We start from the raw sequence: 57671 nt of genomic DNA, 5'->3' as shown, positions 1-57671 counted from the left end.
CCGGCCTCCTCGGCAACGGCGAACACCATCGCGAAGTGCTGCCGCTGCGGTAGGCCCACGACGTACAGCAGCCGGGTCGCACCCCACTCACCGACGCGCTGCCGCAGCGCGGCGAGGTCGGTGGCCGGGTAGCCGTACCCACCGTCGCTCTTGCGCACGATCAGCGGCAACGGCTCGCCGTCCCGGCCGCTGAACCCGGGCGGAAAGACACAGTCGGCCCCACCACTGGGCACCAGCAGCCCCAGCCGGTCCAGGTCGTCGACGACCCCCGCGAGCAGGTCGTTGTAGGCGCTCTCGCCCTGGAAGTCGCCCTCGGACAAGGTCACGTCGAGCAGGTCGTACACGGTCAGGAAGTACCGCTCCGACTGCGTCACCAGCAGCCGCCACAACCGCCGGGTCCGCTCGTCGCCGCCCTGCAACGCGACCACCCGCAGCCGGGACCGTTCCCGGAACGCCTCGTCGGCGTCGAACTTGATCCGGGCCGCCCGGTAGAAGGTGTCCAGGTCCCCCATCGACAGGTTCTGCGCGGCCTCGGCCTCACCGAGGTCGATCAGGTGCTCGATCAGCATGCCGAACGGTGTCCCCCAGTCACCCAGGTGGTTGGCCCGCACCACCCGGTGCCCGAGCCAGTCCAACAGCCGCACCGCCGCATCGCCGATGACTGTGGAACGGAGATGCCCGACGTGCATCTCCTTCGCCACGTTGGGCGCCGAGTAGTCGACCACCACGGTCTGCGGCGTCGCCGTCGGCGGCACGCCGAGCCGGGCGTCCCCCGCCAGCCCGGCGACCAGGTCGGCTAGGGCCCCGTCGGCAACCGTCAGGTTGAGGAAACCCGGCCCGGAGACCTCCGCCGACACGCCGACGTCGTCGAGCACCGCGTGCGCCAGCACCGCCGCGGCGATGTCCCGCGGCGGGCGGCCGAGCCGCCGGGCCAGGGCCAGCGCCGCGTCGGACTGGAAGTCCGCACGCGGAGACCGCCGCACGAGCGGGTCGACCGGGCCGCCGGCCACCGCCGCGAACGCCGGTGCCAGCCGGTCGGACAACATCTTTTCAAGATCCATGAGTACGCCGATCTCGCTCGGACCCGCGCTGTCACGCGAGCCGTTGACGGGGAGATGGCGGACCGAGGACGACCAGCGAACAAATGGCGGCTCGATCCGCCGGTCGCAGGAAACAGGTCAGCGCGGGCGGGCGACGGATCGCCGGCGTCGCCCCGCACCGACCTGGACGTCACACGACAGTCCGGTGCACTGAGCGATCACGCTGGTCATGCGGGGCAGCCTAGCGGCACGGCGACGCGACGACACAGAAATTCTCGTGGTCCGGCCGATGCCCGAGGCGTCGCGTGGTCGTTTCGGTCGACACCGGGCAGGGAACTGCCTCGGGACAGACGAGGGGTGATGATGAGCCGATACACACCACTGCCGATGGCCCGTACGCGACGCGCGCTCGCGCTGCTCGGCACCGTCGCACTGGCCGCCGCCTGCACCGCCACCGAGGATCCGCCCGGCTCGGCCCCGGCGACCACCGCACCGGCCACCGCGTCGGCGTCAGCGCTTCCGACAGACCCACCATCGCCGAGCACGAGCACCCCGGTGACCATCCCGACCTCCGCCTTCGTCGAGTTGCCCGCCGAGCTGCGGAAGTCTCCTCGACGGACGACTCCCGTCGAGGAGGCCCTGCCGAAGCTGTGCGGCAATGAGTTCGGCACCGGCGGCAGGCAGGTAACCGCGAGCGCCGCGATGACCGTCACCTACCAGAAGGCCGGCGAGCCCTCCAGCAACGTGCCGCAGGGGATGATCCACCAGACCATCTTCACCTTCGACGGCGACGGCGCATCGGGTTACCTGGGCCGGCTCCGCACTGCCGTGCAGGCGTGCCCCTCGTACGACCAGTCCGGAAACCGCGTCACCGTCAAGAGTCAGGCACTGCCCGGGGTCGGCGACGAGGCGCTGCTGCTGACCCGGACCTGGCCCGAGACGAACCTGAACGGCGAACGCACCGGCGACACCGCGTCCAGCCAGATCGCGGTGACCCGTGTCGACAGCGCGGTGACGGTCTTCGACGACCAGGGGTGGGAGGGCACCAGCGGCAACCCCGCCATCCTGGACCGGGTCGTCCGCGACGGCGTACGCGTCATCGACGCCTGGCAGCGGTAACCCGCACGTCCGCCCACCACCGGCGCGGGGCTTCCACCGATCGGTTCGATCCTCGGTCGAATCATGGACACCCGGACGCGAGTCGCGCTCGCGCCGGAAGACTTGAGGCTCTCGGTCCACAGTGGTGGTCGCGACCGCGTGAAGCAGCCACCCGGCCCATCAACGTTGTTCGGTGAAGGAGGTCGTCATGTCGGATGGTCAGGGAACGAAGGCGCCGTGGCTTCCGCCGCGGTGGTTCATCCGGCTGGCCTGGTCGGTGCACCGGGGCCTGTACCGGGTCACCGGCAGCCGGGTCGGGCTGTGGCGACCGCGCGAGCACCGGTGGGGCACGCTGCGGCTGACCACGACCGGACGCCGTACCGGTCAGCAGCGCAACGTCATCATCGCCTACTTTGAGGATGGCCCGAACCTGGTCGGGGTGGCGATGAACGGGTGGGGCGAGGGCGCCCCCGCCTGGTGGCTCAACCTCCAGGCCCGCCCGGACGCGTCAGTCGAACTCGCCGACGGGCGGCGACTGGTCCGCGGCCGTGCCGCCACCGAAGACGAGCGGTCCCGACTGTGGCCACGCTGGCGCGAGGCCGACAGGAACTTCGACGCCCACGCGGCGCGGCGATCGTCGGAAACCACAGTGGTGATGCTGGAGCCCAGATCGGAGAGCGACTCCTTGACATCGTGATGCGCTGCCGGGCCGGAAGACAACTGCTGCGGTACGACGCCCCGAACGCGTACATCCCGGGTGGTAGGCCCATCGGCAACTCCGGCATGACGACTCACCAGCGGTTCGCTTCCTAGGCTGCCACCTGTACCCGTCACGCGACCGAGGGGATCCACGATGTCCGTCCGCCACCTGCTCGCCGCCGCCGTAGCCGCCCCGCTCGCAGGGTTCGAGCTGGCCGCACCGGCAGCCGCGCACGTCTCGGCCCAGCCGACCGCTGCCGATGCTCTGTCCATGAGTTCCGGGCGTCTCGGCGCCAGCGTGGCCGTCCTGCTGGGGCTGGTCGGCACCGTCATCGGAGGACTGGCTCTTGCCCGCCCCGCCAGTCGGCTCGGTACCGGCTCGGGAAGCCTCGGAGCCGTCCTGGCCCTGGCGACAGGGCTGGTCGGCATGGCGCTGGGTGGGCTGGTGGTGGCCACCTCCGACAGTGGCATCGGCACGGGCAACGGGCGAGGCGGGGCCTATGTGGCGCTGGCGGTCGGACTGGCCGGCGTGGTGCTCGGCGGGTTGGCCCTGCTTCGCGCGCGCCGCACCGGCCGCCTGGCGGGCTGACCCTGACCGGTTTCGGCGTGGGATCGGCCTGGCTGATCTCGTTCCATCCGGAGGCTGGCCCGCCGGTGGTCGTTTCGGCCGACGAGCCGATGGTGGTGCTCAGGAGCGAGCGAGCCAACCAGGCACGGTCAGACCGGACTCGTAGGCGAGGATCACCAACTGTGCTCGGTCCCGGGCATGGGCCTTGGTCATGATCCGGCTGACATGTGTCTTGGCGGTCGCCGGGCTCAGCACCAACCGCGCCGCGATCTCGTCGTTGGAGAGGCCGGCGGCGACCAGCGTCAGCACCTCACGCTCCCGCTCGGTGAGCACGCTCAGTCGCGGCCCAGGGTCGGGATGCTTGGCCCGGGCCGCGAACTCGGCGATCAACCGTCGGGTGATCGACGGCGCGATCAGCGCGTCACCCCGGGCCACCACCCGCACTCCGTGGATCAGCTCCGCTGGCTCGGTGTCCTTGACCAGGAAGCCGCTGGCACCGGCACGCAGCGCGGCGTAGACGTAATCGTCCAGGTCGAACGTGGTCAGAATGATGACGCGAGCATCGGAGTTCGCGACGATCTCACCAGTGGCGGCCAGGCCGTCGAGCCCGGGCATCCGGATGTCCATGAGGACGACATCGGGTCGCAGTTGCCGGGCCAGCCGCACCGCCTCGAATCCATCGGCAGCCTCGCCGACCACCTCGAGACCGTCCTCGCCGTCGAGAATGGACCGGAAGCCGGCGCGTACCAGGGTCTGGTCGTCGACGAGAAGCAGCCGGATCACAGCTGCTCCCCCACCGGCGCCGGGTCGGGTCGCATCGGCAGACGGGCACGGACCCGGAAGCCCCCGTCCGGCTGCGCGCCAGTGGTCAACGAACCGCCGAGTGCCCGCGCCCGCTCGCGCATCCCGAGGATCCCGCTGCCCGGTGAACCCGGCTGGCCGGTGCCGTCGTCCTCGACCTCCACGAGCACGTCGTCGTGATCGGGCCGGACCCGGACCACCGCGGTGGTGGCACGCGCGTGACGCGCCACGTTGGTGAGCGCCTCCTGGACGATCCGATACACCGCCAGATCGACCTCCGGCGGTAGCGACCGCGTCTCGGCCAGCTCGGTACGGATCTCCAACTCCGGCCGGGTGGCCGCCCTGATCAGATGGCCGAGGCGGTCCAGACCGGGTGCGGGCACGACCGCCGGAGCCTGCCGCAGTGCACCCAGGGTCGCACGCAACTCACTCAACGTCTCCTTGCTGGTCTGTTTGATCGCGGTGAGGGCCTGCTCGGACCGAACCGGGTCGGGTCGGTGCAACGCGGCGCTGGCCTGCACGTTTATCAACGACAGGTGGTGGCCGAGCACGTCGTGCAGCTCCCGGGCAATGCGCAGCCGCTCCTCGGTGGCCCGTCGCCGGGCCTCCTCCTCCATCCGCTGCTCGGCGACGACCGCTCGGGCCTGTGCCTCGGCGAGGTAGGCACGGCGGTTGCGGGTCACGCCGACGATGACCGCGACGAGCCAACCGGCGTGCAGCAGCGTCGCCCCGTTCATGGTGTTCGGGGACCGGTTGTAGCTGTCCGCTACCGCGAAGGCGATCACCGAGGCGAGACCGAGCCCGATGGCGACCGCGAGATATCCCTCGTCGACGACGGTGTAGAGCGCCACGACGAACACCAACATGATCGGGCCGGGCCGGTGCAGCAACGCACCGTACGCGCCGATGGCAGCCAGCGCCACGACGCCCACCGGCACCGGGTGGCGGCGGCGGACGTACAGCGCGCCGGCGGAGAGCAGCACCACCAGCAGCGCCGCCCATTCGGCGACGGTGTCGATGCCGCGCGACTGGACCACCAGGCCCGTGACGGCGACCAGACCCACGGCGGGCACCAGGGCCACGTCCGCCGTCCGGCCCCGCCACCCTGACATGGGCCGAAGCCTAGCCTCCCGCGATCCAGCGGGAGAAGGTCCGACCGGACGGTTCAGGTGTGCCGGTGGCCCTCGGCCAGGTTCGCGTCGTAGCCGGCGGCCTGGAGGGCGAACAGTTCGGCGTACCGGCCGCCGGTGGCGACGAGGTCGGCGTGTGTGCCGGCCTCGACGAGCCGACCGTGGTGCAGGACGAAGATCCGGTCGGCGTGCCGGACGTTGGCGAGCCGGTGCGTGATGAGGATCGTGGTGGCACGACCTCTCCGGTCCCGGATGGTCTGGAACAGGGCGTCCTCGGCGCGGGGGTCGAGCGCGGAGGACGGCTCATCCATGATCAGCAGTTCGGCGTCGCGCAGGAACCCGCGAGCCGCGGTGATGCGCTGCCACTGCCCACCGGAGAGGTCCTGGCCTCGCGCGAAGGTCCGGTCGAGCAGCGTCTCGTACCCGTGCGGAAGTTCATTGATCATGTCGTGGGCGACGGCGCGGCCGGCGGCGGCCTCGATGCGATCCTGCCGGGCCTCGCTGTCGACGTCGCCGATGGCGATGTTCGTGGCCGCGGTGAACGGCCACTTGTGGTATTCCTGCGTCACCACCGCGATCCGGGCGCGCAGCCTCTCGACGTTCCACTCCGACAACGGGCGCCCGTTCCACTCGATACTGCCCTCGCTGGGGGCGCGAAGACCGGCGATCATCGCGGCGAGGGTCGTCTTGCCCGAGCCGTTCTCCCCGACGAACGCGACAGTCTGCCCGGCGGTGATCGTCAACGTGACGCCGTCGACGGCGGGGTCGTCCCGATCGGGGTAGCGCAGACTCACCTCGTTGACTGTCAACTCCCGCAGCCGATCAGGATCGGCCGCGGCAACGGGTCCGGTGCTGGTCGGCAGGTAGGCGTCGGCGCGAGTCATGAACCCGGTGTAGTCGCCGAAGTGCTGCCCCTCGGTGTAGACGTGGTCGACCTGAAAGGTGGCGATGGCCAGGGACCGCTGCGCGGACTGCACCGCGATGACACAGGTCGCCGCGGCGGCGAGCGGGATCTGCCCGTCGAGGAGCAGCAAGCCGAGCAGGGCGTAGACGGTGCCGGTCGCGAGACCGCCGACGATGGCTCCGACAGTGGTGGTCGTGGTGACCCGCCGGGCGAGGGCGAGCTGGATGTCGGTCTCCACCTGCATCACCCGGTCGTACTGGTCGAGCAGGAACCGGCGCAGCCCGTAGGAGCGCAACTCCGGGGCCGAGGCACGTTCGGCCATCAACTTGTGCAGCAGCCACAGTCGACGTCGACGCACCGATCCGGCGGTGTACGTCTGGTAGCGCAGATGCCCGGCCCGCAGCGACGCCCACGCGGTGGGCACCGTGGCGACCAGCAGCGCCAGCAGGAGCAGCGGATGGATGACGATGACGGCGGCCGCCACGGCGAGCAGCCCGGCCAGCCCGGCGAGCAGGTTCATCGACGCCTGCACCAGCCCGATCGTCGACTCGGTGCCTCGCGAGGCGCGTTCCATGTCATCGGCGAACGCGTCGGCGTCGAACGCCTCCAACCGGACCGCTGTGGACACCTCGAACAGACCCCGCTCCACCTCACGGCTCACCCGAGGCGTCAACCCGTTCTGCGCGTACCCGGTGGCGATGCCCATCCCGGCGCGGAGCGCGACCGTCGCCGCCAGCACGGCCAACGCGGGCAGCGCCGCCCGCACCTTGTCCGCGGTCGGTCCGCCGGCGAACAGTTCCACCAACACCCGCTGCGTGGCCAACAGGCCGAAGGCGGCCATCACCCCCGCGCCGACCGTGGCCGCGGCCACCACACCGGTACGGAGCCGGTCCGCGCGCCAACTGATACCGATGGCTGTCCAGACGAGCCTGGGCAACTCCGCGAAGACGGCGAAGACGCCGGCCTCCGCGCGCGCCCGGACTCCCGTCTCCCACCACATCTCCCGCAGCTCCGGCAGCACCGACTCCGTACGCCCAGGGTGAGGCTTGCCGGGATTGAAGCGGTGGGCCTCTGCGGTGGCGGTCTCGCTCATGGACGTACCTCCGGGCGGCGCAGCCGTCGCCATTCCCTGCCGGGCTGGCGGGGTGGCGGCTTTCTGGAGGATTGGACCACCCGAACATAGCTCTCGGCAATCGCCCAAACACTCCCCGTCATGGACGCGATGTTGCCGGGAAGGCGTCCCAGTGCGTCACTGCGTACGCAGAGCGTCGAGGCGCGCTTTCAGCGCCGTGGCGATCTCGCCCGCCGCGACGATCTGCTCCGGCGTGAGGGCGTCGACGAAGAGCTCCCGGATGGCGCGCAGGTGGGGAAAGGTGGCTCCCCTGAACGCCTCGGCGCCGGCCGTCGTGAGCAGCACCTCCGCCCCGCGGGGAACCGTGGCGCACTCCTGGCGGCGGATCAGGCCGCGCCGCTCCATCCGCCCGAGGTGGTGGGAGAGCCGGCTCCGCTCCCACCCGATGTGGGAGGCGAGTGCGGACGAGCGCATCGCCTGGCCCTCCGCCTCGCTGAGGGCGAGGAGCACGGCGTAGTCCCCGGTCGAGAGCGAGGAGTCGCCCTGTAGTCGGGACTCGAGTCGGGAGCCGAGCGCTGCCGTCGTCTCGATGAAGTCCCGCCAGATTCGCAGCTCCTCGACGGTCGGGAGCTGGCGTCCGCCCCGCCGGCCGGGTGTGGCCTCCGTCATCTCACTCTCCCGGGAATTGACGTGTCAATCGCCAAGTTAGCATCATTGACACGTCAACCGGTAGGTCCTCGTCCGTGGGCCGCCGGCGGATTGCACCGAGGAGGAGACGATGGCAGCTGCAGACTTCGAGCTGGGGCTCAACTCGTTCGGGGAGGTGGCCACCGACGGCGATCGGGTGTTGAGCGACGCCGAGACCGTACGGCTGCTCGTGGACGAGGCACGGCTCGCCGAGTCGGCCGGACTCGACGTGTTCAGCGTCGGTGAGCACTACCGCGAGGGCCACAACGACTCGGCGACCCCCGTGCTGCTGGCGGCGGTCGCTACGGCGACCGAGCGAATTCGCCTCGGCACCTCGGTCACAGTGCTCAGCACCAACGACCCGGTACGGCTCTACCACGAGTTCTCCACCCTCGACGCCGTCTCCGACGGCCGCGCCCAGATCGTCCTCGGCCGCGCGTCGGCGACCGAGTCGTTTCCGCTGTTCGGCTACGACCTGGCCGACTACGAGCGGTTGTTCGAGGAGAAGCTGGACCTCTTCCTGCGGCTTCAGCAGGACGAACCGGTCACCTGGTCCGGCACGGTGCGAACCCCACTGACCGCTCAGCGGCTGCACCCACGCATGCAGCCGGGCGGCATCCCGACCTGGATCGGTGTCGGGGGAAGCCCGAACTCGGTGATCCGCGCCGCCCGGCACGGACGTCCGCTCATGCTCGCGATCATCGGCGGGCGTCCCCAGCGCTTCGCCGGCCACGTCGACCTCTACACCAGGGCGCTCGAACAATTCGGGCATACCCTCCAGCCAATCGGGCAGCACTCACTCGGCCTTGTCGCAGACACCGACGAGGAGGCGGTGGAGACGTGGTGGCGATACTGGCAGCCGGTCGTGGCGGCCCTGGCCGCCGAACGCGGCTTCTACAAACCGGACCGCGCGCGCTACGAGGCCGAAATCGACCAGGGGGCGCTCTTCGTCGGTTCACCGGAGACGGTGGCGCAGAAGATTGCCACTGTCGCTCGCGACCTGCGACTGAGCCGCTTCGACCTGAAGTACGACATCATGCACCTGCCCCGCGAGGCACGCGCGCGCACCATCCAACTGCTGGGCAGTGAGGTCGCGCCGCGGGTCCGGGAGCTGCTGGCTAAGGAGCCCAACAATGTCTGATCTGCTGTTCGGCCTGGACACCTTCGGCGACGTGCCGCAGGACGACGCCGGCAAGCTCGTCACCCACGCGGCGGCGATCCGACAGGTCGTCGACGAGGCCGTGCTCGCCGACCAACTCGGGGTCGACGTCATCGCCCTGGGCGAGCACCACCGGCCGGAGTACTCGGTCTCCACACCGGAGACGGTGCTGGCCGGAATCGCCACCCGCACCTCGCGGATCCGGTTGGCCTCCGGCGTGACAGTGCTGAGCTCGGACGACCCGGTGCGGGTGTTCCAACGCTTTGCCACAGTGGACGCGCTGTCGAACGGCCGAGCCGAGGTCATCCTCGGTCGCGGCTCGTTCACCGAGTCGTTTCCGCTCTTCGGCTACGACCTGCGCGACTACGACACGCTGTTCGAGGAGAAGATCGAACTGTTCGTCAAGTTGCTGGACGAGAAGCCAGTCACCTGGAGCGGCACCCTGCGCGCTCCGCTGGAGAACGCCGACGTGTTCCCGAAGACCGAATCGGGTCACCTGGACACCTGGGTCGGTGTGGGTGGCTCGCCGCAGTCGGTCGTCCGCACCGCCCAGTACGGGCTGCCACTGATGCTCGCCATCATCGGCGGCGCCCCCGAGCGCTTCGCGCCCTACATCGACCTGTACCGCCGGGCGGCCGATCAGCTCGGTACGACCGCGCACCCGGTCGGCATGCACTCGCCGGGCTTCATCGCCGACACCGACGAGCAGGCCAAGGAGATCTACTGGCCGCACTACCGGATCATGCGAGACCGGATCGGCAAACTGCGGGGTTGGCCCCCGATCCGCCGTCAGGAGTTCGACTCCGAGGTGGAGAACGGCTCCCTCTACATCGGTTCACCGGAGACGGTGGCCCGCCGGATGGCCCGTGCGATCCACAGCCTCGGCGTCGGCCGGTTCGACCTCATCTACTCGGCCGGAGCGCAACCGGCCAGCGCCCGGATGCGCGCCGTGGAACTCTACGGCTCGAAGGTGATCCCCATGGTCCGCGAACTGCTGGCCTGATCAGCACTCCCCAAGCGAGAGGACGACCATGTTCGACAACGACCGGAGCCGGCCGGCGACACTCGGCATCCTCGGGGCCGGCAAGGTGGGCACGGTGCTCGCCCGTCTCGCCGTCGCCGCCGGCTACCGGGTACGGGTGGCCGGCTCCGGCGACCCGGCGAAGATCGCCCTCACCGTCGAGGTCCTCGCGCCGGGGGCCGAGGCCACCACGGCTGTCGACGCGGCGGCCGACGCCGACGTCGTCATCCTCGCCCTGCCCCTGGGCAAGTACCGCAGCGTTCCCGCGGAGGCGTTGCGCGGCAAGCTCGTCGTCGATGCGATGAACTACTGGTGGGAGATCGACGGCATCCGCGACGACCTCACCAACCCGCGTACCTCGTCGAGCGAGACCGTCCAGGCGTTCCTGTCCGGCGCACGCGTCGTGAAGGCGTTCAACCACATGGGCTATCACGACCTGGAGGACGAGGCCCGGCCGGCGGGGGCGACCGGCCGTAAGGCCATCGCGATCGCCGGCGACGACCGCGGCGACCTCACCGAGGTCGCAGCCCTGGTGGACGCGCTCGGCTTCGACCCGGTCGTCGCCGGGCCGTTGGCCGAGGGGGTACGACTCGAACCGGGCAGCGAGTTGTTCGGCGCCAACGTGAGCGCCGACGAGGTACGCGCCATGCTCGACCGCTTCGGAGAGTCGGAGCGGGGACGGATCATCACCGCTGCCCGAGCCTCGGCCTCCCCCGAGGCGGCCTAGGCGCCGAACGCCGCCCGCGGTTCGAGGAGTTGGCCCACGGCGTACTGCTCGTCGAAGTCGGTCGTGCCCAGCGCCTCGGTCGCGGCGGCGCGCATCCTGGCGAGGTCCACGGCGTCGTCCGGGTCCGGCACCTGGCCGAGTGCCGCGAACGCAGCATCGGCGACACCGATCATCCTGGCCGCGCGGGAGTGGTCCCCCTCGGCGGTCGCGAGCGCGGCACCGGCGACGCAGACGTACGGCACGAAGTCGGCCCAACAGTTGTGGAACACCCGCTCGCGGTTCTCGGCGAACAGCGTTCGGGCCACGTCCAGGTTGCCCAGCCCCAACTCGCAGAACGCGAGGTTGTGGAATTCGGAGTTGACCGTCTTGGGTTGGCCGAGCGCCTCGTTGAGCGCGATGCTCTCCCGGTACAGGTCCCGAGCGCGGAGCAGGTCACCGGACATCCTCGCCACGCCGGCCAGCACGTGCCTCGGTCGTTCCTCCAGGGCCCGGTCGCCGGAGCGCAACGCCACCGCGAGAGCCTCCCGGGCCCGTGCCTCTCCCCCCGCCAGGTCACCGCCGCGAATGGCGACCCGGGCGAGGCTGTACCGGGCCTCCACCTCGCCCGCCAGATCACCGGCCGCCTGGGCCCGCTCGATTTCGGCCTCGCTCATCCGCACCACGGCGTCGGTCTCGCCACGCCGGAAGGCTGAGCGGACGTTCTCGCTGAAGGTCACAGGTCTTCCTCTTCCTTCTGGCCGGTCTCGCCCGTCAGGCCGCCTGGAACACGGTCCAGGTCTCCACGAGCGCGAAGCCCATCGCCTCGTAGAGCGGTCGACCCATCGGGCTGGCGTGCAGGTACGCGGCGTCCGCGCCGGCGGCGACGCCGTCGCGCAGCGCCGCCTCGGTGAGCGCCCGGCCCAGGCCCCGACCCCGGGCGGACGGTACGACGGCGATGTTGAACACCCCGATCACACCGGATGTGTGCATTCCGAGCCCGGTGCCGACAGGGCTGCCGGACTCCTCAGCCAGATACCCGATGATGGCGTCGCTATCGAGCACCGCGCCGCCCATCAGCGGGCCGAAGGCGCCGTCGGGCGCCTCGAAGCTCCGGGTGAGGGCATCGGTGTACCTGTCGCTCTCGGCGGCTCCGACCCGGCGGACCAGCGCCTGCTGGGTCGAGCCGGCCCGGAACACGATCTCGTCGGTGGCGCAGGCCATCAGGGGGAGGTCGCTGCGTCCGCGCAGTCCGTGCCGGGCCGCTAGTTCGGCGACCTCGTCGCTCGCCGCACCGCGAATGATGATCGACCAGTGCGGTGTCTGCCGGCTGACCTCGGTCGCCAACTCGTCGATGGCCGCGAGATCCGGCTCGGTGGTCGTCTCGAGGACCCCGTTGAGCGTCGGAACGCTGGCGTGGGTAAGCCCCGCGCGAGCGGTGCCCCGCTCGGCGTACCAGCCCTTTGGCGTCACCTGGCAGAGGAGTTGGATCGCGTCGAAGTACGCCGTCGCCATCTGGTCGGCGGTGGTGCTCATGTCTGGTTCCCCCCGGAACGCTCGCTCGCCCTCGCCCAGCAACTTAGCCACCGGGCGGGTTGGTGAGCACCTTCGAGAGGCCGAGGTCACCCCGCAGCGCCACTTCACCGGCAGGAGGGCGCTCGTCGAACGATCAGGAATCGAGAAGCTCGCGAGCGCCGCCCGGCCTAGCCTTTCCCCAGGCAGTCGGCAGCGCGCCGGGCCTGACGACGAGAGGGAGCCCGACAATGACCGCGAAGACCACCACGACCGGTTCCGACGGCTTCAGCGCGGAGGAGCGGGCCGCGATGAAGGAGCGCGCCGACGAGCTGCGCGCCGAGGGCAAGAAGGGCGCCAAGAAGGCGGACGGGCTGCAAGCGGTCCTCGACCGGATCGCGCAGATGGAGCCGGAGGACCGCGCGCTCGCCGAGCGGGTGCACGTGACGGTGACCGCCGCCGCCCCGGGCCTGACGCCGAAGACCTGGTACGGGATGCCCGCCTACGCGAACGAAGACGGCAAGATCATCGTCTTCTTCCAGGACTCTGGCAAGTTCAACTACCGGTACTCGACAGTGGGCTTCCAGGACCCGGCCAACCTCGACGACGGGGACCTCTGGCCGGTGGCGTACGCGTTGCAGCAGTGGAGCCCGGCCGTGGAGAAGAAGATCACCGAACTGGTGCAGACGGCGGTCTCCTGACTGACGCCCGCCCCCTCGTCGGCTCGCTCACGGTGCGATGATCGAGAACCGGAGCCGACGGAGACAGGTGGTGCGGACGATGCGGTACGGGCCGCCGGTGGTACGACGAGTCCCCCGATGACCGGCCGGGCCGGTGAGGTGTTCGACACCGGTCGGACGGTGTCCGACATCGAGTCGTTGCTCGCCGCGGACCTGCCCATGGCCGGCGTGGCGGTCAGCGAGGGGGACCCGGTCACCGGTGAGTGGACGGGCACCCACGGCGAGGGCTTTCGGATCGTTCCGCTCTGGGAGAGCGAAGCCCTGACGGGTGTGTACGGTCCCGAATGGAACGAGGCCGAGGATGCCGCCGAGGCGAACCTTGCCCTGGTCGTAGCGGAGTTGGACCGGAGGTGGGGCGCGCACCGCAAGGTCTCCATGCGGGTGCCGCTGTTTCGGGATCAGGCCGGTGAACCCATGCCGGCGCTGTTCCAGTCGCTCTGCGACCTGGACTGTTACGGCGACCTGGCGGTCTGGGGGCCGACGGTGACCGAGGGTCGGTGGATCGCGGTCTCGGTCAACCAGTGTGACGGCGACGCTCCGATGATCATGACAGCGGTTGTCAGTCAACCACCGATCATCGAACTGTCGGACTGACCCGCTCGGCGCCCACGCCCCGGTACGGGCCGTCATCGACGTCGCACACAGCTCCTATGGTTCGTGCATGTCGATCACAGACCATGCGCTGGTTGTCGAGGCGGCGGAAGCTGGAGGCGCAGTTGTCCGCTCCCGGTACGGCTCAGCACTGACGCGCGTCATGAAGACCGGCGGTGACTTCGCCACCGCCGCCGACGTCGAGGCCGAGCAGGCCATCCTCGACATCCTGCGCGCGGCGCGTCCGGACGACGCCGTGGTGGCCGAGGAGAGCGGACGCACGGGCACGGGCGACAACGGACGCACCTGGCTGGTCGACCCGCTGTGCGGCACGTTGAACTTTGCCGCGCGGACGATGCTGGTCTCGGTCAACGTCGCCCTGCGCACCGGGCCGGACGTCACCGTGGCGGCCTCGGCGGACCCGTTCGCCGATGAGGTGTTCTGGACCGACGGCACCGCCGCGTACGTCCGGGGTGCGGGGACGGACGAGCGACTGTTCCCGTCGGCCGAGTCGACGCTGGTCGACCTCAACCTCGACCCGCCCTTCCCCAACCGGGACGTCTTCCTGGCCGCCCGCATGCTCGCCGACGAGGGCTTCCTCGAACAGTTCCGGCCCCGGGTGGTCTCCACCAGCCTCGCCGTGGCCTGGGTGGCCGCCGGTCGCCGCGCCGCCTATGTGACGGACCGCCACGACCTGCGCAACAGCGTCCACTTCGCGGCCGGAGTCGCGCTCTGCCAGGCGGCCGGCTGCGTGGTCACCGGGCTCGACGGCCAGCCGCTGCACGCTGGTGGGGACGGTCTCGTCGCGGCAGCGGACGAGCGGACGCACGCCGCCCTGCTGACGCTCATCCGGAAACAGGGCTCGCGATCGACCCGGCCTTGACATGAAGTGCGGTTGAGGTTCTAGCGTCCGTAGATGATCACGTCAGGGCCGCCGCGCCCGGACGTACGTCAGCTGAACGACCACCGTCGAAGGGATTCCGATGTTCCTGTCCCGCCTTCTCCGCCCGCGTACCGTCGCGAGCGCGCACTGCGATCTCCCCTGCGGCGTCTACGACCCCGCGCAGGCCCGCATCGAGGCCGAGTCGATCAAGGCGATCTCCGAGAAGTACCAGGCCAGCGACGACCCTGAGTTTCGCACCCGCGCGCTGCTCATCAAGGAGCAGCGGGCCGAGCTGGTGAAGCACCACCTCTGGGTCCTGTGGACCGACTACTTCAAGCAGCCACACTTCGAGAAGTACCCCCAGCTGCACGGCCTCTTCAACGAGGCGACCAAGCTGGCAGGTGCCGGCGGCGCGAAGGGCGCCGCGGACCCGGCGGTCGCCGAGCAGCTCCTCGGCAAGATCGAGGAGATCTCGAAGATCTTCTGGGAGACCAAGCAGAGCTGATCAGCCGGCACCGGGTGGCACCGGCCACCCGGTTCGGCGTACCGCGTTCGGGAGGAACCGCATGACGTCGCGCACCGACCTCGTCGAAGAGTTGATGGGCCGTTTCCCACACGTGCCGCGGGAGGCAGTCCTCAAGGAGGACCTGCTGCGGGGCGGGCTCGCCTTCGACGACGCGGCACTGACCGACAACGAGCACGGCGACGTCAAGCCGAAGTCCTACTTCATCTTCTCCTTCGATCACCGGACGCTGCCGGAGTTGGGGACGGCGGCGCTGCGCCGGCCACCGGAGGAGATCGTGTTCACCGGGGGTCCGTACGAGCTGCGTCGTACCGTCGTTTCGGTCCGCACCAACCCCAGCTCGCCGTACCGCGTCGGCACCGACGGCGACGGTCGACTGCGCCTGTTCCTGGACGGGCGGCCAATCGCCGATGTCGGGCTGCCCCCCATGCCGGCGTATTACCGCCACACCCTCGCCAACGGCAAGTCGGTGATGGAGGTCGCCCCGACGATCCAGTGGGGCTACCTCATCTACCTCACCGCGTTCCGGGTCTGCCAGTACTTCGGCGCCAAGGAGGAGTGCCAGTACTGCGACATCAACCACAACTGGCGACAGCACAAGCAGGCCGGCCGGCCCTACACCGGGGTCAAGCCCGTCGACGAGGTCCTCGAGGCCCTGGAGATCATCAACCGGCACGACGTCGACCGCGCGTCGCAGGCGTACACACTGACCGGTGGCAGCATCACCTCGCAGGTCAACGGGCTGGCCGAGGCCGATTTCTACGGCCAGTACGCGCAGGCGATCGAGGAGCGGTTTCCCGGACGGTGGATCGGCAAGGTCGTTGCCCAGGCGCTGCCCCGAGCCGATGTGCAGCGGTTCCACGACTACGGAATCCGCATCTACCACCCCAACTACGAGGTGTGGGACAAGCGGCTGTTCGAGTTGTACTGCCCGGGCAAGGAGCGGTACGTCGGCCGGGAGGAGTGGCACCGGCGCATCCTCGACTCCGCCGAGGTTTTCGGCCCGCGCAACGTGATCCCGAACTTCGTGGCGGGCGTCGAGATGGCCGCCCCGCACGGCTTCACGAGCGTCGACGAGGCGATCGCCTCCACCACCGAGGGGCTTGACTACTTCATGTCCCGGGGAATCACGCCCCGGTTCACCACCTGGTGCCCGGAGCCCACCACACCGCTGGGCCGGACGAACCCGCAGGGCGCGCCGCTCGAATACCACGTCCGCCTGCTGGAGGCCTACCGAGCGACCATGGACGCCCACGGCCTGTCCAGCCCGCCCGGGTACGGCCCCGCCGGGCCCGGGCGGGCGGTCTTCTCGGTCAGCTCCTTCATGGACACGCTGCCGTCCACGAACTCCTGACGGACGCGCACGGGCGGGAGCGGCCTGGCCTGCCCGCTCCCGCCCGTGCTCAGCGCTAGCTGGCGTACGTCTCGAACTCACCGACCCGTGGCGTACCGCTGGAGCCGATGATCTTGAAGTTGATCTTGCTCATCGCGGTGGCCGAGAAGGTGGTCGAACCGGCCCCGCTACCGGAGGCCAGGACGGCTCCGTTGTCGTTGTTGATCAGTTGCCAGGACCCGATGGAGCCCTGGGTGCCGGACGGCTCGCGGATCACCACCCGGGACACCTGGGTCGCGGAGCCCCACTTGATCGAGATCGTGCCGGTCGACCCGGCCGGCGACCAGTAGGTGCTCAGGTTGCCGTCGCGCACGTTGCCGTAGCTGGTCCCGCTGGCCTTGCTGGAGCCGTCGGCGCCGGCGCCCAGGCTGAGGTTGGTCCCCCCGGCGGGCGGAGGCGTGGTGGGCGGAGGCGTGGTCGGCGGCGGGGTGGTGGGCGGCGGAGTCTGCGGCGAGCAACTGCCGTTGGACACCTTCAGGCCCGTGTTGGCGCCGACCGTCTGACGGATGATGTCCGGCACGCAACTCGCCCCGTCGAGGCTGTACGGGTACGGGATGCTGACCGTGGTGTTGGAGGTCGGGTTGGGGCCGGCGGGGTAGTTCTCGCTGCCGGCGCTGGACCAGGTCACGCTGTCGAAGACGTTGCCGGCGACCTGCCAGTAGCCGCGCTCGTTGGTGTAGAAGGTGCCCAGGACGTCCTTGGAGTCGCGGAAGTAGTTGTTCTCCACTTTGGCCCTGGCCCCTGCCCGGGAGTTGATCCCGGATTCATGCAGGCTCACGTAGTGGTTGTTGTAGATGTGGGCGACCCCGCCGCGCAGCAACGGAGTGCGGGAGTCGATGTTCTCGTAGAGGTTGTGGTGGTACGTGATGAAGCCGTTCGACAGGTCGCTCTCGCTGGACCCGACGAGACCGCCGCGACCGGAGTTGCGCAGGATGCTGTAGGACAGCGTCACGTACTGGGTGTTGTCCTTCATGTCGAAGAGGCCGTCGTACCCCTCGGACTCCCCGCCCGAGGCTTCCAGGGTGACGTGATCGACCCAGACGTTGCGGACCGTGCTCTCCATGCCGATGGCGTCCCCACCGTTGGAGGTGGGCGAGCCCGACTTCTTGACGTTCCGCACCGTCACGTTCTGAATGATGATGTTGCTGGAGTCGCGGATGTGGATACCGAGCTGGTCGAAGACGGCGCCGCTACCGACCCCGATGATGGTGACGTTGCTGATCTGCTTGAGCTCGATCACGCCCGCTGCGGTGTTGCAGCTCGACCCGGACACCTTGCTGGTGTTGCCGTGGTTGATGGTCCCGGTCACCTCGATGGTGATCGGGGTGCTGCTGCTGGTCCGACCGCACAGTGCCGCGTGGATCGCCGTGCCCGTGCTGGCCCGCACCGTCTGCCCACCCGCGCCGCCGGTGGTCCCGCCGTTCTGGGTGGCGTAGCCGGTGGCGTTACCGACCGCCGCCGATGCCTGCGGGGTCGGCAGCACCACCCCGGCAGCGATCACCACGGCCGCCGCAGCCGCTGCGGCCAATGCCGCTTGACGTCGCAACACGACTGGTCGTCTCATGTCGCCTCACCTTCGCATTCGTCTCGTTCCAGGCTTCGCCCCGACGGACATCGCGATCGGACCTGCCGACGAACATCAATCGAAATTGACGACAGTCAATCGGGAGGATTTCATCGAGGCCTCTCGCGCCCTGGTAGAAGCGGGGATGTGTCGTGCGAACTGGGTGTGCCCGGTACCACCGCTCGCCCGACCGTTAACTGAAACATCGATGCAACGCAATCGTAGGAAAGCGGTTTCCCTGAAGGCAATAGCTGACGCTTGCAGGTTTGTTGCAGTGCTCGCGGGAGGGGTCGAGCGCGCGGGCCAGCGCGGTCCGGGCCGTCGGTGGCACCGGTTCCCGGCTTGTTGCGCGCTCGGTATTGACACCGCTGGGCCCGCCATCGATGCTCTGCTAAATCAGTTTAGCGCCCGGCTCGCTCTGACCCGTCCCACTCCTGGTCCCCGGGCGGGATCGCTGACTGAGCGCACCACCCCCGAGAAAGGACCCGCATGAGACTCCGAAACGGACTGATCCCGCTCGCTGCCACCCTCGTCCTGGCCGGTGCCTCCGGCACGGCGTACGGCAGCGCGAACGGCAACCGGGGCGCCACGGACGGAATCCGCAGCATCACCCCGATCACCACCGTCTACACGTACGGCCAGAAGGTCTCGGCGGTGGCGATCGAGTACGGGGCCACGGTCAACCCCCGCACCCTCGACACCGCCACGTTCTCGGTGACCGACACCATCTACAACTTCCGCTTCAACCCCATCGAGGACCTGCCGAAGCTCGCCGACCGGACCGTCACCCACACCTACACCAACGGGACGCCGGGCACCCGCGCCGACCACCGATCGGCGCCGGGCAGGTACGTCATCGTCGAACTCGACCCCGCCGACACCGGCGGCTCGACCGTCATCGTCTCCAAGTGCCCGACCTTCCTCTGCACCGTGAAGGTCAATCCCGAGCTGCCGACCCGGGTCGTGCAGCGTAAAGACGTGCACGGCCAGCCCGGCCGCGGGGCCGGCAAGGGGCCGGTGCTCGCCCGGGCCACCCCGCGCGAGTTCCGACCGGTCACCGAGAAGCCGGTCAACCAACTGGTCGACGAGTTCACCTACGGCTCGTTCCTGAGTGGCGGAATGGTGCTGCCGTACCACTACCACCTGCCGAGGAACTACCAGCCGGGCCGCAAGTACCCACTGATGGTCGTCCTGCCCGGTCATGGCATGGGCTGGGACGGTGACAACCTCGGCGTCCAACTCGCCGCCGACATCCCGGCGACCGCGTGGCTCCAACCGCGGTGGACCGGCACCGCCGAGGACGTCATCGTCCTGGCGCCCCAGCACCAGCGGGTCGGTGGGGTCGCCGAGGCGGACCTGCTGGTCAAGCTGCTCGACCAGTTCGTCGGCCAGTTCGCGGTGGACACCCGTCGGGTGTACGCGACCACGGTGTCGTACGGCTCCCAGCTGCTCTGGGAGGCGTTCGCCAAGCGTCCGGACCTGTTCGCCGGCGGGCTGGTGACCGGTGGTTTCCCGGTCAACGCCACCCAGGCGACCGCCATCGCGGCGGCCGAGGTGCCGGTGTGGATCACCCACGGCGAGCACGACCACCTGCTCAACGTCTCGGGCGCGCGGAACTCCACGGCGGTGCTGCGGCAGGCGTACGCCGCCCGGGGCAAGACGCCGGAGCAGGCCGCCGACCTGGTGCGCTACACCGAGTACGCCGACGCCGCCTTCTCGGTGCCGGACTACCACGCGGCGTTCGGACCGACCTACGAGGACGCCAGCATCCTGCGCTGGCTGCTGGGCCAGTCCAAGCCCTGAGACCGCGAACCGGGCGACGCCTCACCGCGATCCAGCAGCGCGATTCCCTCGCGCCGACGGGTTACCGGCGGACGTCGCCCGGGTCGGACTCGGCAGCAGCGGGCGAGCCCCCGACGAGCACTGACTCCTGACCCTCCTGCCTCGCGCGGGCCAGCAGCCCGGCCAGCCGACGCCGCCGGTACCGGGCCGCCGCCCGCAGCCCCAGGAGCAGGCCGGCGAGCACACCCAAGAGTGCGAGCTGCGCCCACGGTACGACCCAGGTGGTGACGGTGGCCGAGGCCGGTCGGAGGTCGGCCCCGGCCTGGCCGTCGCCGAGCAGCGTCGGCGAGGTGCTGACGGTCGTGCGGAGACGCCCCAGGGCCCAGACGCCGTCGGCCCGCGACTCCACCGTCCGAGCGCCGCCGGGCAGCAACTCCCCGACGGCACTGGTGGCGTCGTGGCTGCTCCGGTCGAGCAGGTCGGACATGGCCACCCGACTCGTTCCGCCGACCCAGACGTTGCCGTCGTTCTCGACGGTGTAGCGGACCCGCACCGTGCCACCGGCAAAGGGGTTCCACGACGGGGAGTACGTCGCGCCGAGGCCCCGGACGGCCAGGGCGGCCTGCGCGGAGCCGTTCACCCGCAGCATCACCCGGAAGCCGACACGGCTCTCGACGTTGACCGTGCCGCCGGTGCTGGTGACGGTCGCGGCGATGCCGGCCGGGTGGTCACCCGGCGTGGCACCCTGGGGCGCCGTGATCGTGAACGGCACCACCCGTGTCTCGTTGGGGCCGACGGTGACCTTCTCCTGCACGTCGATCCAGGTGCCGCCGTCGACCGAAGGACGGTCCGACGACAGCATGTTGAAGCGGCCCTTGTCGGTGAGGTAGCCGTCGGCGGCCTTCAGGGAGAAGGCGACGGCGGTGCGGCTGAAGTTCCGTACCGCCAGGTGCTCGGTCACCGCCTGCCCCGGGTCGAGGCTGGCGTTGATCCATCGGCGTTGGTCCGGCCCGGTCGCGGTGGCCGGTTGGACCGTCCAGGTCAGGGCCTTCGGGTCCGGTTCCGCCGCCGCCGCGGTCGGCGCGGCCGCAACCGCGAGGGACGCGACGGCGAGGACGACGAGCGCCCGGCGCAGCGGGGTGACGGTCATGAATCGGCCCTTCGGCACGGGGGCTGGGCGGGGGCCCGGTCCGGGCCCCCGCCCAGGCCACTACTCGAACAGTGAGAGCGTGAGCGTGGAGCTGTACGCGCCGGCGGCGACCTCCGCGGGGGTCCGCAGGTACAGGTCGGCGTTGACCGAGTACGAGTCGCTGGCGACGGCCTCGGAGTCGAAGGCCGAGACCAACAACTCCTGGTCGACGAGGCCGACATTGTTGCCCGGCTGGGTCGGCTCGTCCAGGCTGGTCACCACTTCCTCGCCCTCGGTGACCAGGCCGGTCTCCCCGCCGTCGAGCAGGCGTGGCTTCCAGCCGAAGTGGTCGGCGGTGATCGGCGCCTGGCCGGCGGCGCCGGCGAAGTCGGTCGCGCTGCCGAGCACCGCCCAGTTGGCGCCGTCGGGCACCTCGTCGGCGACGCGGGTGTCGGTGACCGTCACCGTCGGCAGCGTGCCGACGAACTGGCGTACCAGCAGCGTCGAGCCGTCCTCGGACAGCGCGACGGCGTCGCCGGCGATCGACAGGGCGAGCACGCCCGGTTCCCTGATCTCGTCGATGTCGACAGTGACCCGCACGCTGGCGTCGTCACCGGGCTCGGCCAGTGCGGGCGACGGCAGCACCGCCGCTCCGGTCAGCACGGCGCCGACGACGCCGGCCGCGAGTGTCTGCCGCCGTTTGTATGTGTTCATGTGATCTCCGTTCTCCGCCATGAGGGGTTATCCGCCGCAGGTGCCGGCGGGGTGTTGCACGGTGCGGACGGTCGTCACGTCGTGTCCGCCGATCGCCCCGGTCACCCGGGCCGTCGCCGAACCCGCCGGCACCGACTCGGCGCGGGTGTTGAAGGACTGGTAGGCGTTCCCGCCTGGCGCGACGGCCGTGAACGATCGCTCGCCGTACGGCGTCTCCAGGGTGATGCCCACCGGCGCGTCGTGGTCGTTGCGCGCCTGCACCGCCACGTACGCCTTGCCGCCCACGCACCGCGTGGACGCGGTGAGCGTGACGGGCAGGTCGAGGCTGGCCGCCGCGAAGGCCCAGCTGTCGATCTCGAAGAGGTCGACGCCGGCCGGGCCGGTATAGGTGAAGTAGATGTCGTGCACGCCGCTGACGCCGTCAAGTTCGGCGGTCACCTCGGCCCACTGTCCGACCGGGGTGTCCACCGCGACCGTGCCGACGACGGGACCGTTGACGTCGTCCAACCGGACCTGGATCTGCCCGCCGACGGCGAGCGCACGCACCCGTGCCGTCAGGCTCTGCGCACCGTTGTCCCCGAAGTTCACCGAGGACAGCGCCGTCCAGTCCCCGTTGTCGATGTCGCGGACCACGAGGTTGGGTGCCGCGCCACCGAACTGGGCGGAGCTGCCGTCGACCTTCGTGGTCGCGACGCCCTTGCTCCAGCCGAAGGTCTCGGCCTCGAAGACGCGGTACGGGTCGAAGTCACGGACCTGGTCCACGCCGGCGTAGGTGCCGACGACCTGCTGGATGGTGCCGTCCGGGTTGAAGGTCAGTTCCTGGATGTGCGGGCTGCGGTACCCCTGGGTGGTGTTGCCGTTGATGCGCTTGTTCAGCGTCGGGGCGTGGTACGTGAAGTAGTACTTGCCCCCGAACTCGAACACCGACTGGTGGTTGTTGCCACCGGTGCCGGCCCCGAAGAACTGCGACTGGTTCGGGAAGAGCACCCCGGCGTAGGTCTCCTTCGGCCACGACATCGGCCCGTCGGAGATCATGTAGCCGATCTGGCCACCCCCGGGGTAACCGGGCAGCGGCTGCTGGTTGCCACCGAAGTCGTTCCCGCCGAAGTGCGAGGAGTACGAGAAGTAGTACTTACCCTGGCGCTTGAAGACGTGGCCCGCCTCGAAGGCCACCGGGGCGTCGACCACCGCGGCCGTTCCCTCGGTGGAGACCATGTCGTCGCCGAGTTCGATCGACCGGATGTTCTTCGGGTTGTTGAAGCGCTCGGCCGGCGGCATGCTCGTCGACGCGGGACCGCCGCCGAAGTAGAGGTACGGCTGGCCGTCGTCGTCGACGAACGGGGCCGGGTCGAACTTCCACGCGACGGCCTCGGCGCCGGGGGTACGGCCGTCGATCAGCGTGCTCGTGCGCTCGCTGGTCCACGGGCCGAGCGGCGACGCACCCGTGATCACATTGCTGGAGCCCCCGCCGTTGGCGTAGTAGAGAAAGAACTTCTCCACCCCGTTCACCACCTTCCTGGTGATGCCCGGAGCCCACGAGTTGGCGGTGAACGGGGCCACCCCGTTGGGGCCGGCGACCTGGATCTCACCGTGGTCCGTCCAGTTCACGAGGTCCTCCGAGGAGATCACCGTGATCTGGTTGATGTCGCCGTAGTTGATCCCCGGCGAGACGCCCGTGGTGGGGTTCGGGGCGTAGCCCTGGGTGTCGTTGGTCATGTACATGTACACCCGGCCGTCGTGCACGAGGCCGAAGCCGTCAGCGCCGAACTTGTGCCCGATCAACGGGTTGTGCTCCCCGGGCAGCTTGCCGACGACCTCGATGGTCTTCGACGCCGGCGCGGGCGGCGCGGCGCCGACCACGGACACGTCGTCGAGCTTGAAGTCCATCAGGTGCAGGGCCGGGTCGGTGGACGGTGTGCTCGTCCAGGGGGTCTCGAAGAACAGGCGCGCCGTCGACACGCTCTGCGTCGTCGGGATCGTGAATGTTCCGTTGAACTGCGCCCACTGGCCCTTCGTCGCCGTCACGCTGACGAGGTTGGTGTAGGTGCCACCCCCGTAGTGCATGGTGGCAAAGAACTGCTTCGTCGCCGGTCCGCTCTCGTTCTCGTACTTGATGCGGGCCGTGAGCGTGTAGGCCTGGCCGGCCTGCACCTTGCCGCTGAGGTCCTGCATCGGGCCGGACCCGGTGGTCGTCCGGCTGGTGACGAGCGCCGCGTTCGCCCCGGAGTGGGCGTCCGACGTGGCCGACAACTGGGCGCCGTCGGACGCGTTTCCGTTGTTGACGAACCAGTTGGCCAGGCCGTCCTCGAACCCGCCGTTGACGACGAGGTTCGTGTCGGCGGCCTGGACCGGCGCCGCCGGGGCGACGAACCCCGTGGCCAGCATCAGGCCGACTGTCGCGAGCGCTGCGACCCGTCCTCGGGTCGCCCGTCGCATTCGTTGTTCCACGAGACATCCTCCTTCATCTCTGACGTGCGGTCATCGGTGTACGGGGGATCGGTGGGTGCGCTTCCGTGGTGGTCCGGACATCAGGGGTCGACTGCCGCCACCGGTCCGACCGTGGCCGGCGGCACGGGACAGGTCCGCTGTTCCGTGCCGCCCGGCCGGTCGCCGGTGGTGCTGGTCGGCGGGCCGTGGGCTCGTGGTGGAGCTATCCGCCGCAGGCGTCGGCGGGGTGCTGGACGGCGTGGACGGTGGTCACGTCCCGGCCGGCGACCGCCCCGGTGGCCCGGACCGTCGCCGAGCCGGCCGCCACCGACGACGCGCGGGTGTTGAACGACTGGTAGACGTTCGCCCCCGGCGCGACGGCGGCGAACGACCGGTACCCGTACGGGGTTTCGACGGTGATCTCGACGGGCTCGTCCGAGTCGTTGCGCACCTTCACCGCCAGGTACGCCTTGCCGCTCAGGCAGCGCACCTGGGCGGTGGCCGTCACTGGCAGCGCCGCCAGCACTTCGAGTCGGGCCAACTGGTAGCTGAGTGCCCGCTCCGGTGCGTCGATCTGGTTCTGCGTGCCGAGCTGGCCGGCCCGTGCCGACGTCGCCGCCCCGAGCGCGGACTGCGTTGCGGCCCAGGCGTCGGCCGGGTAGTGCCGCGGGTCGAGTGTCTGCGCGTGGGCGATGGCCGCATCGAGGGCGGTGGTGTCCAGTGGCCGGGCCTGCGCGGTCAGCACGTCGCTGAGCAGGTAGTCGTCGAAGTCGACGTGGCCGCCGGTCTCCTGGGTCGCGTAGTTGAACAGGCCCACCCGGTGACCCATGAAGTGGGCGAGGCTGCCGTCGAGCGCCTGCGGGCCCACACGGTTGCCCAGCCGGGTCCACTGGACCCCGTCCAGGCTGTAGTAGAACGTCGTCCACAGCTGGCCGACCGGCGAGGAGAAGTCGAGGTCCGCCTTCACGTGCACCTCGGTCGCGTCGCCCAGCGACACCGTCGTGCCGGCGACGAAGTTCTCCAGCGTCGACTGGTCGAGGTCGACCGCGAACGGCTGCGACCGGTTCACCACGCCGAGGGTGTTGACGTCACCGACGCGCTTGACCGCCACGTACGAGAATCCGCGGTTGTAGGCGGCCAGGCCCGCGACGTCGCCGTTCTTCATCCCGGAGATGTCCATCCGGGTCTGGACCGACTGTCGTGGCCCGAACGTCCGCTGCGAGAGCGTGTTGCGTGCCTCCTCGAACCACGCCAGCTCGGCCCGGTTGGACAGCTTCGTGTAGACGTACTGGCCGGTGACCACAGTGCCGGCCGTCAACCGCAGCCAGCCGTCGCGGTCGGTGAGTGACCAGTACCGGTTGTCCGGGGCGTGGTTCCACTCCCATGCCAGGTCCAGCCGCGAGCCGTTGGGGGCGATCTCCGCCGGGTCGAGCGGCGCGGGGATCGTCCACTGCTCGTCCTGGTACGCCTTGTGCGGCGCGTCGTTGGCGAAGTCGTCCGAGGCGACGATGCTCTTCTGTCGCTCGAACAGCTCCTCGGCCGGGCTGAGCCGGATCGGCTTGTCGAACAGGCCGTTGACCGGCACGGCCCCGTTGGTGCCGAAGGTCGGCCACCCGTTCTGCCAGGTGGCGGGGATGAGCGCCGGGATCCGGCCGACCGGGAACGTGTCCCGGAAGAACATGCCGTGCCAGTCGGTCCCGCCGCCCGCCCGGCTGATCGGCACCAGGCTGCCCTGCGCGAAGCCGTTGGAGTTGAGCACTCCGCGCGCCTCGTAGGTGTTGACCCCGCCAGCCGACGTGTAGCGCCCGAGCAGGTCCTTCGACCGGAACATCACCACCTGGCGCCCCTGCCCGGACGGCCAGGTGATGATGACGGCGTAGTACCAGCCGTCGATGTGGTAGACCTGCGCGCCCTCGAACAGACCGCCGATGAACGGCTGACCGGCGTAGTTGTTGGCGGTGAAGATGTTCGGGTAGTCCTGCGCGATGGCGGTCAGGTCGGGGTTGAGGCGTACGGCGCTGGTGCCGCCGGAGCCGTAGAAGATGTACGGCGTGCCGTCGACGTCGAAGAAGAGCGACGGATCGTGCAGGCCACGGCCGAGGGCGGTGCGCTGCCACGGGCCGTTCTCGATGTCGTCGGTGCGGTAGAGGTACGCCCCGCTGAGGTTGTTGGTGTTGAAGACGGCGTAGAACGTGCCGTCGTGGTAGCGCAGCGACGACGCCCACTGCCCCTGGCCGTACGAGTTCTGGCCGTTGCGCAGCGAGAAGGAGTCGCCGATGCTCGCCCGGTCGAAGACGTAGTTGACGATCTCCCAGTTGACGAGGTCGTACGACTTCATGATCGGCGCACCCGGGCTCAGGTGCATGGTCGTGCTGATCATGTAGTAGAGGTCGCGGCCCTCGTCGTTCTCTGCGGCTGGCACCCGCTCGACGCTGATGTCCGGCACGTCGGCGTTGAGCAGCGGCACCGAGTAGGTGCCGGCGCCGGTGTCGGTCGAGGTGTACGACGATCGGGGCGACCATCCGTCGGGGTCGTGCGCGGCGGCGGGGGTGGCCACCAGGCTCGCACCGACGAGGACGGCGGCCGATGCGAGCGCACACAGTGGACGGAGGTGGCTCGGACGCACGGTGGACGCCAGCCGGGTCAGTGTGTTCGCGGCGTGCTGAGCGACGACGTCCAGGCTGTTCACAGCGGATGCACGGGAGAAGTTCAGGACACGCGAGCGGATCAACACGACCAAAACGAGCTCCAAACGCGAGAGCGGCGTGAAGGCCATCGTGTTATCGCTAACAACGCCTGTCAAGACTATCGATGAAACGAGCCCGAACTATCCCCGCAACACCGCCAACCATCCACAGTGGACAATTCATCCACCGATAGCCCGCCCCCGGTGATCATGAAGTTATTGCCCGGCCACGGCGTGTCAGGGCAACAACTTCATGATCAACCGAGGTGGCGCGGGGACGCCGAAGGTCAGGCGTCGAGGCAGGCGCGGACTGCGGCGGTCAGGCGGTTGGCGCGCTCGTCGCCCATCCCGCGCATCTGGTTGACCACGTAGCCGAAGCCCACCTGATGCTCGGCGTCGGCGAAGGCCAGGTTCCCGCCCGCGCCGTCGTGGCCGAAGCTGCGCTCACCCAGCAGGGGCCGGGCCGGTGGGGAGTGCAGCAGGAAGCCGGTGCCCCAGCGCTGCCCGGTGTCCGGCGGGCCGTGCCGCTGCTGACCACGCGAGCGAACCACTACCGCGTCGTCCACCGACGCCGCCGTGAGCAGCGGTCCACCCTGGAGTTCCGACACACAGGCGGCGTAGAGGCGCGCGAGGCCCTCGGCGGTGCTCACCGCGCCCGCACCGGGAACACCGGCGGCCCGGATGGCGTCGTCGTTGAAGCTGACCAGGCCGTCGGCGTCGGCGGGGAAGGCGAAAGCGCCCCCCATGGTGATGCCCCGTTCGGCGACCGGGTCCACGAACGGGTCAGGGTCCGGGGGCGGTGCCAGGCCCCAGGCGACGGTGTCGCTCTCGGCGGCCGGGAGCCCCAGCCAGGTGTGCAGGCCGAGCGGGCCCGCGACGGTGTCGGCGAAGAACGCGCCGGGCAGTTGGCCGGTGATGCGGTGGATCACCTCTCCGACCAACCAGCCGTAGGTCATCGAGTGGTATCCGTGCGCCGTACCCGGTTTCCACAGCGGGGTCTGCGCCTCGATCGCCTTGATGACCGGATCCCACGCCAGCACCTCGTCGAGGGTCAGGTGGCGGTCCACCGCGGGCAGACCTGCCTGGTGCGTGAACAGCCAGCGCACCGGGATGTCCGCCTTACCGTGCTGTCCGAACTCCGGCCAGTAGCGCGTCACGGGAGCGTCGAGGTCGAGCCGGCCCTGCTGGGCCAGCAGGTAGGCGCAGATCGCCAGGATCCCCTTGGTGCAGGAGAAGACGACGACCGGCGTGTGCGCCTCCCAGGGCCGCCCGGTACGGGTGTCGGCCACCCCGCCGTACAGGTCGACGACCTTGCGGCCCCGCACGTAGACGGTGACCGCGGCGCCGACCTCTGCCCGGGAGGTGAAGTTGTCGCGGAAGACGTCGGCGACGCGCCCGTAGCGATCGTCGACGTCGCCGTGGATCTGCGGCTGTGTGACCACTGCCTACCCCTTCACTGACCCTTGGATCAGGGCCTTGATGAACTGTCGCTGGAAGATCAGGAACACGATGAGGGTCGGGGTGAGGATCAGCAGCGACCCGGCGCACAGCAGCACCAGATCGGTGCCCCACTGGCCCTGGAAGGCGCCGAGCGCCCCGGCCATGGTGCGTTTGGTGGCGTCGTCGACGAGGACGATGGCGAGCAGGAACTGGTTCCACGTCCAGAGGAACATCAGGATCGTCAGCGAGGCGATCGCCGGCCGGGCCAGCGGCACCTGGACCCGCCAGAACAGCTGCCAGGTGCTGCTGCCGTCCACCCGGGCCGCCTCGGACAACTCGACCGGCACGTTGGTGAAGTGCGCCCGCATCCAGAACACCGCGAACGGCATGTACAGCCCGATCAGCGGCAGGATGATGGCCCAGCGCGTGTTGAGCAGACCGAGATCCTGCATCTGGTAGTAGAGCGGCGTGACCACTGCCTCGAAAGGCAGCGTCAGACCCAGCAGGAAGAGGCCGAAGATCAGTCGGCCGCCGGGCACCCGCAACTGACCGAGCCCGAAGCCGGCCATGGTCGCGATGAGCACCGACACCGGCACGACACCGGCCACGATGAGCAGGCTGGAGCGGAGCAGGGCGCCCATGTTCGCGGCGGTGAAGGCGTCCGCGAAGTTGCCCCACTGCGGGTCGGACGGCCACTCGAGCCCGCTGGGAACGGTGCCCCGGGGCTGCAACGCCGCCGAGAGCATGCTCACGAACGGCAGCAGGGTGACGACGATCAGGGCGATCAGGAAGACCCGGCCGGTCAGCTGTTCGCGTCGGCTCAGGTTCACGGCTTCTCCCCTCGGCTCAGGCGCTGGATCGGCAGCACGCACGCCAGCACGAGCAGCATGAGGACCACAGCGAGCGCCGAGGCGAGCCCCACCTGCCGCTGCGAGAAGGCCAGCCGGTAGATCTCCAGGCCCGGCACCGTGGTCTGCAGGCCGGGGCCGCCGCTGGTGGAGATGTAGACGATGTCGAAGCTCGCCAGCGCCGCGATGATCGTCACGGTGAGGCAGACGCCGATCTCCTGCCGCAGGCTGGGCAGGGTCACGGCGAGGAACTCGCGGACCGGACCGGCACCGTCGAGGCGGGCGGCCTCGTACAGCGCCGGGTCGATCTTGCTCATGCCGGTGACCAGCAGAATCGTGCAGAGGCCGAGCAGAACCCAGGCCCCGATGACGCCGACGGCGGGCAGCGCCGTGTCGAAGTCGCCGAGCCAGGCGCGGGCGACCCCACCCAGCCCCACCGCACGCAGCGCCTGGTTGACCAGACCGTTCGACGAGAGCAGCCAGCTCCACGCGATGCCCGCCGCCACCAGGGGGATGACCTGCGGCAGGAACAGGATGGTCCGGACGACGGTGCCGAACGCGCCGGTGGTGATCCGGCGAACCATGCTCGCCACCAACAGCCCCAGCGCGACCGGGATGAAGCTGAAGAAGACGATCAGCACGATCGCGTTGCCGATGATTTTCAGCAGGTCGCTGTCGGTGAAGACGGTCAGGTAGTTGTCCAGGCCCACCCAGCGGGCGACCCCGATGCCGTTCCAGTCGTAGAGCGAGTACTGGAGCGTCAGGACGAGCGGGCGCAGGACGAACACCGCGTACATCACCAGGGCGGGCAGGACGTACAACCAGCCGGTCCCGGCCGCGCGGGCCCACCGGAATCGGTGGGCCCGCGTGGGGGTGGGGCGGGCGCGACGACGGTCGTCCCGCCCGGTTGGTGCGCTGCCGAGGGCAGACGTCATCGGGACAGTTCCTTCTGATACTCGGCCTGGACCGCCTTCACGTACCCCTCGGGCGTCTGCTGGCCGGCGATCAGCTTCTGCATCTCCGGCGTGATCGCGGCGGCGAAGATGCCGCCGGTCGCGTTCGCGGTGAAGTCCACGGCGCCGTTCTCCGCGCCGAGCTGCTGCGACGCCTTCAGGGTCTCGGCCAGCACGGTGTTCGGGGCGGCGCTCGGCACCGGCAGGTCACTCGGCCCACCGGGGCTGGAGCCGCCGACGGTCACCGAGATCTCGCGGGCCTTGGCGTTGGTGTGGACCCAGTTCAGGAAGTACGCGGCGGCATCCGGGTTCTTGGCCTTGGCGGAAACGCCGAAGGTGTTGGGGGCGGACATCGCCACGTGCTTTCCACCGGGAGACTCGGTCGGGAAGAGGAAGAAGCCCACGTTGCCGGGCATCGACTTGTCGAGGTTGGCCGACTCCCAGTCGCCGTTGAACATGAACAGGCCGTTGCCCTTCTGGAACTCCCCCACCATGCCCGCGTAGTCCAGAGCGTTGGCGTCCTTGGTGAAGTAGCCGGCCTGGGCCCACTTCTGGATGGTCTGGGTGGCCTTCAGTGCGGCCGGGGTGTCGAACGTGGCCCCCGGCTTCTGGAAGATCCAGTCGGCGACCTGGGTCGGGTCGCCGAACTGGTTCTGTAGCGCCTGGTGCGGGAAGTTGATGCCCGCGGTGTTCTTGTTGAACTGCATGATCGGCTGGACGCCACCGGTCTTCGCCTTGGCCAGCAGCTCCTCGAACTCGGCGACAGTGGCCGGCGGCTGGGTCATGCCGATCTGGCTGGCCAGCTTCTTGTTGTAGAAGACGCCGGTGACGCTGTAGCCGAGCCCCATCCCGTACAGCGAGCCGGTGCCCCGGGTGTTCTCGCCGACGCGCAGCTGCATGAGCTGGGAGGCGGGGAACTTGTCCCAGCCGTACGCGGTGAAGTACGGGTCGAGGTTCTTGAGCAGGTCGTCCTTGACCAGGTCGACCATGGTCGGGAGCCGGATGATGTCGGGCGAGTTGTCCGAGGCCATCACCCGGGGCGCGTTCTCCACGATCACAGTGAACTGGTCCTCGCGGATGTTGAACTTGACGTTCGAGTGCTGCTTGGAGAACTCGTCGGCCAGCGCCTTGGCCAGCGGGAAGCCGGTCTCGGCGTACAGGTCCAGGGTGATCGGGTCGGTGCCCAGCTCCGTCTTGACGGCGGCATCGGACTTCTGGGTCGACGACCGGTCCTCGCCCAGCGCGCTGCAGGCCGTCGCGGTCATTCCGACAGCCAGCAGCGACGCGAGGAGCACCGTTCTCCGTCGCGGAAACTTTGTCAGCAATTCTGCCATTTCATGACTCCTTGACATCTCCACGCGTCCCGCGACCCAGGGCCGCGCGACGGCTCCACCGGGACCACCGCGACCGGCGCGGCGCCACGACACGTACGCCGTGACCTGTCGCCGGGCGCAGCACCCGTACCGTCAGCAGAAAAGAACCCGGCGCGGCCACCGAAGGCGCCTCTGGATGCACCAGAAGTGGTCGCTAAACTGATTTAGCAGAGCATGCGCGCGGCACGGGGAGCTGTCAAGGACAACTTGGCAACGGTGCGGAAACGTCGGGTTCACACCACGCCGACGTGACCGGCGCTCGATCCCGGGCGGCGACGCATCATGATGGGCGGGAGCGGCGCCTGTGGCACCGCGCCTGATTCGGAGGACTGATGGGCCGCAACAGAGCAACACTCGCCGACGTCGCGCAGAGAGCCGGGCTGTCCAAGACCGCCGCGTCGATGGTGCTCAACGGCAGGGAGGGCACCCGACTCTCGGCCGAAGCGCACCAGCGGGTGTTCGCCGCCGCCGAGGAGCTCGGCTACCGGCCCAACCTCGCCGCGCGCAGCCTGCGCACCCGCAAGACGGCCACCATCGCGTTCGTCTCCGACATCGTGGCCACCACCCGGTTCGCCGGCGACCTCATCCGCGGCGCCCTCGACGCGGCCCGCGAACGGGACCACGTCCTGCTCATCACCGAGACGCAGGGCGACGCCACCTTCGAGCAGTACGCCATCGAGGCCGTCCTGGACCGACAGGTCGACGGGGTGATCTACGCGGCGATGGCGACCCGACGGCTGACGGTGCCCGCAGCCATCCTCGGGGGCCCGGTGGTGCTGCTCAACGCCACCAGCCCCGACGGCCTGCCCAGCGTGGTCCCCGACGACGAGGGGGCCGGCCGCTCCGTCGCCACCGCTCTGCTGGAGCTCGGCCACCGCGATGCGATCGCGCTCATCGGTCGCAACCGACTCAAGGAGGACGACCCGGAGGTCTCGCTCGCCGCCCGCGCCCGCCTGCACGGCATCCGGCAGACGCTGGACGAGGCGAAGGTCGGCCTCCTGGCCGAGTGTTTCTGCACCGAGTGGCTGCCCGAGCACGGGTACGCCGCCATGCGCAGCCTGCTGAGCAAGCCGAAGCGACCCAGCGCGATCATCTGCATGAACGACCGGCTGGCCTTCGGGGCCTATCAGGCACTCGGCGAGGCAGGGCTGACCGTACCGGAGGACATCTCGGTCATCTCGTTCGACGACGACCCGATAGCGGCCTGGTTGCGTCCGAGCCTGGCCACCACGGCGCTGCCGCACGAGCAGATGGGGCGGCGAGCTGTCGAGCTGCTCCTGGACGGGGGCGCCACCGAACCCTCGCTCGTTCCGATGCCCCTGCGCCGACGCCGGTCCCTCGCGCCTCCGGCCGGCTGACCACCAGGGCCCGCCGATCCGTGCCGGCGGTTTGGCTCTGGCCGACGCTAAAACGGTTTAGTGCTAGGTTTTCGACCATGCTTCGTCTACCCGACCACTGGGTGTGGGACAGCTGGTACGCGCGGGACGACAACGGCCTCTGGCACGTGTTCTTCCTGCGCGCGTCCCGCGCCCTGCACGACCCGCACCGCCGCCACCGCCGGGCCACCATCGGCCACGCCGTCTCGACGGACCTGCGCTCGTGGCGCCTGGTCGCCGACGCCGTGGTCCCCGCCGACGCGCCCAGCTGGGACGACCTGGCGACCTGGACGGGCTGCACTGTGCACGGGCCGGACGGACGGTGGTACCTGTTCTACACCGGGGTCGGTAGTGCGGAGGACGGGCTCGTCCAACGCATCGGACTGGCCGTCTCCGACGACCTCATGACCTGGCATCGGCACGGCACCGAACCGGTCGTCCAGGCAGACCCCACCTGGTACGAGCTGCTGGACAAGGAACTGTGGTACGAGCAGGCGTGGCGTGACCCGTGGGTGTTTCCCGACCCCGACGGCGAGGGTTGGCACATGCTCATCACCGCCCGCGCCAACACCGGTCCGGCGAACACCCGTGGCGTCGTCGGCCACGCCACCTCCACCGACCTCGTCACCTGGACCGTCGCGCCGCCGCTGTCGACTCCGGCTGGCTTCGGTCACCTGGAGGTGCCCCAGGTGGCGGTCCTCGACGGGCAGCCGCTGCTGATCTTCTCCACCGAGGCCACCGGCAGCGCGCGGCGCGACGACCACCGGATCTGGGTGGCGACCGGCGAGACCACCCTCGGGCCGTGGGACATCGCGTCCGCCCAGCCGTTCGCCCACCCGCACCTGTACGCGCCCCGGCTGGTCCCCGGACCCGCCGACGACTGGTCCCTCATCGGCTTCCTCGACCACGTCGACGAGACGTTCGTCGGGGAACTCACCGATCCCATCCCGGTCCGCTACGAGGCCGCGACCGGGTTGGCCGTGGACCCGGCGAGGGCGAACGTGGCACGGTAGACCGGACAGGTCCGGGCCGAGGCCTCTCGCCCCGGCCCGGACCTGTCGGTGCCAGCTACTGGATCAGCTGCGCAGCTGCCACTGCTGGTTGGTGCCGCCGCTGCACGTCCAGAGGATCAGCTTCGTGCCGTTCGCCGTCGCGGCGCCGTTGGCGTCCAGGCAGAGACCCGACTGCACTCCCGTGATCGTGCCGTTGGCGTTGACGTTCCACTGCTGGTTGGACTGACCGTTGCAGTCCCAGATCACCACAGTGGTGCCGTTGCTGGTGCCCTGGCCGGAGGCGTCCAGGCACTTGGTGCCGTACACCATGAGCTGCCGACTGGCGGTGTGGGTCCACCGCTGGTTGGTGGCCGCGCTGATGCAGTCCCAGATCTGAGCCTGCGTGCCGTTGGTGGTGCTGGAGTTGCCGATCTCGACGCACCGGCCCGACTGTGCGCCCACGATCTGCACGTTCTGCGGGTTGGTGCCGCCGCCGCTCTGCACCCCAGCCGAGTTGATCACGGTCTGCGCTCCCGACGGCCAACTGCCGTTGCTCACCGTGACGTTGCCGTTGACCACGTTGCCGCGGTCGCCGTTGGTCACGTTCGTGGAGTTGTTCGTCGACCAGTTGTTGGTGACGGTGAAGTTGCCCATGTTCTCCGCGTACCAGTAGTTGGCGGTGGCCCAGGTACCGGTGGAGGAGAACACGTTGTTACGGGCGGTGTAGTAGCGGGAGCCCTCGTCGAAGTAGAGCCCGAACCAGCCGTTGGTCCGCAGGCAGTAGTTCTGGTTGATGGTCCCGCCCGGGTTCGCCGACAGCGTGTAGATGCACCCGCCGTCGGTCATCTGCTGCATCACGTCGTGCACGTAGTTGCCGATGACCTGGTTGTTGGCAGCGGTGGTCGCCGTGGTGTAGCGCGGCTGGTAGTTGTACAGGCCCCGGTTCGCGTAGTGCTGGCTGCCGCCCGCGTCGTTGGCGCCCCAGCCGTAGCCGACCGACAGGCCGGTGTACGGCATGTTGTAGACCTCGTTGTACGAAACCGTCGCCGTGTTCACGTAGGTGGTCAGGATCGAGACCACGCCCCGGTACTCGAGGCCGAGATCGTGCACGCGGTTGTTGCTGATGGTGATGTTGCGGTTGACCATGCGCTGGTCACTGGGGTGGTGGGCGTCCGCGCGTACGCCCCCGACCACGACGCCGCCGGCGGAGTTGCGGGCGATCTCGGAGCGGGTGACGGTGATGTTGCTGGCGCCCAGGCCGACGCCACTGGCGTGGGCGTTGGCGTCGTTGCCGATACCGATCGCGGTCTGCCCGAGGTTGACGAACTGGGAGTCGCTGAAGGTGATGGTGTTGGCCGCGGAGACCTGCACGGCGGCGGGCATCTGGTTCCAGTTCGGCCGGGTGGCCTCGAACTGGGGGCAGCCGGCCTGGCAGGAGGTCAGCGCGTCGGAAGGCCGGGACCAGGTGCCGGTGATGTGAGCGCCGGTCTGCTGGTCGGCGAAGCCGTTGCTGCTGCTCGGGCCGAGCCAACTGGTGCCGGTGAAGGTGATGCCGCTGAACGAGATGTGGTGTGCCGGCGAGGCGAGGGTGCCGCCCAGGTTGACCAGCGACTGCAACTGCGGCAACTCGACGCTGACCGAGCTCATGTTCTGCCCGGCGAGGGGGATGTAGTTGAGCTGGCCGTTGCTCGGGTTGAGGTACCACTCCCCCGCCGAGTCCAGGAACTCGTACGCGTTGGTCAGGTAGAAGGGGCCGGCGCGGTGCGGGCTGGAGAGGGTGTCGAACCCGAAGGTGTTGTTGTTCCACGCGGGCTGCTGCATCGTCAGGAAGTTTCCGCTGATGCTCTGCACCGGCGAGTACCGGTCGGTGAACGAGCCGACGCTCTCCACCTCGACCCGGTTCTGGTTGCCGAGGTTGTTGAGGTAGCTGAGCGCGCCGTTGGTGAACCGCATGCCGGACGTGGTGAAGGTGAAGTCGGAGCGGTTGACGGCGGTGCGTGCCCGGGTGGCGACGGCCCCGTTGACGTAGAGCTGACGGGAGTCGAGCCCGGCACCGACGTTGGCCCGCCAGATGTTCTTTCCGGAGTCGACGAGCGACCAGCCGGTGACCGCCCGGGCGCCGGTGATCGTCGGACGTGCGCCGGAGGCCGCCCGCCAGATCACCTGATAGCCGTTGTTGCCCGAGTCGGCAGCGGTGAACCGCAGCGGCGACGAGAGCCGGTAGGCGCCGTTCGCCAACTCGACGACGATGTCACCGGACATCGCGCTGTTGATCGCCCGCACCGCGGTCTGGGCGGCCGTCAGCGAACACGGTTGGCTGGCGGAACACGTGGTGCCGGTGCCAGAGGGCGACGCGTAGAGGGTGGTGGTGGCCGCGAGGGCCGGAGACGCCGAGGCGGTTACCGCGACCACTGCGGTCACCGCTGTCGCGGCGGCGCCGGCCAGCAGTCGGCGCAGCGGCGAAAGGGACGAGGACACGGGACGGTGCTCCTGACGTGAGAACGGGGTGGGGGTGGTGGAACGGCCTCGACCAGCGCGGGGGTGGCTGCTCGGGGCGGTCATCCGAGGATCTCCCGGAGATAGCGCAGGCCGTCCGTGGCGAGACGGTCCTGCGAGGGGGCCAATGGGCGCCAGATCGCCGCGGCGGTGGCGATGGCCTCGTTCTCCGCCGTGAACGACTCGATGCAGATCGCGCCCTGGTAGCCGGTGTCCCGCAGGACGGCGAAGAAGCGGGGCCAGTCGAAGTGGTCAGCACCGGGAGCGCCCCGGTTGGTGCCGCTGACCTGGACGTGCTTGATGTGCGGGCCGGCGACCGCGAGGGCCGCGTAGGGGTCCGCCTCCTCGATGTTCATGTGGTAGGTATCGATCATGATGCCGACGTTCGGCGGTAGCCCGTCGATCAACTCGATCGTCTGCTCGATCGTGTTGACGACGCTCGTCTCGTAGCGGTTCAACGCCTCGACACCGATGCTCACGCCCAGCTCGCCGGCCTGCTCGGCAACCGGCGCCAGGGCTCGCCGGAAATCCGCGTAGCAGGCCGCGCGAGCCGCCGGCGACATCCGCCAGGTGCGGCCGACCGAGGCGTACGCGGGACCGCCGACGCACCCAGCGCCGACGGCCGCCGCGCTCGCCACGCAGCCCAAGAGGTACGCCACCGTCGACTCGACGACCGCTGGTGCGGCGTCAACGAGTTCCCGCCCCGGCGGGGTGACCGCGCATACGCCGGCGGCGACGAGGCCGTGCGCCGCCAACAGATCCCTGGTACGGATCGGGTCCCAGTCGCCGGGCTGCTCGATCGGCAACTCGACCGCGTCGAAGCCGAACGCGGCGATCCGCGGGATCAGCTCGGCCAGGGCCTTGTCGTCGACCGGCGAGGCCCAGACCCACGGGTTGACGCCGATGGCGTACATCGGGCCCTACTTCCAGCGCTGCGGGTAACCGGGCAGGTCGGTGCAGCCGCACATCGCGTAGTGCAGCGGCGGCATACCCGGGTCGAGGTACCGGTCCAGGTTGTCCTGGGTGACGGTCGGCTGCGGCAGCTTCCACGGGTTGGACACCTGCTGACCGTCGAGGATCCGCAGCGCCGCGATGATCGGCGTACGCCACTGGTAGGTCGGGTAGGTCGGCGCGATCGCGGTGAGCTTCTTGTCCTTCCAGATCTTCAGGAAGTCGAGCTGGTCCTCACCGTTCATCGGCGGAACGGGCTTGCCCGCGTCCTGGAACGCCTCGACCGCCGCGACGGCCACCGCTCCGGCGTCCATCCAGACCCCGTCGATAGTGCCGTACCGCTGGATGTAGTCGTCGACGATCTTCTTGGTCTTGGCCGGATCACCATCGGTGAACTCGACACCGACGACGTCGACCTTCGCCTTGTCGAACGCCACCTTCGCCGCCGACCAGCGGGTCTCCAGCACGTCGACGCCGGGCAGGATCCGCAGGGCGAGGACCTTGCCGCCGGGCTTCATCTTCTGGCTGACGAACTCGGCCCCGACGTGGCCGAACCCGTAACCGCCGATGGGGTTGATGAACGTCACCGGGCACTTCGTGTTGACACCACGGTCGAAGACGACGACCGGCAGCCCGGCCTTGCAGGCCGCCTCGACGGCCGGGGTGAGCGTGGCGGTGGTGTTCGGCGAGACGATGAGCGCGTCGCAGCCCTTGCCGAGCAGATCGTTGATGTCCGCGATCTGCTTCTGGTCCTTGCCCTCGGCGTCGACGTGCACGAACTCCTTGATGCGGCTCTTCTGCGCCTCGACCTCGGCCTGCATGGTCTTGAAACCGACCTGCCGCCAGGGGTTGTTCAGGGCCGCGTTCGAGAAGCAGATCTTGTGTGGGCCGTTCTTCTTGAACTTGGCGGTGTCGACCATCGTCGGGTTGAGCACCTGCTCCCACGGCTTGTCGGCCGGGCCGGTCGGTGCCGCGTCGAGCAGCGCCAGCTCGGCGTCGTAGTCGGCCTGCACGAAGAACTTCGACTGGTCCCCGGTGCCGGACCCAGTGGCGGCGGATGCACTTCCCGACGGGCTCGCGGCCGGCTCGTCGGTGGCACAGGCGGCGAGGGACAGCACTGTGACAGCGGCAATCGCCGCCATGGAACGTCGCACTATGGTTTCCCCTTTATCTCGACGAAGAACGCGTTGCCGAGACCGCCACGGCGAGCAGGATGATCCCGCCCTGGACGGTCGATCTGAGGGCGCCGGAGACGCCGTAGAAATTCATGAGGGCGAACAGCAGTTCGAGGGTCAGCGCGCCGAGCATCGCCCCGACGACCGCGCCGCGCCCTCCGCCGAGCGCCACCCCACCGAGGACGACAGCGGTGATCGCACCGAACTCCAGACCGGCCCCGGCCTGGAACGACACGCCGCTGTAGCCGCCCAGAAGGATGGCCGCCACCGCCGCCGCGAGCCCGCTGAGGATGAAGGCGAAGGTCCGGGTACGCCACACGCGTACGCCGCTCAGCTCGGCGGTGCGCGGGTTGTCGCCGACGGCGACCAGTGTCCGGCCGAAGTCGGAGCGCATCAGCAGCACGGCCGCCACCGCCAGGGCCACCAGGACCAACAGCGCGTACGGCACGCGGCCCAGCACCGGCACGTCCTCGAAGGCCCGCCGGCCGAACCGCCGGAACTCCTCGGAGAGCCCACCCTTCGGGGCGCCGTCGGACCACAGGTAGACCGCGCCGACGAGGATCAGGAACATGCCGAGGGTGGTGATGAACGACGGCACCCGCAGCCGTGTCGTGATCAGGCCGTTGACCAGCCCGACCAGTGCCCCGAAGGCGAGCAGGAGCAGCACCACCGGCCAGGTACGCGACGGGTCGCTGTCGATCAGCCGGGCGGCGACCACCACCTGAGCGGTGACCAGGGAACCGACCGAGAGGTCGAACTCGCCGGACACGATCACGAAGTACTGGCCGGCGGCGAGCAGGATGATCGGCGCCGAACGACCGAGGAAGGACATCAGCGACTGCGGGGCCAGGAAGTCGGGCTGCCGGATGCCGACGAGCACCAACAGCACCGCGAGGATCGCGAGGATCGGCAGGACACCACCGGGACGCATCCGCGGCAGACGCAGCGGCAGAGAACGGGGCTGGACGGTCTGCATGGCTAGGCCGCCTTTCGCATGGCCCGGCGGGCGTAGACGGCGACCGCAGCGATGATGATGACGCCCCGGATCACCTGCTTGAAGAAGGCGTCGACCTCGAGCTGGTTGAAGATGGCGTCGATGCTGGCCAGCAGCACCACGCCACCGACAGTGCCGATGACACCGCCACGCCCACCGGCGAGGGCGGTACCGCCGATCACCACAGCGGCGATCGACTCCAGGTCGTAGAGGCCCTCGGTGCCGACGCGCGGGGCGCCCGAGCCGAGCCGGCTGGCGAGGTAGATGCCGGCGAGCCCCGCGCACATCGAGCACAGCACGTGGGCGGTGACGAGGACCCGGTCGTTGCGGACGCCGGAGAGTCGGGCCACCTCCGGATCCCCGCCGACGGCGACCAGGTGGTGGCCGAAGCGGGTCCGCGAGAGCGCGAACCAGGCCGCCGCGGTGACCGCTATCAGCAGCAGGAACGACACCGGCACCGGCCCGACGCGCTGGTAACCGAGCGCCTGCACCAACGAGGGTGCTGTGGTGCCGGCCGGGCCGTCGTAGCCGTTGTCGAGGTAGCCCTTGAGCAGCAGCCCGACGCCGAGGGTCGCGATGAACGCGTTGACCCGGAACCTGGTCACGAGGAGCCCGTTTAGCAGCCCGACGCCGGCGCTGACGACGAGCACCAGACCGATCGCCGGCAGCACCGCGCCGTCGCTGCCGTTCATCGTCTCGGCCGCGACGAGGGTGCTGAGGCTGATCACGTACGCCACCGAGAGGTCGAGCGAGCCTCCCAGGATGACCAGGGTCTGGCCCACCGCGACCAGCCCGAGGCCGGCGGCGACATGCAGCAGACTCACCGTCGTGGACTGGTTGAAGAGCTGACCACCGTCGAGCAGGACGACCAGCCAGCCGATCGTCAGGGTCAGGGTCAGGGCCACGAACACGCCCGGTACGGAACGCCGGGCCGGCAGCAGCGACAGAGCGCTCACCGGGTCACCTCGGTTCGCGACTGCGGGGTTCGCACACCCGGCTCACTCCTCGCGCTCACTGGGCCGGCTCCCGCACGGCCCCGACCGCCAACGCGACGACCTCCTCCTCGGTCGCGCCGGCGGGCAGTTCGCCCGCGACGTGACCGTCCCGCATGACGACGATCCGGTCACTCATCCCCAGCAGCTCCGGTAGATCGGACGAGATCATCAGCACGGCCGCGCCATCACGGGCGAGGCGGCGGACGAGATCGTGAATGGCTGACTTCGCACCCACGTCGATGCCCCGGGTCGGCTCGTCGAAGAGCAGGATCCGCGGATTGAGCGCGAGCCATCGGGCCAGCACGACCTTCTGCTGGTTGCCGCCGGACAGAAAGCGGATCTCCTGGTCGTCGCCGGCGCCGCGGATCTCCACGGCGGCCAGCAACTCGCGTACCCGGGTGGTCCTCGCCGCCCGGCCGGACCCGGTGGCGAAGACGGCCCGGCTGGCGAGCAGCGCGTTGTCCAGCACCGACTGCCGGGGGACGATCCCCTCGCCCTTGCGGTCCTCGGTGACGTAGGCGATGCCGGCCCGCATGGCGGTGCGGGGTGAGCGCAGTCGGACCGGCCGGTCGTCGAGCGTGACGTCGCCGGTCGTGAACGGCGACACCCCGAAGATCGCGCGGGCCAGCGCCGAGCGCCCGGAGCCCTGGAGGCCGCCGATGCCGAGCACCTCGCCGGCGCGCAACTGGAGGTTGACGTCCCGCAACTTCCGGTTTCCCGCGTCGCGAAGGTTGAGCCGCACCGGACCCCGGTCCTCGGGGGCGGCCCGGTCCGGGTAGTAGCTGGACAGTTCCCGGCCGACCATGTGCCGCACCAACTCGTCGGCCGTGGTGTCCGCCGTGTCCACAGTGGTGATCCGACGACCGTCCTTGAGCACGGTGATCCGACCGGACAGGTCGAAGACCTCGGCGAGCCGGTGCGAGACGTACAGCAGCCCGATGCCCCGCTCCTGGAGCCGGCGCACCAGCCCGTAGAGCAACTCGACCTCGTGGTCGGCCAGCGCGGCGGTCGGCTCGTCCATGATGAGCAGCCGCGCGTCCAGGGCGAGCGCCTTGGCGATCTCGACGACCTGCTGCTGCGCGACGCCCAGCTGCCCCACCCGGGCGTCGGCCGGCAACGTGGTCTCACCGATCGAGGCGAGCAGCCGTGTGGTGCGGTCGACCATCCCGCGACGGTCGACGAGCCCGCGCCGGACCGGCTCGTGCCCGAGGTAGACGTTCTCCGCGACGGTGCGCTCCGGGAGCAGGTTGAACTCCTGGTGGATGATGCCGATGCCGGCCCGCTGCGCGTCGCGCGGGCCACGGAACGCGCGCGTCGCACCGGCGAACTCGACAGAGCCCCCGTCCGGGGCGTACCCGCCCGAGACGATCTTCATGAGGGTCGACTTCCCGGCGCCGTTCTCACCGACCACGGCGTGCACCTCGCCCGGCGCGACGTCGAGGTCGACACCGTCGAGAACGCGGACTCCGAGGAAGGACTTGCCGATGCCCCGGAGGGTGAGAAGCGGCGTCGGCGGCGGATCTGACATCCCGAAAGCCCTCACAGACAGTAGTCATAGACGTATTTAGATGCCACACTACGGCGGCTTTGAGGCGCCAGACAACAAGCTTTCGCACCAACAGCGAGGACTTACGTTCTTGCGGTGCAAACAATCCCTTGACATCCGCGAAACATCACACGTATGAAGATAGATGTTTGGATGCGGGTCCGCAATCCTCGATCAAGCCCGACTGCCAGGCCGGGCCGCGATCGACAGGCGGAGCCGCAGCGAAGGGGCCGAGCGCGACCGCCGTCCACCGGGCAGGACGTCGGACGTTACTTCCTGCATTGACAGCCTTCGATCTCTAGCTCATCCTGACCTCGTGGACCACGGGACGAGAACCACGGCCACCATCACGCTGTGTGACGTCCCGCAGGTCTGACTGCCGTTGCGGCGAACGGCACGAGGACAGACCAGCGCGCCCGTGTCCCTCGCGTGTCCAGGTCAACCTGACGCGTCGTAGGACCCGTGGTCGCAATCCCTACGCCCGCCCAACTAGGAGACGGCATGCGTCGTAACACATTGCTCATCTCAGTGATCGCCGGCCTGTTGCTGGCGCTCGGACTCGCTCCACCCGCTTCGGCGGCCCCGGCCTTCCGGGCCCTGGTGTTCAGCAAGACCACCGGCTACCGGCACGACTCGATCCCGGCTGGGATCAGCATGCTCCAGCAGCAGGCCTCCGCGAACAACTTCGAGGTGGTGGCGACCGAGGACTCCAGCGTCTTCACCGCCGCCAACCTGGCGACCTTCGACGTGATCGTCATGCTCCAGACCTCCGGCATGGTCTGGACCTCGGCGGCGCAACGTCAGGCGGTGGAGGGTTACCTCGCCAGCGGCAAGGGCATCGTCGCCATCCACAACGCCACCGACATGGGCATCGAGTCCGAGTACCCGTGGTGGGACCAGACCATCAACGGCGGCGCCCACATGCCCGAGCACTCCCCCGGCGTGCTGCCCGGCACCGCCATCGTCGCCGACAAGCAGCACCCGTCGACGGCCGGTCTGCCGGATCGGTGGAACCGCAGCGAGGAGTGGTACAACTTCGACACCAACCCGCGCGGCAAGGTGCACGTTCTGGTGACCGCCGACGAGCGCACCTACAACCCGGGCTCCCGGGCGATGGGCCCGGACCACCCGATCTCCTGGTGTCGGGACACCGCCGGCGGTCGGGTGTGGGCCACCGCGATGGGCCACGCGATCGACTCCTACAGCGAGACGAACTTCCGCAACCACGTGCTCGGTGGCATCAAGTGGGCCGCCGGCAACGCTCCCGGCGACTGCGGCGGCACCGTCTGGGGCAACTTCGAGAAGCGCACCCTTGACGACAACACCGTCGACCCGATGGCGATGGCAGTGGCCCCGGACGGGCGCGTGTTCTACGCCCAGCGCGGCGGGCAGCTGAAGATCTTCAAGCCCTCCACAAACAGCACTGTGACCGCCGGCACGCTGAGCGTCTACACCGGCGGTGAGGACGGTCTCACCGGCATGGCGTTGGACCCCAACTTCGCCACCAACGGGTACGTGTACCTGTACCACTCGCCGGCGAGCAGCTCGACCGACGTCAACCGGGTCTCCCGCTTCACGATGAGCGGCGACACACTGAACACGTCCAGCGGCGTGACGATCATCGACATCCCGGCGTACCGGGACCGGACCTTCCCGGAGCCCGGCCACACCGGCGGTTACATCGAGTTCGGTCCGGACGGTAACCTCTACATCGGCACCGGTGACGACACGCCCCCGAACCTCGACCCCAACTGGCAGGGCTACGCCCCGCTGGACTGGCGCTCGGGCAAGTCCAACCTGGACGCCGCCCGGACCGCGGGCAACACCAATGACCTGCGCGGCAAGCTGCTGCGTATCCGCCCCGGCGCCAGCGGCAGCTACACCATCCCGTCCGGCAACCTGTACCCGCAGGGCACGGCGCAGACCAAGCCGGAAATCTACGCGATGGGCTTCCGCAACCCGTTCCGGTTCTCGATCGACGCGGCCACCGGCTGGGTCTACCTGGCCGACTACGGACCGGACCGCAACCCGCCGACCACAAACCGCGGCCCCGAGGGGCTGGTCGAACTCAACGTCATCAAGACGCCCGGCAACTACGGCTGGCCGTTCTGCCACGGCAACAACCAGCCCTACGCGCCGTTCAACCCGGACACCGGCGTCGTCGGCGCGAAGTTCAACTGCTCCGCGCCGGTCAACAACTCGCCGAACAACACCGGCCTGACCAGCCTGAAGCCGGTTGTCATGCCCAACATCTGGTACGGCTACCCCGCCTCGACGACCTTCCCGGAGCTCGGCTCCGGCGGCTCCGCGCCGATGGGTGGCCCGGTCTACCGGTACGACGCGTCGAACCCGTCCGCGACGAAGTTCCCGCCCTACTACGACGGGGTGCACTTCTTCTACGAGTGGTCGCGCAACTACATCAAGGAGGTGCACTTCGACTCCTCCTCGGCGGTGACCCGCACCAACCCGTTCCTGCCCGGCGGTGGGTTCAACAAGCCGATGGACATGGAGTTCGGCAAGGACGGCTCGCTCTACCTGCTGGAGTGGGGCACCAACTTCGGTGGCGGCAACAGCGACTCCGGGCTCTACCGGATCGACTACATCCAGGGCGGCCGGTCACCGATCGTCAAGGCCACCGGCACACCCACCAGCGGCACCGCACCGCTCACCGTCCAGTTCAGCAGCGCGGGCACGTCCGACCCGGACGGCAACACGTTGAGCTACCTGTGGACGTTCGGCGACGGCACCACCTCGACGGCGGCCAACCCGTCGAAGACGTACACCTCCAACGGCAACTACACGGCCCAGCTGAAGGTCACCGACAGCACCGGTAAGACGGGCTTCGCCAACGTCCCGATCACCGTCGGCAACAGTGCCCCGGTGGTCACCATCACCACACCGGGCAACGGAGGCATGCTGACCTTCGGCGACAAGGTGTCGTACCAGATCACCGTGACCGATCCGGACGGCGGCACTGTCGACTGTTCGAAGGTCGTCCTCAACCCGGCGCTGGGTCACGACGACCACGCGCACGAGACCACGGAGTACCCGGGCTGCTCGGGCACCATCTCCACCGACCTGCTCGGTGGGCACCCCGATGGCGCCAACCTGTTCTACGTGCTGAACGCGCGGTACACCGACAACGGCGGCTCGGGAGGCGGCTCCCCGCTCACCGGCACCGCACAGGCGATCCTGCAACCGAAGCACAAGCAGTCCGAGTACTTCAGCAGCCAGTCCGGCGTCCGGGTCATCGACCAGGCGGCGGCGGAGAGCACCAAGCGTGTCGGTGACATCTCCTCGAACGACTGGATCGCGTTCAACCCGATGAACCTGTCGGGTATCTCGACGGTCAGTTACCGGGTGTCGTCGCCCTCCGGTGGCGGTTCGATCGAGCTGCGCGCCGGCTCGCCGACCGGCACCCTGCTGGCCACCACCACGGTGCCCAGTACGGGCGGCTGGGACAACTACCAGTCCACGACTCCGGTGAGCGTCGCCGCGACCAGCGGGACACAGACGCTCTACATGGTGTTCAAGAACAGCAGCAACTCGTTCGATGTGGACTCGCACACCTTCGGCGGAAACGGCGTCGGGACACCCGGCACCGGCACCGGCGGCGGCCTGGCGGGCAAGACCTACACGGTCACCGCCCAGCACAGCAACAAGCTGATGGACGTCAGCGGTGTCTCCACCGCCGATGGCGCCCAGATCACCCAGTGGGCATCCACCGGTGGCAACAACCAGAAGTGGCAGGCGGTCGACGCCGGCAACGGCGCGGTCTACCTGAAGGCGGTGCACAGCGGCAAGTGCGTCGAGGTGGTCGGCAGTTCCACGGCGGCGGGTGCCTTCCTCCAGCAGGCCACCTGCAACAACGGCAACCAGCAGAAGTTCACAGCGACCGCGACGGGCACCTCCGGCGTGTACACGGTGCGCAACGTGCTGAGCGGGCTCTGTGTGGACGTCAACGGTGCTTCCACCACCGACGGTGCCCGGCTTTTGCAGTGGACCTGCCACAGCGCCGCCAACCAGCAGTGGCGGTTCACCGCGGTGTGACCGCAGGGCTGTCGCGGTAACAGTTGACGTCCCGGTCGGGACCGGTTTCCGAGTGTCGGAGCCGGTCCCGGCCGGGACGTCGTCGTCGATCAGGCAGGCTGACCGGGCGGCGCGGCGAGCAGCCCGGCCGCCGCCAGGTCGTCCCACAACTCCTCCGGCACGACGATCCCGGACCGTCGCACCGTCTCGACCGCCTGCGCCTCGTTACGCACGCCGACGACCGTGGACACCACGGCGGGGTGCCGGCGGACGAAGGCGAGGGCCGCCTGCGGCAGGGTCACTCCGTACGTCTCGCAGACGGTGGCGATCCGCCGCGCCCGCTCGATCAGCGCCGCCGGGGCCTGCTGGTAGTTGTAGATGGCGTCGGCCGGCGGCCGGTCCCGCGAGAGCAGCCCCGAGTTGTAGACGCCAGCGATGACCACGCCCACCCCCCGGTTCTCGGCGGCCGGCAGCAGGTCGACGGCCGCGCCCTGTTCGAGCACTGTGTACCGCCCGGCGCACATCATCACGTCGACGTCGGTCTCCCGGACGAACCGAGCCAGCATGGCCGACTGGTTCATGCCGGCGCCGATGGCACCCACGACGCCCTGGTCGCGTAGGTCGATCAGGGCGGGTACGGCCTCGTGCGCGGCCTGCTCCCAGTGGTCGTCCGGGTCGTGCAGATAGACGATGTCGATCCGGTCCAGCCCGGTCCGTTCCAGGCTGGCCTCGATGGAGCGGAGCACGCCGTCGCGGCTGAAGTCCCACACCCGCCGGTGGGTCGCTGGCACGTCGAACCCGTCGGAGTCCCGCAGGTGCGCGTCCTGAGGCGACGGCACCAGGAGTCGCCCGACCTTGGTCGACACCACGTACTCGTCGCGCGGCCGTTGGCGCAGCGCGGCGCCGAGGCGGCGCTCGGACAGCCCGAGGCCGTAGTGCGGCGCGGTGTCGAAGTACCGGACGCCCGCCTCCCACGCGGCGTCAACCGCCGAGGCGAACTCCTCGTCCGTCGTCGTCCGGTACAGGTTGCCCCCCTGGGCCGCGCCGAAGCCCAGCTCGGTGAGCCGTAGCTGCGGGCGGCGCGGCAGTGCGCGCGCCATCATGACGGCTCCAGCCCGTAGACGCGGCGTGCCGTACCGCCCCAGACCGACGCCCGGCCGGTCCCGTCCTGGCCCTCCAGCAGCTCCGCCAGGGTGTCGACCCACCGCTGGTACGAACTGGCGAGCAGACAGACGGGCCAGTCCGAACCGAACATCAGCCGGTCCGGCCCGAACGCGTCGAGGGCGTCCTCGACGGCGGGTCGAAGCTCAGCCGGCGTCCAGTGCGGGAGCGGCACCTCCGTCACCAGCCCGGAGAGCTTCGCCGTCGTGTTGGGCGAGGCCGCCAACGACCGCAGGTCCCGGCTCCACTCGGCCATCTCCGGACTGCCGAGCGCCGGCTTGCCCAGGTGGTCGAGGACGAAGCTCACCTCGGGCAGGTCGCGCGTGAGACGCGCGGCCATGGGGAGCTGGTGTTGGCGTACCAGCAGGTCGAAGACGAGGCCGGCGGCGCCCACCGCCGCGATCCCCCGACGGACGTCCGCACGGTCCAGGTACGTCGGGTCGGTCTCGGACTGCACGAGGTGGCGGATGCCGACGAGGCGTTCCCCGCCCCGAGCGGCCCGCAGCCGGTCGAGGCGGTCCGACACGTCGGCGGCGGTCAGGTCGACCCAGCCGACAACTCCACGGACCAGTGTGTCCTCGGCCGCCACGCCCAACAGGTCCACCGTCTCGGTGTCGGAGGCGATGGACTGCACCACAACTGTCGCGGTGACCCCGGCCGCCCGGGCCGGCGGCGCGAGATCGGCGGGTTCGAAGTCGGCGTCGATGGCCGCCATGGTCACCGGGTCGATCCACGGCTGCGGGTGCCGGGCACGGACCCAGAGGTGGTGGTGTGCGTCGACGATCCCGGCGTGGCCGGGCTCCTGTGCGCCCGTCATCGGCCCAGCCAGCCGCCGTCGACGGGCAGCACGACGCCGTTGACGTAGTCCGACGCGGTCGACGCCAGGAACACCGTGGCGCCGCCGAGATCGTCGGCCCGGCCCCACCGCCCGGCCGGGATCCGGTCGAGGATCGCCTCGTTGCGGTCGGGGTCGTCGCGCAGCGCCTGAGTGTTGTCGGTGGCGATGTAGCCGGGCGCGATGGCGTTGACGTTCACCCCGCGGGCCGCCCACTCGTTCGCCAGCGCCTTGGTGAGGCCAGCCAGGCCCGACTTCGACGCGGCGTAGCCGGGCACGGTGATGCCGCCCTGGAAGCTCAACAGCGACGCGGTGAAGATGATCTTCCCTCGGCCGCGTTCGACCATCGTCCGGCCGATCTCCCGGCTCAGGATGAACTGGCTGCTGAGGTTCACCTCGATCACGTGGTCCCACATCTCGTCCGGGTGCTCCGCGGCCGGGGTCCGGGCGATCGTGCCGCCGTTGTTCACCAGGATGTCGACCGGCCCGAGAGCGAGGATGTCGCTGGCCAACCGGTGCACGGCCGCCCGATCGCCGAGGTCCGCCCGCAGCGCGGTGAACCGGCGGCCGGTGGCGCGTACCCGGCGTTCGACCTCGCTGCCCTCCGCTTCGAGCCGGGCGGAGACCCCCACGATGTCGGCGCCGGCCAGGGCCAGGGCCTCGGCCATGGCGAGGCCGATTCCGCGCCGCGCACCGGTCACGACGGCGGTCTGGCCGGACAGGTCGAACAACGCCGTCACTGGTTACCCTCCCGCACATCGAGCAGCACCTTCATGACGCCGCCACCCTCCAGCGCCTCGAAGGCCGCGCCGGCCGCCTCGACCGGCTCGATCCGGGAGATCATCTGCCGTGCCGGGATCGCACCCGAGGCGACCAACCGGATCGCCTCCACCATGTCGTCGCGCTGATACAGCCGGGCACCCAGGAGTTCCAGCTCACGCCAGAAGAACCGGTGCAGGTTGACCTCGCGGGGCTGAGGATGGATCGCCACCATGACCAGCCGCCCACGAGTGGTGAGGACGTCGACCGCCGTGGTGACGCCGGCCGGGGAGCCGGACACCTCGAAGGCGATGTCGGCGCCCGCGCCATCGGTACGGTCGTTGACCAGCGCCACGACGTCGGTCGCTCGCGGGTCGACGGCCTCGATCCCGATCCCCTCCGCCACCTCGCGTCGGAACGGGTCCGGCTCGACGAGGAGCACCCGCGCGCCACGGCCCCGCGCGACGGTGGCGATCAGGACGCCGACCGGCCCACCACCGACCACGACCACCTGGTCGTCGGCGGTCACGTTCCCCCGGCGTACGTCGTGCACGGCGACCGCCACCGGCTCGACGAGCGCCGCGTGGTCGAGCGGCAACTCGTCCGGAAGCGGCAGAACCAACTCCACCGGCACCGTCCAGGACGACTGCATGGCACCCGGTGAGTCGATGCCGAGAAAGTTCATCGCGTGGCAGACGTGGGAGTTGCCGCGCTGGCAGGCGGCGCAGCGTCCGCAGGGCCGGGTCGGCATCACGGTGACGGCCTGACCGATGTTCCAGCCGGTCACGCCCTCGCCGACGGCCGCGATCCGGCCGGACATCTCGTGCCCGATGATCGCGGAGTCACCAACCCGGGCGTCCATGTCCCCGTGGTAGATGTGCAGATCCGTACCGCAGATGCCGGTGTACGCCACCTCGATCCGTACCTGGCCGGGTCCCGGTGGCTCCGGGTCGCGGATCTCGATTCCGAGGTCTCGCGCTCCCCGGTAGACGACTGCCTTCATCGTTCCTCCGTCTCGACGGTCGGTACGTCGGTCGTGCCGACCGGGCATGGTCGTGGGTGCATCGCCGTCGCGATGCACCCACGACTTTCCTTTCTGGTGGTCAGCTCAGTGCCGTACGGTCGGCGACACCTCGTTGCGGGAGTTCAGCGACACGACAGGCACCTGGCCGGTGGGGATCACCCCGTCGACTCCGGCCAGCAGCCGTCGTCCGGCCCGCTCCGGCCGGACGTTGGGGCTGTCGGCCGTCTGCGCCTGCGGGCGGCGGTTGACCGCCCGGATCCGCTCCTCGTCCACCCGCACCCCAAGCCCGGGTGCGTCGCCGAGGATGAAGGCGCCATCCTCGACGTGCAGGTCGATGGAGACACCAACGGGTGTGTGCAGGTCCTGCAACTCGCTGGTCAGGTGGTTCGGCACCGAGGTCGCGGCGTGCAGCAACCCGACCGGGCTGTTGCCGATCGGGCTGACCGGCAGGTCGTGGGCGTGGGCCAGGGCGGACGCCCGCAGGAAGTGGGTGACCCCCCAGACGGCCGCCATCTGGACGATGTCGACCGCGCCGGCGGCGATCAGCGGACGGTACTGTTCGAGCCCGGTGAGGTTCTCACCGGTGGCGACCGACGCGGACACGCCTCGGCTGACCGCGGCGAGGCCCTCGGCGTCCCAGCGCCGGACCGGCTCCTCGATCCAGATGAGGTCCAGGGTGCGTTCCAGTTCGCAGACATGCCGGACGGCCTGCTTGCGGGTCCACGCCTCGTTGACGTCGAGCATCAGGCCCGGCCGTCGACCGTGCCCGGCCTCGGTCAGGACATCCTTGACCAGGCTCAGGCGGTGCCGATCGCGCTCGATGTCGAGGCCGCCCTTGAGCTTGGCCGCTCGCAGGCCGTGGCTCGCGTAGACCTCGTACTCCGCGACGAGTTCGTCGTCGGTGAGCCCGATGTCCAACCCGGACGCGTAGGCGGTGACCCGCCGGTCCCGTCCGCCCAGCAGCCGCCACAGCGGTTCGCCGGCGGCCTGCGCCTTGATGTCCCACAGTGCGGTGTCCAGAGCGCCGATGGTGCCGAACACCGGCCCGGCGTGGCCCGCCTTGAAGGTGTGCCGCAACATGCGGTCGTACAGGGACGTCACGGCCCGGGGATCCTCACCCTCGATGGCTGGGAAGATCCGCTCGATCTCGACGTGCGGCCCGAGGCCGACTCCCGAGATGCCCTCGTCGGTGTCGACGATGACGATCGAGACCGGGACCACCCCGTCGGAGAAGACCCCGTTGGCGTCGCCAACTGGTCGGCCCCATTCCTGGACCGTGGAGAGCGTCCGATATCCCGTGATCCGCATGTCAACCCTTCGTGGAACCGGCGGCCACGCCGTCGGCAATTTGGCGCTGGAGGAACAGGTAGACCAACAGGACAGGTATCGCGGCGATCAGCACCCCGGAGGCGAAGGTGGGGATGTTGTCGGAGTACTGCCCGCGCAGCGAGGTCACCCCGATCATGAGCGTCCGATGTTCGGCCGAGGGCATCATCACCAACGCCATGAGGACGTCGTTCCAGCAGAACAGGGCGTTGAGGATGCCGACCGACAGCAGCGCCGGGGTGCCCAGCGGCAGCATGATCCGGCGGTACACGCCGTACACCGTGCTGCCGTCGATCCGCGCGGCGTCGACGATCTCCGGCGGAATGCCCTTGTAGTAGCTCGTCATGAGAAAGACCGTGAAGGGCAGGAACTGGGCCACGTAGACCAGGATCAGGCCCGGGTACGTGTCGATGAGCGCGGTGTCGGCCATGATCCGGGCGAGCGGCACCATGATCACCTGGAACGGGATGAAGAGCCCCGCGAGGCAACCCAGGAACAACGCCGACGAGCCACGGAACCGCAGCTGGCTCAGGGCGAAGCCGGCCATCGACCCGAACAGCAGCAGCAGGAGCACCGACACCGTCACCACGAACAGCGAGTTGACGAAGTAGCGGCCCATGCCGACGCTGGTCCACGCCGTGCTGATGTTCTCCCAGCGCAGAGCGTCGGTGAGGCCGAACCGGTCGAGGATGTAGTCACGCCGGGTCTTCATCGCGACGTTGGCGGTGAACAGCAGGGGGTAGATCGTCGCCAGGGCGAGCAGCGACATGGGGATGGCGATCAGCCACCGTCCCAGGCGGAGGCGAGACATCAGTCCTCCTTTCCAGATCGTTCGAGCAGCTTGATCTGCAATAGCCCCACGACGAGCATGATCATGAAGAGGATCGTCGAGGCCGCCGACGCGAGAGCCGGACGGTTCATCTGACCCTGCTGCTTCCAGATGTAGAACTCCGGCAGGTACGTCGACCCCTCCGGCCCACCGCTGGTCATCACGAAGAGCAGCCCGAACATCGAGGTAAGCATCCCGATCATCGTGGTCACGAAGACGAACTGGATGGTGCGCGAGAGGGCCGGGATGATCACGTGCCAGACGACCTGGAGAAGCGTCGCCCCGTCCACCCGGGCGGCGTCCAGGAGCGCGGCGTCCAGCGTGGCGAAGCCGGCGAGGAACACCACCAGTGCCATCCCGAAGGTGGCCCAGATGTGCACGCCCGCCACCATGAACATCGCGATGTCGGGGTCCCCGAGCCAGTCCACCGGACCGACACCGAACGACCCGAGCACGGCGTTGAGCGGGCCGTCGAAGGCGAGCAACAGGTTGAAGATCGCACCGACGATGACCGGCGAGAGCACCGCCGGGAAGAAGTAGACGCTGCGGTAGAAGCGGTGGCCCGGCACCCGGAGGTAGATGAACGTCGCGAGCAGACCGGGGATCGCCACCGCCACCGGCAGCAGTAGCACCAGCAGCCCGACGTTGCTCAGCGCGGTCCGGAACAGCGGATCCGCGAACAGCTCGCGGTAGTTGCCGAAGCCGACCGCCGTCCCGTTCTGCGCGCCGTCACCGGTGAAGGAGAAGTTGACGCCCAGCAGCAGCGGGTAGAGCCGCAGCAGCACGATGATCAGGACGGCCGGGAGGACCAGGATGTAGGGGGCGTAGCGCTCGGCCCCCAGGCCGCCACGGGTGCGACCGGGTCGTGTGCCACTCCGATGCGCGGCGGGGGTGACCGCCGCCCCGCCGGTCCGTCCGGCCGAAGCCGGACGGACCGACGGTTGCGTGTTTCCGATCGGCACGAGGTCAGCCCGCCTGGTCGGAAGCGGCCAACTGCTTCACCACCTCGTCGACGGTGATCGACCCGCTGAGCAGCTGCTGGGAGAGACGCCCCATCAGGTCCAGCGTCTTCGAGGAGAGCGCCACGTGCAGAGCGGGCTTGCCGCTCTTCAGCTCGCCGACGATCGTGGCGACGGCCGGCCCGGCCTGCGACACGTCGATGGTGGTGTCGGCGGCGATCGCGCCGGCGTCGGCATAGAAGGCCTTCAACGCGTCGGCCGAGCTCAGGGAGCGCGCCAGGTCGGCGGCCACCTTCGGGTCCTTCGTCCACTTGGCGACCGCGTAGCCGATGCCACCGTCGTACGGGAGGGTGGGCGTGGTGCCGGCGGTGACGACCGGGGCCTTCATGACGCCGAGCTTCTCCGGGGTGAGGAACTCGTTGAAGTCCTGCCAGTGACCCACGTCCGACATCAGACCCATGACGTGGGCGGCCTTACCGGACTGGAAGAGCGCGAAGGAGTCGTTGAACATGGCGGTCGAGTTGGCTCCGTCGCTGTTCATCTTCTTGTCGCCGGTCTCCTTCCAGAGCTGGAAGAGCCGCTTGACGTTGGCCGAGTTCCAGTCGCGCTTGCCGGCGATCCAGGCGTCGTACTCCGCGGCGGTGAGGGTGGTCGAGCCCATGCTGGAGAGCCAGAACTGGATGCCGACGCCCTCCTTGTTGCCGAGGGCGAAGCACTTGGAGCCGGCCTTGGCGATGGCGGCGCAGTCGGCGACGAACTTGTCCCACGTGGTGGCCGGGCTCGCCGGGTCGAGGTTCGCCTTCTGGTAGATCGTCTTGTTGTAGTAGATCGGGTAGCCCTGCAGCGTCACCGGGGCGGCGTAGATCTTGCCGTCCTTGCTGAACGCGTCCCAACCGGCCAGCCGCTGCTTGTCCTCTGCGACGTAGTCGTCGAGGGGCACCAGCGCGTCCACCCGGTCGCGGATCTGGCCGCCACCGTTGAACAGCATGACGTCCGGGCCCTTGCCGGACTGGATCGCCGCACCGAGCAGGGTGTAGTACTGGTCGAAGGGCTGTGCGACGAACTCGACCTCGACGTCGGCGTGCTTCTTCTTGAAGTCGGCCTTGGCCTTGTCCAGATAGGATTTGGCGAATGGCTCGCCGGACTTCCAGTCCCACACGACCAACTTGCCGTCCGAGCTGGTTGACTTGCCCGAATCGCTAGCACTTCCACAACCGGCCAGGGCCAGGCCCACAACGAGGACGGCCGACCATATTGCGCGCTGTCTCATCGATTGTCACCTCTATATGGGGGGTGGCCGGCGGGTGTCCCGCGAGCCAAATGTTGACCGGAAGGTAACTCGTATGACGTGTGACGTCAACAGTCGGCCGTACACTGACCCAGACGTCGTGCCACGGCGAGCCATTCGGAGGGGGACATGACGCCACCGCAGGAGACAGCCCTGAACAGCCCGGCGACCCCGGCGTGGGTGCGTCGGCCGACCAACCTCGCCAGGGCGGTCACCGCCGAACTGGTGGAGCGCATCGTCCGCGGTGTACACCCGTCCGGGACGTCGCTGCCCCCCGAGCCGATCCTCTGCGAGACCTTCGGCGTGAGTCGGACCGTCGTCCGGGAAGCGGTGAAGATCCTTCAGGAGAAGGGGCTGGTGCAGGTCCGCCAGGGCGCCGGCACCATGGTCACCCCGCCGTCACACTGGGACATGCTCGACGAACTCGTCCTCGCGGCCACCATCGCTGTGGACGACAGCCTCGCCATCCTCGACGACCTGGTCGTCACCCGGCGGGTGCTGGAGTCCGACATGGCGAACGTCGCCGCCCGCCTCGCCGACAGCGAGACCGTCGATCGACTGCGGGCCATGGTCGACCGGATGGACGAACTCGTCGACGACCACGTCACCTACCACGACCACGACCGGGCCTTCCACGACACGATCATGCAGGCATCCGGGAACCGAATCGCCCGCGGCGTCGTACGCGCGCTGGAGAGCCAGGTCATCAACACCGCCCGGTACATGGGCCGGACCGAACGGGCGCTGTGCGTGGCGTCCAACCAGGGGCACCGACGCATCTACGAACGCATCGCGGCCCACGACCCCAACGGCGCCGCCGAGGCGATGTTCACCCACATCACCGAGGCCTGGTTGGTCCGTCGCAGTGGCTCGGGGAGCCCGGTCCGCCTCGAACGCTGACCGTCACGGGCAACGGACGGCGCCCGCCCCCGAGGTACGGGAGCGGGCGCCGCCAGCTGAGGCCGACAAGAGTCACGAGAACTGGGCGAAGAACCTCCAGATCTCACCCTTGGTCCAGGTGGTGATGCCGCTCTCGGCGTAGGTGCCGTCCACCGGGCCGGGCATGTGGCCGTTGTCGTACGCGGCCCACTGCACCGGGTATCCGGCCCGGCAACCCGAGTAGGCGGTCGTGATGTGGGTACGACTGCCACCGGCCGGCTCGCGCGGGCTCTGCGCGGTGCAACCGTTGTTGCGGACGAAGGTGTCCCGCAGCGCCCTGCCCTGGGAGATGTTCAGGACGTTGTCCGAGATGCCGTGCAGCCCGAAGTACGCGATCGGCTGCGTACCGCCGCTGCACCCGCTGATCTGCGCGCCGGAGATGACAGCGACGGCCCGGAAGACGTTGGCCCGCGCGCAGGCGACGGCGTAGCTCATGCCGCCACCCCAGCTGAAGCCGAGCGCGAACCGCTGCCTCGGGTTGACGCAGAGGCTGCTCTCGATCCGGCTGATCATGTCGTCGACGAAGGTGATGTCCTCACCGCCGGAGTTGCCCCAGCCGTTGCCGAATCCCTGGGGCGCCACCAGGATCGCGCTGTTGTTCGACTGTTCCTGCTGCCCGTAGTAGGACCACGCGGTCCCGCTGGTGCCGCCAGAGGAGATCTCCTGCATGGTGCCGCCCCGCCAGTGGAAGGCGAAGATCAGCCGGTAGGGGTTGCTGTTGTTGTAGTTGGTGGGCACCCGCAGGATGAAGGTCCGGCTCTTGCCGTTGCTCTGGATCGTGTGCGTGCCGCTGGCCAGCGTCGGCGCCTTGCCACACCCGCTACCACCCGACGGCGGCGGGTTGCCGCCGTCGACGGGGACGAGTTGCCACTGCTGGTTGGTGCCGCCCCAGTCCGCGTACTGCACGACGTTCCCGCCATCGGCGGTGGACGCGCCCTGCACCTCGACGGCCTTGTTGCTGTTGCGGTTGATCAGCCGAACGTAGCCACCGTCCGAGTCGGCAAGCCGGAACTGCTGGTTCGTCCCGTTGAGGTCTGACCACTGCACGATCGCGCCACCGTCGGCGGTGGAGAAGCCGCTGACGTCGAGCACCTTGCCCGAGTGCCGCGACTTGATCCGGTAGTAGCCACCCCCGGAGTCGACGAACTGCCACTGCTGGTTGGCGCCGTTGTTGCGCGTCCACTGGCTGATCCGTGCGCCGTCGTTGGTGGCCGAGGCGTACAGGTCCAACGCCTTACCGCTGTTGCGGTTCACCAGCACGTAGGAGGCGTTGGTGTCCACTGTCGCCGCCGCCGCGGGCGCCGCGTTGACCGCGACGAGTGTGCTGGCTGCCATGACCGCGGCCGCCGCCGCCGCCAACCCTGACCGCCAGCGAGATCTCTGTCGAGAGGCGGGACGAGCCTCACCGAGGGCTTTCATGGTCCACTCCTTCGATCGGGGTCACCCACGAGCGGGAGCGCCCGCGCGTGCCCTGGCGTGCGTGCCGGCGTCCTGGTGGTGGCGTCAGCACGTCTGGGGTGTTGTGTGCGGGCAACCCGCGGCCAACGGCGTACGTCGATGGGATGCCACGATCCGGGCTTCGTGGCAGGCCCGCGCCAAACCCCGCGGTGCGACGTCCTGGCTCCCGGTGGCCGGGTGGCCCGCGGGGTGAAAATTAGCGGTTGAGACGTCATACGTCAAACGATTGTCATCGATACGCGCGGTCGTAGCCAGCGGCGACCTGGCGGTCAGGGCGGCCCGCCCGGATGGGGCGGGCCGCCACTGGTCACACCTCGCCTGAGCGGGCGCCGGCCGGATCCCGAGCGGCCGGCAGCTCCCGCTCCCCCAGTCGATGGCGGCGGTCGTCAGCCGATTCGGACCAGTTGCCACTGCTGGTTGTTGCCGCCCCAGTCGGCGTACTGGACGACGTTTCCACCGTCGGCGGTGGACGCGCCCTGCACCTCGACGGCCTTGTTGCTGTTGCGGTTGATCAGGCGTACGTAGCCGTCGGCCGAATTCGCGAGTCGGAACTGCTGGTTCGTGCCGTTGAGGTCGGACCACTGCACGATCGCGCCGCCGTCGGCGGTGGAGAAGCCGCTGACGTCGAGCACCTTGCTGGAGTTGCGGGACTTCACCCGGTAGTAGCCACCCCCCGAGTCGACGAACTGCCACTGCTGGTTGACGCCGTTGTTGCGCGTCCACTGGCTGATTCGCGCCCCGTCGCTGGTGGCCGAGGCGTACACGTCCAGCGCCTTGCCGCTGTTCCGGTTCAGCAACACGTACCAGGCGCTGGTGTCCACTCCGGAGCCCGGCGGCGGCGTGGTGGGCGGGGTCGAGCCGCCATTGAGGGCGTCCAGGACGGCGGTGTACGCGGCCTTCTTGTTGCCGTTGCAGTCGAACAGCAGCGCGTTGTCGGAACCGCGCCACGAGTCGCAGTCCCGCACGCCCCAGGTGGTGATGCCGGTGCAGCGCGAGACGGCCAGGCAGGCGCGGGTGACGGCGCCGAAGATGTTGGCCTGGTTGCCGCCGGTCATCACGTCCAGTTCGGTGATCTGCACATCCACACCGAGATCGGCGA

General features: G+C 69.4%; 47 protein-coding genes and 1 pseudogene (1 of these 48 running past the window's edge). 16 read left to right on the top strand and 32 right to left on the bottom strand.

Annotation, left to right across the window (positions count from 1 at the left end; translation table 11 throughout):
* Window positions 1-1061: the 5' portion of an arginine--tRNA ligase gene (gene argS / locus ACIA47_RS31545; RefSeq protein WP_396712016.1), read on the bottom strand. Its footprint begins 658 nt before the window's first position; 1061 of the gene's 1719 nt are visible here — the first part of the coding sequence; it begins with the start codon at window positions 1059-1061; its stop codon lies off the left edge, out of view.
* A 342-nt stretch (window positions 1062-1403) separates the two neighbouring features.
* Here argS and ACIA47_RS31540 point away from each other — a divergent pair, with 342 nt between their 5' ends.
* The 3 genes from ACIA47_RS31540 to ACIA47_RS31530 all read left to right on the top strand — a co-directional run bounded on the left by ACIA47_RS31540 (window position 1404) and on the right by ACIA47_RS31530 (window position 3426).
* Window positions 1404-2159 (top strand): hypothetical protein, encoded by a 756-nt coding sequence (locus ACIA47_RS31540; protein ID WP_396712014.1) that lies wholly within the window; start codon window positions 1404-1406, stop codon window positions 2157-2159.
* Between the two features lie 187 nt (window positions 2160-2346).
* A complete protein-coding gene (locus tag ACIA47_RS31535; protein ID WP_203118625.1) occupies window positions 2347-2835 on the top strand; it encodes a nitroreductase/quinone reductase family protein in 489 nt (162 codons plus the stop codon).
* Window positions 2836-2991: 156 nt separating this feature from the next.
* Window positions 2992-3426, top strand: a complete 435-nt coding sequence (locus ACIA47_RS31530) for a DUF6223 family protein (protein ID WP_396712011.1) — start codon at window positions 2992-2994, stop codon at window positions 3424-3426.
* A 99-nt stretch (window positions 3427-3525) separates the two neighbouring features.
* Here ACIA47_RS31530 and ACIA47_RS31525 read toward each other — a convergent pair whose 3' ends face one another.
* The 4 genes from ACIA47_RS31525 to ACIA47_RS31510 all read right to left on the bottom strand — a co-directional run bounded on the left by ACIA47_RS31525 (window position 3526) and on the right by ACIA47_RS31510 (window position 7981).
* Entirely contained in the window at window positions 3526-4188 is a 663-nt protein-coding gene (locus ACIA47_RS31525; protein WP_203118629.1) for a response regulator transcription factor, read from the bottom strand.
* Window positions 4185-5318 carry a sensor histidine kinase gene (locus ACIA47_RS31520; RefSeq protein WP_396712009.1) on the bottom strand — a complete coding sequence of 378 codons (1134 nt, stop codon included), beginning with the start codon at window positions 5316-5318 and terminating at the stop codon, window positions 4185-4187. The genes ACIA47_RS31525 and ACIA47_RS31520 overlap by 4 nt, the downstream gene beginning before the upstream one ends.
* Window positions 5319-5371: 53 nt before the next feature.
* Window positions 5372-7240, bottom strand: a complete 1869-nt coding sequence (locus ACIA47_RS31515; RefSeq protein WP_396712029.1) for an ABC transporter ATP-binding protein — start codon at window positions 7238-7240, stop codon at window positions 5372-5374.
* Between the two features lie 249 nt (window positions 7241-7489).
* The gene (locus ACIA47_RS31510; RefSeq protein ID WP_396712007.1) at window positions 7490-7981 is read right to left on the bottom strand and encodes a MarR family winged helix-turn-helix transcriptional regulator; all 492 of its coding nucleotides are present in this window, start codon (window positions 7979-7981) and stop codon (window positions 7490-7492) included.
* 109 nt (window positions 7982-8090) lie between these two features.
* On the opposite strand from ACIA47_RS31510, the gene ACIA47_RS31505 reads away from it, so the two are divergent.
* Genes ACIA47_RS31505 through ACIA47_RS31495 form a run of 3 tightly spaced genes read left to right on the top strand, consistent with a single transcriptional unit; the run spans window position 8091 to window position 10906 of the window.
* The gene (locus ACIA47_RS31505) at window positions 8091-9140 is read left to right on the top strand and encodes an LLM class flavin-dependent oxidoreductase (protein ID WP_396712005.1); all 1050 of its coding nucleotides are present in this window, start codon (window positions 8091-8093) and stop codon (window positions 9138-9140) included.
* On the top strand, window positions 9133-10161 hold the full coding sequence (locus ACIA47_RS31500) for an LLM class flavin-dependent oxidoreductase (protein ID WP_396712003.1): 1029 nt from the start codon (window positions 9133-9135) through the stop codon (window positions 10159-10161). The genes ACIA47_RS31505 and ACIA47_RS31500 overlap by 8 nt, the downstream gene beginning before the upstream one ends.
* Before the next feature lie 28 nt (window positions 10162-10189).
* A complete protein-coding gene (locus ACIA47_RS31495) occupies window positions 10190-10906 on the top strand; it encodes an NADPH-dependent F420 reductase (RefSeq protein WP_396712001.1) in 717 nt (238 codons plus the stop codon).
* On the opposite strand, the gene ACIA47_RS31490 is transcribed toward ACIA47_RS31495, so the two are convergent.
* Both ACIA47_RS31490 and ACIA47_RS31485 read right to left on the bottom strand, forming a co-directional pair.
* On the bottom strand, window positions 10903-11622 hold the full coding sequence (locus ACIA47_RS31490) for a tetratricopeptide repeat protein (protein ID WP_396711999.1): 720 nt from the start codon (window positions 11620-11622) through the stop codon (window positions 10903-10905). The genes ACIA47_RS31495 and ACIA47_RS31490 overlap by 4 nt on opposite strands.
* Before the next feature lie 34 nt (window positions 11623-11656).
* Window positions 11657-12418, bottom strand: a complete 762-nt coding sequence (locus ACIA47_RS31485; protein WP_396711998.1) for a GNAT family N-acetyltransferase — start codon at window positions 12416-12418, stop codon at window positions 11657-11659.
* 227 nt (window positions 12419-12645) lie between these two features.
* Here ACIA47_RS31485 and ACIA47_RS31480 point away from each other — a divergent pair, with 227 nt between their 5' ends.
* The 5 genes from ACIA47_RS31480 to ACIA47_RS31460 all read left to right on the top strand — a co-directional run bounded on the left by ACIA47_RS31480 (window position 12646) and on the right by ACIA47_RS31460 (window position 16485).
* A complete protein-coding gene (locus ACIA47_RS31480) occupies window positions 12646-13095 on the top strand; it encodes an iron chaperone (RefSeq protein ID WP_396711996.1) in 450 nt (149 codons plus the stop codon).
* Between the two features lie 117 nt (window positions 13096-13212).
* Window positions 13213-13728, top strand: coding sequence for a hypothetical protein (locus tag ACIA47_RS31475; RefSeq protein ID WP_396711994.1), 516 nt, complete (start codon window positions 13213-13215; stop codon window positions 13726-13728).
* A gap of 67 nt (window positions 13729-13795) precedes the next feature.
* Complete coding sequence (locus ACIA47_RS31470; protein WP_396711992.1) at window positions 13796-14608, top strand: inositol monophosphatase family protein; 813 nt, start codon at window positions 13796-13798, stop codon at window positions 14606-14608.
* 100 nt (window positions 14609-14708) lie between these two features.
* Window positions 14709-15113 carry a superoxide dismutase, Ni gene (gene sodN / locus ACIA47_RS31465; protein ID WP_112680117.1) on the top strand — a complete coding sequence of 135 codons (405 nt, stop codon included), beginning with the start codon at window positions 14709-14711 and terminating at the stop codon, window positions 15111-15113.
* A gap of 61 nt (window positions 15114-15174) precedes the next feature.
* Window positions 15175-16485 (top strand): radical SAM protein, encoded by a 1311-nt coding sequence (locus ACIA47_RS31460; protein ID WP_396711990.1) that lies wholly within the window; start codon window positions 15175-15177, stop codon window positions 16483-16485.
* Window positions 16486-16540: 55 nt separating this feature from the next.
* Here ACIA47_RS31460 and ACIA47_RS31455 read toward each other — a convergent pair whose 3' ends face one another.
* Window positions 16541-18088: a polysaccharide lyase family 1 protein gene (locus tag ACIA47_RS31455; protein WP_396711988.1), complete on the bottom strand. Its 1548-nt coding sequence runs from the start codon at window positions 18086-18088 to the stop codon at window positions 16541-16543.
* 489 nt (window positions 18089-18577) lie between these two features.
* Between ACIA47_RS31455 and ACIA47_RS31450 the strand changes: the two genes are divergently transcribed.
* Entirely contained in the window at window positions 18578-19891 is a 1314-nt protein-coding gene (locus ACIA47_RS31450) for a hypothetical protein (RefSeq protein ID WP_396711986.1), read from the top strand.
* Window positions 19892-19952: 61 nt separating this feature from the next.
* Here the strand turns inward: ACIA47_RS31450 and ACIA47_RS31445 are convergent, their stop codons facing one another.
* The 8 genes from ACIA47_RS31445 to ACIA47_RS31410 form a co-directional block, all read right to left on the bottom strand.
* Window positions 19953-21020 (bottom strand): hypothetical protein, encoded by a 1068-nt coding sequence (locus ACIA47_RS31445; RefSeq protein ID WP_396711984.1) that lies wholly within the window; start codon window positions 21018-21020, stop codon window positions 19953-19955.
* A gap of 60 nt (window positions 21021-21080) precedes the next feature.
* Window positions 21081-21713: a hypothetical protein gene (locus ACIA47_RS31440; protein ID WP_091401069.1), complete on the bottom strand. Its 633-nt coding sequence runs from the start codon at window positions 21711-21713 to the stop codon at window positions 21081-21083.
* A gap of 27 nt (window positions 21714-21740) precedes the next feature.
* Complete coding sequence (locus ACIA47_RS31435) at window positions 21741-24161, bottom strand: family 43 glycosylhydrolase (protein WP_203118662.1); 2421 nt, start codon at window positions 24159-24161, stop codon at window positions 21741-21743.
* A gap of 202 nt (window positions 24162-24363) precedes the next feature.
* Window positions 24364-26829 (bottom strand): glycoside hydrolase 43 family protein, encoded by a 2466-nt coding sequence (locus ACIA47_RS31430; RefSeq protein WP_396711982.1) that lies wholly within the window; start codon window positions 26827-26829, stop codon window positions 24364-24366.
* A gap of 284 nt (window positions 26830-27113) precedes the next feature.
* A complete protein-coding gene (locus ACIA47_RS31425; protein WP_396711980.1) occupies window positions 27114-28268 on the bottom strand; it encodes a serine hydrolase domain-containing protein in 1155 nt (384 codons plus the stop codon).
* Window positions 28269-28271: 3 nt separating this feature from the next.
* Window positions 28272-29096: a carbohydrate ABC transporter permease gene (locus ACIA47_RS31420; protein WP_203118666.1), complete on the bottom strand. Its 825-nt coding sequence runs from the start codon at window positions 29094-29096 to the stop codon at window positions 28272-28274.
* A complete protein-coding gene (locus tag ACIA47_RS31415; RefSeq protein ID WP_396711977.1) occupies window positions 29093-30049 on the bottom strand; it encodes a carbohydrate ABC transporter permease in 957 nt (318 codons plus the stop codon). Before ACIA47_RS31415 ends, ACIA47_RS31420 begins: the two co-directional genes overlap by 4 nt.
* On the bottom strand, window positions 30046-31401 hold the full coding sequence (locus ACIA47_RS31410; RefSeq protein WP_396711975.1) for an ABC transporter substrate-binding protein: 1356 nt from the start codon (window positions 31399-31401) through the stop codon (window positions 30046-30048). The genes ACIA47_RS31415 and ACIA47_RS31410 overlap by 4 nt, the downstream gene beginning before the upstream one ends.
* 371 nt (window positions 31402-31772) lie before the next feature.
* Between ACIA47_RS31410 and ACIA47_RS31405 the strand changes: the two genes are divergently transcribed.
* Entirely contained in the window at window positions 31773-32798 is a 1026-nt protein-coding gene (locus tag ACIA47_RS31405) for a LacI family DNA-binding transcriptional regulator (protein WP_396711974.1), read from the top strand.
* Window positions 32799-32818: 20 nt separating this feature from the next.
* Entirely contained in the window at window positions 32819-33829 is a 1011-nt protein-coding gene (locus tag ACIA47_RS31400; protein ID WP_396711972.1) for a family 43 glycosylhydrolase, read from the top strand.
* A gap of 63 nt (window positions 33830-33892) precedes the next feature.
* Here the strand turns inward: ACIA47_RS31400 and ACIA47_RS31395 are convergent, their stop codons facing one another.
* From ACIA47_RS31395 to ACIA47_RS31370, 6 genes are all read right to left on the bottom strand, one after another.
* Complete coding sequence (locus tag ACIA47_RS31395) at window positions 33893-36286, bottom strand: RICIN domain-containing protein (protein WP_396711970.1); 2394 nt, start codon at window positions 36284-36286, stop codon at window positions 33893-33895.
* Between the two features lie 80 nt (window positions 36287-36366).
* Complete coding sequence (locus ACIA47_RS31390) at window positions 36367-37218, bottom strand: sugar phosphate isomerase/epimerase family protein (protein ID WP_203118686.1); 852 nt, start codon at window positions 37216-37218, stop codon at window positions 36367-36369.
* A 6-nt stretch (window positions 37219-37224) separates the two neighbouring features.
* Window positions 37225-38409 carry a substrate-binding domain-containing protein gene (locus ACIA47_RS31385; RefSeq protein ID WP_396711968.1) on the bottom strand — a complete coding sequence of 395 codons (1185 nt, stop codon included), beginning with the start codon at window positions 38407-38409 and terminating at the stop codon, window positions 37225-37227.
* A 13-nt stretch (window positions 38410-38422) separates the two neighbouring features.
* Window positions 38423-39406, bottom strand: coding sequence for an ABC transporter permease (locus ACIA47_RS31380; RefSeq protein WP_396711966.1), 984 nt, complete (start codon window positions 39404-39406; stop codon window positions 38423-38425).
* A 2-nt stretch (window positions 39407-39408) separates the two neighbouring features.
* On the bottom strand, window positions 39409-40380 hold the full coding sequence (locus ACIA47_RS31375; RefSeq protein WP_396711964.1) for an ABC transporter permease: 972 nt from the start codon (window positions 40378-40380) through the stop codon (window positions 39409-39411).
* Between the two features lie 55 nt (window positions 40381-40435).
* A complete protein-coding gene (locus tag ACIA47_RS31370; RefSeq protein ID WP_396711963.1) occupies window positions 40436-41947 on the bottom strand; it encodes a sugar ABC transporter ATP-binding protein in 1512 nt (503 codons plus the stop codon).
* A gap of 519 nt (window positions 41948-42466) precedes the next feature.
* On the opposite strand from ACIA47_RS31370, the gene ACIA47_RS31365 reads away from it, so the two are divergent.
* Complete coding sequence (locus ACIA47_RS31365; RefSeq protein WP_203118694.1) at window positions 42467-46015, top strand: ThuA domain-containing protein; 3549 nt, start codon at window positions 42467-42469, stop codon at window positions 46013-46015.
* A gap of 89 nt (window positions 46016-46104) precedes the next feature.
* Here the strand turns inward: ACIA47_RS31365 and ACIA47_RS31360 are convergent, their stop codons facing one another.
* From ACIA47_RS31360 to ACIA47_RS31325, 8 genes are all read right to left on the bottom strand, one after another.
* A complete protein-coding gene (locus ACIA47_RS31360) occupies window positions 46105-47097 on the bottom strand; it encodes an aldo/keto reductase (RefSeq protein ID WP_396711960.1) in 993 nt (330 codons plus the stop codon).
* The gene (locus tag ACIA47_RS31355; RefSeq protein WP_203118696.1) at window positions 47094-47972 is read right to left on the bottom strand and encodes an amidohydrolase family protein; all 879 of its coding nucleotides are present in this window, start codon (window positions 47970-47972) and stop codon (window positions 47094-47096) included. Before ACIA47_RS31355 ends, ACIA47_RS31360 begins: the two co-directional genes overlap by 4 nt.
* The gene (kduD, locus tag ACIA47_RS31350; RefSeq protein WP_396711958.1) at window positions 47969-48730 is read right to left on the bottom strand and encodes a 2-dehydro-3-deoxy-D-gluconate 5-dehydrogenase KduD; all 762 of its coding nucleotides are present in this window, start codon (window positions 48728-48730) and stop codon (window positions 47969-47971) included. The genes ACIA47_RS31355 and kduD overlap by 4 nt, the downstream gene beginning before the upstream one ends.
* Entirely contained in the window at window positions 48727-49752 is a 1026-nt protein-coding gene (locus ACIA47_RS31345) for an alcohol dehydrogenase catalytic domain-containing protein (protein WP_203118698.1), read from the bottom strand. The genes kduD and ACIA47_RS31345 overlap by 4 nt, the downstream gene beginning before the upstream one ends.
* A gap of 105 nt (window positions 49753-49857) precedes the next feature.
* On the bottom strand, window positions 49858-51081 hold the full coding sequence (locus ACIA47_RS31340; RefSeq protein ID WP_396711955.1) for a mandelate racemase/muconate lactonizing enzyme family protein: 1224 nt from the start codon (window positions 51079-51081) through the stop codon (window positions 49858-49860).
* A gap of 1 nt (window position 51082) precedes the next feature.
* Window positions 51083-51910, bottom strand: a complete 828-nt coding sequence (locus ACIA47_RS31335; protein ID WP_091401030.1) for a carbohydrate ABC transporter permease — start codon at window positions 51908-51910, stop codon at window positions 51083-51085.
* Window positions 51910-52890, bottom strand: coding sequence for a carbohydrate ABC transporter permease (locus ACIA47_RS31330; protein WP_396711953.1), 981 nt, complete (start codon window positions 52888-52890; stop codon window positions 51910-51912). The genes ACIA47_RS31335 and ACIA47_RS31330 overlap by 1 nt, the downstream gene beginning before the upstream one ends.
* A gap of 4 nt (window positions 52891-52894) precedes the next feature.
* Window positions 52895-54157, bottom strand: a complete 1263-nt coding sequence (locus ACIA47_RS31325) for an ABC transporter substrate-binding protein (RefSeq protein WP_396711951.1) — start codon at window positions 54155-54157, stop codon at window positions 52895-52897.
* A gap of 147 nt (window positions 54158-54304) precedes the next feature.
* On the opposite strand from ACIA47_RS31325, the gene ACIA47_RS31320 reads away from it, so the two are divergent.
* Window positions 54305-55075 carry a FadR/GntR family transcriptional regulator gene (locus ACIA47_RS31320; RefSeq protein WP_091401025.1) on the top strand — a complete coding sequence of 257 codons (771 nt, stop codon included), beginning with the start codon at window positions 54305-54307 and terminating at the stop codon, window positions 55073-55075.
* Between the two features lie 72 nt (window positions 55076-55147).
* On the opposite strand, the gene ACIA47_RS31315 is transcribed toward ACIA47_RS31320, so the two are convergent.
* On the bottom strand, window positions 55148-56533 hold the full coding sequence (locus tag ACIA47_RS31315) for an RICIN domain-containing protein (RefSeq protein ID WP_396711949.1): 1386 nt from the start codon (window positions 56531-56533) through the stop codon (window positions 55148-55150).
* Between the two features lie 431 nt (window positions 56534-56964).
* Window positions 56965-57671, bottom strand: a pseudogene (locus ACIA47_RS31310) (RICIN domain-containing protein); the annotation flags it as partial.

This window comes from Micromonospora sp. NPDC051227 (genome assembly GCF_044455385.1).
Classification (GTDB): domain Bacteria; phylum Actinomycetota; class Actinomycetes; order Mycobacteriales; family Micromonosporaceae; genus Micromonospora.
This window is presented reverse-complemented; position numbering and strand designations above follow the sequence as displayed.

Bases quoted from the DNA above. Each gene is read 5' to 3' on its own strand.
- ACIA47_RS31540 (WP_396712014.1), top strand. From the start codon at position 1,404: ATGAGCCGATACACACCACTGCCGATGGCCCGTACGCGACGCGCGCTC.
- ACIA47_RS31535 (WP_203118625.1), top strand. From the start codon at position 2,347: ATGTCGGATGGTCAGGGAACGAAGGCGCCGTGGCTTCCGCCGCGGTGG.
- ACIA47_RS31530 (WP_396712011.1), top strand. From the start codon at position 2,992: ATGTCCGTCCGCCACCTGCTCGCCGCCGCCGTAGCCGCCCCGCTCGCA.
- ACIA47_RS31520 (WP_396712009.1), bottom strand. From the start codon at position 5,318: ATGTCAGGGTGGCGGGGCCGGACGGCGGACGTGGCCCTGGTGCCCGCC.
- ACIA47_RS31515 (WP_396712029.1), bottom strand. From the start codon at position 7,240: ATGTGGTGGGAGACGGGAGTCCGGGCGCGCGCGGAGGCCGGCGTCTTC.
- ACIA47_RS31510 (WP_396712007.1), bottom strand. From the start codon at position 7,981: ATGACGGAGGCCACACCCGGCCGGCGGGGCGGACGCCAGCTCCCGACC.
- ACIA47_RS31505 (WP_396712005.1), top strand. From the start codon at position 8,091: ATGGCAGCTGCAGACTTCGAGCTGGGGCTCAACTCGTTCGGGGAGGTG.
- ACIA47_RS31500 (WP_396712003.1), top strand. From the start codon at position 9,133: ATGTCTGATCTGCTGTTCGGCCTGGACACCTTCGGCGACGTGCCGCAG.
- ACIA47_RS31495 (WP_396712001.1), top strand. From the start codon at position 10,190: ATGTTCGACAACGACCGGAGCCGGCCGGCGACACTCGGCATCCTCGGG.
- ACIA47_RS31485 (WP_396711998.1), bottom strand. From the start codon at position 12,418: ATGAGCACCACCGCCGACCAGATGGCGACGGCGTACTTCGACGCGATC.
- ACIA47_RS31480 (WP_396711996.1), top strand. From the start codon at position 12,646: ATGACCGCGAAGACCACCACGACCGGTTCCGACGGCTTCAGCGCGGAG.
- ACIA47_RS31475 (WP_396711994.1), top strand. From the start codon at position 13,213: ATGACCGGCCGGGCCGGTGAGGTGTTCGACACCGGTCGGACGGTGTCC.
- ACIA47_RS31470 (WP_396711992.1), top strand. From the start codon at position 13,796: ATGTCGATCACAGACCATGCGCTGGTTGTCGAGGCGGCGGAAGCTGGA.
- sodN (WP_112680117.1), top strand. From the start codon at position 14,709: ATGTTCCTGTCCCGCCTTCTCCGCCCGCGTACCGTCGCGAGCGCGCAC.
- ACIA47_RS31460 (WP_396711990.1), top strand. From the start codon at position 15,175: ATGACGTCGCGCACCGACCTCGTCGAAGAGTTGATGGGCCGTTTCCCA.
- ACIA47_RS31455 (WP_396711988.1), bottom strand. From the start codon at position 18,088: ATGAGACGACCAGTCGTGTTGCGACGTCAAGCGGCATTGGCCGCAGCG.
- ACIA47_RS31450 (WP_396711986.1), top strand. From the start codon at position 18,578: ATGAGACTCCGAAACGGACTGATCCCGCTCGCTGCCACCCTCGTCCTG.
- ACIA47_RS31445 (WP_396711984.1), bottom strand. From the start codon at position 21,020: ATGACCGTCACCCCGCTGCGCCGGGCGCTCGTCGTCCTCGCCGTCGCG.
- ACIA47_RS31440 (WP_091401069.1), bottom strand. From the start codon at position 21,713: ATGAACACATACAAACGGCGGCAGACACTCGCGGCCGGCGTCGTCGGC.
- ACIA47_RS31415 (WP_396711977.1), bottom strand. From the start codon at position 30,049: ATGACGTCTGCCCTCGGCAGCGCACCAACCGGGCGGGACGACCGTCGT.
- ACIA47_RS31410 (WP_396711975.1), bottom strand. From the start codon at position 31,401: ATGGCAGAATTGCTGACAAAGTTTCCGCGACGGAGAACGGTGCTCCTC.
- ACIA47_RS31405 (WP_396711974.1), top strand. From the start codon at position 31,773: ATGGGCCGCAACAGAGCAACACTCGCCGACGTCGCGCAGAGAGCCGGG.
- ACIA47_RS31390 (WP_203118686.1), bottom strand. From the start codon at position 37,218: ATGTACGCCATCGGCGTCAACCCGTGGGTCTGGGCCTCGCCGGTCGAC.
- ACIA47_RS31380 (WP_396711966.1), bottom strand. From the start codon at position 39,406: ATGCAGACCGTCCAGCCCCGTTCTCTGCCGCTGCGTCTGCCGCGGATG.
- ACIA47_RS31370 (WP_396711963.1), bottom strand. From the start codon at position 41,947: ATGTCAGATCCGCCGCCGACGCCGCTTCTCACCCTCCGGGGCATCGGC.
- ACIA47_RS31365 (WP_203118694.1), top strand. From the start codon at position 42,467: ATGCGTCGTAACACATTGCTCATCTCAGTGATCGCCGGCCTGTTGCTG.
- ACIA47_RS31360 (WP_396711960.1), bottom strand. From the start codon at position 47,097: ATGATGGCGCGCGCACTGCCGCGCCGCCCGCAGCTACGGCTCACCGAG.
- ACIA47_RS31355 (WP_203118696.1), bottom strand. From the start codon at position 47,972: ATGACGGGCGCACAGGAGCCCGGCCACGCCGGGATCGTCGACGCACAC.
- ACIA47_RS31345 (WP_203118698.1), bottom strand. From the start codon at position 49,752: ATGAAGGCAGTCGTCTACCGGGGAGCGCGAGACCTCGGAATCGAGATC.
- ACIA47_RS31340 (WP_396711955.1), bottom strand. From the start codon at position 51,081: ATGCGGATCACGGGATATCGGACGCTCTCCACGGTCCAGGAATGGGGC.
- ACIA47_RS31335 (WP_091401030.1), bottom strand. From the start codon at position 51,910: ATGTCTCGCCTCCGCCTGGGACGGTGGCTGATCGCCATCCCCATGTCG.
- ACIA47_RS31325 (WP_396711951.1), bottom strand. From the start codon at position 54,157: ATGAGACAGCGCGCAATATGGTCGGCCGTCCTCGTTGTGGGCCTGGCC.
- ACIA47_RS31320 (WP_091401025.1), top strand. From the start codon at position 54,305: ATGACGCCACCGCAGGAGACAGCCCTGAACAGCCCGGCGACCCCGGCG.
- ACIA47_RS31315 (WP_396711949.1), bottom strand. From the start codon at position 56,533: ATGAAAGCCCTCGGTGAGGCTCGTCCCGCCTCTCGACAGAGATCTCGC.